Source organism: Actinoplanes sp. CA-142083, from assembly GCF_050942195.1.
Classification (GTDB): domain Bacteria; phylum Actinomycetota; class Actinomycetes; order Mycobacteriales; family Micromonosporaceae; genus Actinoplanes.
In genome coordinates this window covers 8,575,626-8,631,686 of record NZ_CP192076.1, presented here as the reverse complement: position 1 = coordinate 8,631,686, position 56,061 = coordinate 8,575,626, and the positions used below count along the sequence as shown (strand labels likewise).

Below are 56,061 nucleotides of genomic sequence, written 5' to 3'. Positions count from 1 at the left end.
CATCCTTTCCCTGCAGCCGCGCGGCACCGCCGACCCCGCCTTCGACAGCGACTCCGCCGACCTGGCCGCCGCCTTCGACGCCTCGCCGGTTCCGTTCCTGGCCGCCTATCCCGGTCAGGCCTGGCCGGTCGACTCCACGGTCGCCATCGCCTCGCTGGCCCTGCACGACAAGCTGCGGCCCCCTCGCTACGGCGCCACGATCACCCGCTGGCTCTCCGGCGTACGCGTCAACCTCGACCCCGCCACCGGCCTGATGCCACACACCGCCGACGTCGACACCGGCGCTTTCACCTCGGGCGCCCGCGGCACTTCCCAGAGCATCATCCAGCGATTCCTGCCGGAAATAGACAGTCAGTTTGCCCGCGACCAATACTTGACATTTCGGACAAAATTCCTTTCAAGGCCTTTAGGTCTGGGACCGGCCATCCGGGAATATCCGCACGGAATCTCTGGCCCCGCCGATGTGGATTCCGGCCCACTTCCCCTTGGCATCTCTTTCTCCGCAACAGTCGTCACCCTCGGCGCCGCTCGCATGCAGGGCGACCGCTCCCTGGCTTCCGGCCTGGCGAACTTCGGCGAGGTCCTGGGCGTCCCCTTGGACACCCTTCACACCCGCCGCTACGCCCTCGGCGTGCTCCCCATCGGCGACGCCTTCCTGGCCTGGTCCAAGTCCACCCGCCCGCTGGCCGGGCCCGCCCAGCCGGCCCCGCCCGCCGCCCTCTCCTGGTGGTGGCGCACCCCATTGCTGCTGCTCTTCCTCTTGATCGCCGCCGCCCCGTGGCTGCCCGCATTCATCCGCCGCCGCCGCGCCGCCCGATCCGCCCCCTGAGCGCCGGCGATTATCCGTCGCCGCCACGTCCCTTGATCCCTTTTCGGAAATCCGAGGATGTGCGCTGCGGCACCTTGCCCGGATTTAAGCCGGAAAAATGCGTTCCGCCGGTAACGCCGTTATATGCCGGTTAGATTACGGAAGGCGCGGCCTCATGCCCGATGTTGTCGGGCATTTGCGCTGCTGGAGCCGGACATCCCCGGCGCCCCGAGCCGCCCTCAGGTGCGGTACCCGAACAGGCAAACCCGCGGCAACGCGGGGACGCAAAGCTAGGGGCCTCCCCCGACGGAGGCAGCCCAGCCGCCGAAGGAGAAAGAAAGCATGCGCTATCGAGAAGACCATGCGGCCAGAAGCGGCTGGGTTCCGCTTCCGCTGCGTGGTTCAAGGCCGGCACGAGCGGTCCTGACGACCGCCGTCGCCGCCGCAATCGGCTTCGTGCCAGCGGTCTTCGTGGCTTCGCCCGCTCAGGCCGCCACGGTTGCCGCGTCGTATTCGGTCGCGAACGCCTCGGCAACCGAGGCCGGAACAATCACCTTCACCATCACGCAGGCGGCACCGGGCGCCGGTAACGACGTCGCCGCTGAGGACGTGGCCATCGCGCTCGGCGACGTCACGACGTCGGCGGGCGACCACGGCGCGCCCAGCCCGGCGAGCGTGCACTTCAACGCGAACGCATCGAACGTCACGCAGACCATGACGTTCACGGTGGCGACCACGGCCGACACCACCGACGAGGCCGACGAGACGTTCAGCGTCACGCTCACTCCGAACAACGGCGGCTCGGCCACCGGCGGCACGGGCACGATCATCGATGATGACAACCCGACCTACACCCTCACCGCCGCGCCGAGCACGGTGAGTGAGTCGCTGTCGGCCGGCAGCCGCCACGCCACCATCACGGCGACGCTGGCCACGGCCGCCGTCGGCACCGTGACCATCCCGGTCTCGACGCTGGACGGCACCGCGAAGGCCGGTGAGGACTACACCGCGCTCAGCGGAACCATCTCGATCACCAACGGCAACACGACCGGTACCGCTCAGGTGGACGTCATCGACGACAACATCGATGAGCCGGACATCCAGAGCTTCACGGTCAACGGTGCACCCGGCACCGGCGTGACCGGCACGCAGTCGGTCACGGTGAACATCTCCGACGACGACGCCCCGCCGGTCATCAACATCGCCAGCGGCGGCACCGTCACCGAGGGCTCGCCCGCGCCGTTCACGGTCACCCTGACCGGGCGTTCGGAGCAGACAGTCACGGCGAAGTACGACACCTCGGACGGTCCCGCGGCGGCGCCGTCTCACGGCATTGCCAAGGCGGGCGCCGACTACACCGCCGCCGCTGCCGCTACGGTGAGTATCCCGCCGCTGGCGACCGCGCCGACGACGCCGCTCACCATCGCGACGCTCGGGGACAACACGGACGAGGTCAGCCCCGAGGACTTCTCGGTCACGCTGTCCCAGCCGACCAACGCCAGCCTCGGCGTTTCGGCCACGGCTGTCGACGGCATCAACGACAGCGGCACGGCCTCTCCGCCGCAGGTCGTTCTCTCGCCGATGCAGATCGACGAGGGCAGCGCCACCACGCCGCGGGCCCGCACCTTCAGCGTGAAGCTGTCGAAGGCGTCCGGTCGCGAGCAGAAGGTGCACTACGCCGTCGCCGGCGGCACCGGTAACGGTGGCCTCATCGGCGCCGCGACCGCAGGCCAGGACTTCGTGACCACCAGCGGCGACCTTACCTTCGCCCCCGGCGACACGGAGAAGACCTTCACGATCGACGTGATCGGTGACGCTGTCGACGAGGACGACGGCGAGAACATGGCCGTCACCCTCACCGACGTCAACAGCACCGCGCTGTCGGCCGGCCAGTCCCTCGGCACCAACCAGGTGCTGATCAAGGACGACGACGCGAAGCCGGTCATCAGCCTCGCGCAGACCAACATCGCCATGCCGGAGGGCAACGGTTACTCCGCCGCTCTCTTCCAGGTGAACCTCTCGAACCCGAGCACCCACATCATCGACTGGGACGTCAACTACGCCACCCCCGACGCGGGTACGGCGCAGGAGAACCTTGCGGCGCTCGGCAGCGACGACTACGACCTGATGACGGATCCCGGCTCGAACCCGCAGTCGATTCCGGTCGGTGCGACCTCGGGCTACGTGCTGATCCTGGTCAAGGGCGACACCGTCTTCGAGGCCGACGAGACCGCGAAGTTCACGGTGTCCCTGACCGCCGGTGAGACCGACGCAACCGGTGGTCCGCTCAACGCCACGCTGACGCTCACCAACGACGACACGGCGCCCGTCCTCGTGGTCGACGCCAAGAACGTCAAGGAGGGTGACAACGTCGCGCTGACCGGCGTCACGGAAGGTTCCGCGCAGGGTGCAACCGTGCTCAACCTGACGCTCGCGGGCAAGAAGAACGGCACCGCCGCGGCCGCCCAGGCCAACGACTTCTCGCCGGCTTCGTTCCTGGTGAACGTCGCGGCCGGAACGGCGAACGGTGCCACGGTCAGCATCGGCAACCTCCTTATCGCCGATGACACCACGTCCGAGCCGGACGAGGCGATCGAGATCTCCGGTACCGGCTTCGCCGGCAGCGGTTCGGTCAAGCCGGGCTTCGTCACGATCGCGGCCAGCGACGGCGGCAAGCCGGGCGAGCCCGGTGGTCCCGGCGAGCCCTCGGGCAAGCTGACGATCTCGGCGCCGAAGAACATCCTCGGTGCGGTTGCCGTGCCGATCACGGGCAAGGCGCCGGCCGACAGCACTGTCGACCTCTGGTCCGCTCCGATGGGCGGTGGTGGCGAGCTCAAGAAGATCCTCTCCACCAAGAGCGACAAGGACGGCAACTACTCGTTCTCGCGCTGGATCGGTGAGGGCACCCGCTTCGGCGTGGCCTCCGGCGAGGACAAGACCGACGAGGTCATGGTCACCGTCACGCAGAACCCGGTCTTCGTGGCCAGCTCGCCCTCGAAGGGCACGCTGAGCCTCGCGGTCCAGGGCAACCCGCGTGGCCCCGGCCAGACCGTCATCGTGCAGCGCGCGGTGAACGGTGCGTGGGTCAACGCGTGGCGCGGCACCACCGGCAGCGACAACATCTGGCGTGGTAGCGCCAAGATCGCTTCCGGCACCGTGGTGACCGTCCGGGCCTTCGTCGCCGGCTACACGCCGGACGGCCTGGCCCCGGGCTACACCGCCGCCAAGAAGATCACCATCAAGTAAGTACCACCTGACCGAACGAAGGCGGGGGCGGCCACTGGCCGCCCCCGCCGCTTTGCGTTGCAAGCTCCCAGCCGCAGGCGGGCATGGCGCGAGGGCGCGGGCGGGCGAGCACGGCGACGCGAGCGGCGGCGCCGAGCGCGCGAGGCGCGGGGCAGCGGGGCCGCGCGGCGCGTGTTCGCGCGGTTCTCGTGGCTTGCCTTGTGGTGGCCTATGTGCGCGGGTGGAAGAGGTTGCGGCGGGGGCGCTGCTGGGGGTCTGTCCAGGGCGGGGGCACGAAGGTGGGTAGCCGGTCGGGGTCGAGCTTGGCCTGCCAGCCGCCGGCTGGGACGTGTAGCAGGCGGTGATGGTGGCGGCACAGCAGGACCAGGTTGTCCAGGTCGGTCTTGCCGCCTTCGGACCAAGGGCGCAGATGGTGTGCTTCGCACCAGCGGGGCGGGCGGTCGCAGCCGGGGAAGGCGCAGCCGCCGTCGCGGACGGTCAGGGCTCGGCGTAGGGCGCCGTGGGCCAGGCGTCGGCTGCGGCCTACGTCCAGGACCTGGGAAGTGCCGCCCAGGATGAGCGGCAGGATGCGGGCGTCGCAGGCTAGGCGGCGTGCCGTCGCGGCGGAGATCCGCTCGCCGTCGGGCAGGACACCGACGCCCAGCCGGCCGAAGTGGACGCCGGTGTGCAGCTGGCCGGTGGTGCTCGAAAGGCGGGGGTGGGCGGTGGCGCCCAGCGCGGAGGCCAGCGGAGCGAAGGGGATGGTCAGCGCCAGCTGGGGTGGCTCGCCGCCGCCGTGGGGGAGCTCGGTGGTGCGCAGGGCCAGGCGGCAAACGTCGATCAGGGCGTCGGCGCGGCGTTGTGGGAAGGAACGGTCGTCGCCTGGCGTCGGGCCGCACAAAGGCTGTAGGGCGGCGGTCACGATGGCGGCGTCCTCCACGCCCAGGGCGCCGGACAAGCGGACCATGCCGTTCACTGGCAGGGACAGGGTGAAGGAACGCCGCTGGTGGGCGCGCGCCTCGGCTCGGCGCAGGGCGGCCTCGTCGGCCAGCTCGGCTATCTCGGGGGCTACGTGAGCCAGGATCCGGTCGCCCAGCTTGCGCAGCTGGTAGGCGGGGAACTGGGCCGCCATCTCGATCAGAGTCGCTTCCGCGTGGTTGGCGATATCAGCGGGATCCAGGTGAATGGCGCCGTCGCCTAACTGAGCGGCGGTGGCGGCCTGCGCGTCGGTGAGGGCGTGGGGCACTGCGTCGACGGCGGTGGCGATTGCGGTGGCCTGGCGTAGGTCTACGAGGCCGTCTATCAGGGCGCGCTCAACTGTCGGTCGGTTGCGCAGGAGGGCGGCGGCCGCTGCCAGCTCGCGGGCCGGCTGTGGGTCCAGGCGTAACTGGTCGCGCAGCCAGGCGGCCGGGGTGCGATGGCCGTGCTTGGCGGGGAGGTCGCGGGTGCCGGCCTCGCGGACCACACGGATCTGGAGGGCGGCGATGGTCTGCTGCAAGCGGTGGGTCGCCTGCAACAGCTCCAGCAGCTCGGCGTCGGGCAGGGGCCACAGCGCGGAGTGGGCCGCCTTGGCGGCTTCCTCTTCCCATCGCTGGACCGTTTCGAGCATGCCCAAGTATCGAACATGCGTACGACAAAAAGTCGGCGAGCGCGGACCGGACAGCCCGCGCTCGCCGACAAAAACTCAGTCGACCTCGGCTACTGCCTGGGCGAACTGGGCGGAATACAAGCGGGCGTAGGCGCCGTCGGCGGCTATCAGGGCGTCGTGCGTGCCCTGCTCGACTATCTGGCCGTGCTCCATCACGAGGATGACGTCGGCGTCGCGGATGGTGGAGAGGCGGTGGGCGATTACGAAGCTCGTCCGGCCGCTGCGCAGCGTGTTCATGGCTCGCTGGATCAGGACCTCGGTGCGGGTGTCGACCGAGCTGGTGGCCTCGTCGAGGATGAGGATGCTCGGCTCGGCCAGGAATGCCCGGGCGATGGTGATCAGCTGTTTCTGGCCGGCGCTGACGTTAGAGCCCTCCTCGTCGATCACCGTCTCGTAGCCGTCGGGCAGCATGCGGACGAAGTGGTCGACGTGTGCCGCCTCCGCCGCGGCCTGCACCGAAGCCATGTCGAACGAGTCGGCGCCGTACGCGATGTTCTCGGCGATGGTGCCGCCGAACAGCCACGTGTCCTGCAGAACCATGCCGATCTGCTCGCGCAGTTCCTCGCGGGGCATCGTGTTGATGTCGACCCCGTCCAGCGTGATCCGCCCGGAGTCGACGTCGTAGAACCGCATGATCAGGTTGACCAGAGTGGTTTTGCCGGCGCCGGTAGGGCCGACGATCGCGACCGTTTGCCCGGGCTCGGCCACCAGCGAGAGGTGCTCGATCAGCGGCTTGTCCGGCAGGTAGCGGAAGGACACATCCTCGAACGCCACCCGGCCCTCGGCCCGCCCCAAATTGACAAAAGCCGGGTCGGGGGACTGCTCGGGGGCGTCGAGCAGGGCGAACACGCGCTCGGCCGAGGCCACGCCGGACTGGATCAGGTTGGCCATCGAGGCGACCTGGGTCAGCGGCTGGCTGAACTGGCGCGAGTACTGGATGAACGCCTGCACCTCGCCGAGCGACAAGTTGCCGGAGGCGACCTGCAGGCCGCCGACCACCGCCACCAGCACGTAGTTCAGGTTGCTGATGAACATCATGGCGGGCTGGATGAGGCCCGAGATGAACTGGGCACGGAAGCTCGACGCGTACAGCTTGTCGTTGTGTTCTTCGAAGGTCTTCCGGGCTTCGTCCTGCCGGCCGAAGACCTTGACCAGCGAGTGGCCGGTGAACATCTCCTCGATGTGGCCGTTGAGCTTGCCCGTCGTCTTCCACTGGGCGACGAAGTTGGGCTGCGAGCGCTTGCCGATGAACGTGGTCACCAAGATCGACACAGGGACGGTGACCAGGGCGATCAGCGCGAGCACCCACGAGATCCAGAACATGAAGCCGAGTACGCCGACGATCATCAGCAGGGCCGTGACCAGCTGGGCGAACGTCTGCTGGAGGGTCTGCGCGATGTTGTCGGTGTCGTTGGTGGCCCGGCTGAGCACCTCGCCGCGGGCCTGCTGGTCGAAGTACGACAGCGGGAGCCGGGACAGTTTCGCCTCGACGTCCTGCCGCAGCCGGTAGACGGCCTTCTGCACGACAGTCGCGGTGAGCCGGCCCTGGAAGACGCCGAACAGCCAGGCGCACAGGTAGACGACCGCCACCCAGCCGAGCAGGTGCAGCAGCTTGTCGAAGTCGATGCCCTGGCCGGGCACGAAGTCGATCGCGGAGAGCAGGTCGGCGCGGGTGTTCTCGCCGTTGGCCCGCAACTGCTCGATGATCTGCGCCTTGCTGACACCCTCCGGCACGGACTTGCCGATCACGCCGGAGAAGATGATGTCGGTGGCGTGGCCGAGCAGGCGCGGGCCGGAGACCGACAGCGCGACGCTGGCAACGCCGAAGAGCAAGACCAGAGAGACCAGGGCACGGTACGGCTTGAGCAGTCCCAGGAGTCGCTTCGTGGACCCCTTGAAGTCCTGCAGCTTCTCGGGCGGCCCGCCGGCGCCCATCATCATCCGGGCTGCGGGCGGTCCGCCTACCGGCGGCCCAGACCGGCGGGTGGGCGCGGTCATGCGGCGGCCTCCTGCTCAGTGAGTTGCGACAAGACAATTTCCCTGTACGTCGAATTGGCGTCCATGAGTTCGGCATGAGTGCCTGTGCCCACCACCCGGCCGTCGTCGAGGACGATGATGCGGTCGGCGTCGCGGATGGTGCTCACCCGCTGGGCCACCACGACCACCGTCGCGTCGGCGATGTGCTCGGTCAGCGCGGCACGCAGCGCGGCGTCGGTGGCGTAGTCGAGCGCCGAGAACGAGTCGTCGAAGAGGTAGATCTCGGGCCGGGCCACCAGCAGCCGGGCGATCGCGAGACGCTGCCGCTGGCCGCCGGACACGTTCGTGCCGCCCTGGGCGATCGGCGCGTCGAGGCCGCCGTCCATCTTCTCCACGAAGTCGCGGGCCTGGGCGATCTCGAGGGCCTCCCAGAGCTGCTCGTCGGTGGCGTCGGGATTGCCGTAGCGCAGGTTGGTCGCCACCGTGCCGGTAAACAGGTACGGCTTCTGGGGGACGAGCCCGACCGTACGCGAAAGCAGTTTCTCGTCGAGCTCGCGCACGTCGACGCCGTCGACCAGGATCTGGCCATCGGTCGCGTCGAAAAGCCGCGGCACCAGGTTGAGCAGGGTGGTCTTGCCGCTGCCCGTACTCCCGATGATGGCCGTGACCTCGCGCGGTCGCGCCGTGAGATTGATGTCACAGAGCACCGGCGCCTCGGCGCCGGGATAGCGGAAGCCCACGTCCCGCAGCTCCAGGAAGCCGTGCCGGCTCAGCGTAGTGACCGGGGCGAGCGGCGGCGTGACGCTCGACTCGGTGGTGAGCACCTCGCGGATGCGCTCGGCGCAGACCTCGGCCCGCGGGATCATGACGAACATGAAGGTCGCCATCATGATCGACATCAGGATCTGCATGAGGTAGCTGAGGAACGCGGTGAGCGCGCCGATCTGCATGGCGCCGCCGTCGATCCGGTGACCGCCGAACCACAGCACCGCGACGCTGGACAGGTTCACGATCAGCATCACGGTCGGGAACATCAGCGCCATGAGCTTGCCGGCCCGCAGCGAGACGTCGGTGAGCTCGTCGTTCGCACCCTCGTAGCGAGCCTGCTCGCGGTCGTCGCGGACGAACGCGCGGATCACCCGGATGCCGGTGATCTGCTCGCGCATCACCTGGTTGACCTTGTCGATGCGCACCTGCATCGTGCGGAACAGCGGCCGCATCCGCACAATGATCAAGGCGACCACCGAGATCAGGATCGGCACGATCACCAGCAGCATGGCCGAGAGTGGCACGTCCTGCCGCAACGCCAGCACCACGCCGCCGATGCACATGATCGGCGCCGAGACCATCAGCGTGAACGTGAGCAGCACCAGCATCTGGACCTGCTGCACGTCGTTGGTGGTCCGGGTGATCAGCGACGGGGCGCCGAACTGGCCGACCTCCCGGGCCGAGAAGTCCTGCACCCGCGAGAAGATCGAATTGCGTACGTCGCGGCCGACCGCCATCGCGGTGCGGGCCCCGAAGTACACCGCGACGGCCTGTGCCGCGATCTGGAGCACCGTGATGCCGAGCATGCCGATGCCGATCCGCATCACGTAACCGGTGTCGCCCTTGACCACGCCGTTGTCGATGATGTCGGCGTTCAGCGTCGGCAGGTAGAGCGTCGCCAGCGTTTGGAAGAACTGGAAGAGCACGACCAGGGTGATCGCGCCCTTGTACGGCCGGAGATGGCCGCGGAGCAGTTGGATGAGCACTTCTACTGAGCCCCCCGCTTGTCCTCTTCTTTGATAAGAAAGCCGTCTAGAAGCAGCGAGACCAATTCGGCCCCGCGGAAGTTGTCCGGGTCGCCGAACGGCCCGTACGTGTTGGCGCCGCAGAACAGCAGCAGGGTCTGCGCCACCGCGTGTGGCGGGCGGCGTAGCAGGGCCGCGTCCGGCTCGATGACCGCGATGAGCGCGTCGCGCAGCCGTTCCCGGGAGGAAGCCATCCGGCCGCCGGTCTCGGGGTCGCTCTGCCCGGCCAGGATCAGCTTGCGCGCCGCGGTCATCAGTTGGGCGTTTTCCGCCATCCGGGCGTGGATCAGCTCGGCCGCCGCGGACATCCGGTCGCGCAGCGGCAGCGACCGGTCGATCGCGGCCAGCCCGTCGAGCGTCACCTGGGGGTCGAGCGCCTGGATGACCGAGCACACGACCAGCGAGTTCTTGCTTTCGAAGACGCCGAAGATGGTGCCCTCGGCGACGCCCGCGGCCGCGGCGATCTGCCGCGTGCTGACGTCGAGACCGTGCTCGTGCAGCAGCGGGATGGTCGCCGCGATGAGGGCCTGCCGGCGCTCTTCCGGCGCGAGCGCCGGAACCCTTCTACGCCTGTTCTCCACGAGGAGCCACACTACTGAGCGAGCACTCACTCAGCCACTGATATTTGTCATGGGCCCGGTTTCACTCAGGTAGCAAAAGGTAGGGCCGATTGACCAGCCGTGCGGCGACACGACGAGTTGGACGATCACACCGCGGACTACTGGGCCCGCCAGATCCTCATCGGGTCGACCATCGCGGCGGTGGTCACCGCGATCGGTGGACTGCGGATCGCCCTGAGCTGGCCGTCCGCGATGCGGTGGTGGCTCGTCCCGGTGGCCGCCGCGGTGGTGCTCCAGGCCGCCGCGCTCCGCCTGCCCTGGCAGAAGCTGGTCCGGCAGGAACGCGTCCGGCGCCGGCTCCACTACTGGTGGTTCGCCGAGCTGCCGGTCCTGGTGCTCTTCGGCATCGCCGACCCGCGCGGCGCGATGCTCTACCTCCCGGCCGCCCTCCTGCTGCTGATGTCGGCGGCCACGGTCTGGTCGCCGCGGTTCGTGGTCATGATGGGCGTGCTCACCGGCGCCGGCTACGCGCTGCTGCTGCCGCTGAAGGCCGACGTCGGCGTGGTCGGCACGCTGGTGTTGCTGGCCATGCACGCCTGCCTGAGCGCTCTCGCCGCGATCAACGCGCAGAGCCGCCGCCGCCTCGACGCCCGCCGGCACGCGGCCGAGCAGCGGGCCGAGACCCTGCTCGAGGCCTCGGCCGACGCCGTGGTCGCGGTCGGCCGCAACGGCGAGCTCAAGTACGTGAGCCCGTCGATCCGCCACCTGCTCGGCCGGGACGCCGCCGCGCTGACCGGCAAGCTGCTCACCGACGTGATGCAGGCCGACCGCGCCGCCGACGTGCACGAGTTCATGAACCGGATGCTGGCCCTGCCGATCGGCCGCAGCGAGCGCACCGAGACCCGGCTGCTCAACGCCGCCGGCGAGTGGGTCTACGTCGACGTCATGGGCACCAACTGGATCAACGACCCCGACCTGCAGGCCGTGGTGGTGAGCCTGCGCGACATCGGGGAGCGGCGCGAGCTCGAGCGCCAGCTGATCCACCAGGCGTTCACCGACTCGCTGACCGGCATGCCCAACCGGGCCATGTTCCGCAAGAAGCTCGAGGACGCGGTCCAGAACGCCGGCGACCGTCCCACCACCGTCCTGCTGCTGGACCTGGACGACTTCAAGCTGGTCAACGACAACCTCGGCCACAGCGCCGGCGACGACCTGCTCACCACGATCGCCGAGCGGCTGCGCGCCCAGGTGCGCCCGGGCGACGTGCTGGCCCGGCTCGGCGGCGACGAGTTCGCCATCCTGCTGCGCGACCTCGACCCGGCCGACGCGTCCGGCCTCGCCGAGCGCCTGCTGACCACCGCCCGCGAGCCGATCCGGCTGGCCAGCCGCGACATCACCTGCTCGCTGAGCATCGGCCTCGCCAGCTCCACCGGCTGCGAGCCGACCTCGACCGGCGCCGTCTGCGCCGAGCAGCTGCTCGGCAACGCCGACCTGGCGATGTACGCGGCCAAGCGGGGTGGCCGCAACGCGTACGCGATCTTCGACCCCACGATGAGCATGTCGGTCCTGGAGGAGGCGCAGCAGCGCGCCGACCTCGAGCACGCGCTGGAGCACGAGGAGTTCCGCGTGCTCTACCAGCCCGTCGTCGACATGCACACGCAGCGCCTCACCGCCGTCGAGGCGCTCGTGCGGTGGCAGCACCCGCGCGACGGCCTGCTCGGCCCGTACCACTTCATCGCCGGCGCCGAGGCGAACGGCCTGATCGTGCCGCTCGGGCGCTGGGTGCTGCGCCAGGCGTGCGCGCAGCTGGCGAGCTGGCGCGCCGCGACGCCGGCGGCCGCCCACCTCAAGGTCAACGTCAACCTCTCGGCCCGACAGTTCCAGTACGCCGGGCTGGTCGACGACGTCGCGGCGGCGCTCGCCGACGCCGGCCTCGACCCGGCCTCGCTCACGCTGGAGATCACCGAGTCGATGCTGATGGCCGACATCGAGGCGGCCAAGGAGACCCTGCACGCGCTGCGCCGCCTCGGCGTCCGCCTGGCCATCGACGACTTCGGCACCGGGTACTCGTCGCTCAGCTACCTCAAGCAGCTCCCGGTCGACGTCATCAAGATCGACAAGACCTTCGTCGACGAGGTGCACATCGACGAGGACGACGTGGCGCTGGTGGACGCGGTGGCCGGCCTCGGGCAGGCGCTGAAGATGCAGACCGTGGCCGAGGGCATCGAGACCGACGAGCAGTGGGAGACGCTGCGCCGCATCGGCATCGACCACGGCCAGGGCTACCTCTTCGGCAAGCCCACCCAGCCCGCCGACATCATGAGCCTGCTGTCGACTGAGCTTCTGTCAGATCGGCAGCACGTGTAAAACATTTTTGACACGGCCGCCTACCGTCGAGGCATGTCCAGCGAAGAGAAGAGATCCTGGATCCTCGGTTCGGTCGCGATCGCGTCCTACTCCACCTACTTGCTGCTCCTCCTGCTCACCGACCTCTCCTACGCCCCGATCCTGGTCGCCGTCGTGGTCGGCTCGATCGTCGTGTCGATCCTGCTGCACATCGCGGTGACGATGCGCGGGCCGCACGAGCCCAAGGACGAGCGCGACCGCGAGATCGCCGTCTTCGGCGACAACATCGGCCAGGCCTTCATCGTGCTCGGCGGCGTCATCGCGCTGATCCTGGCCCTCACACAAGCCGGTTACTTCTGGATCGCGAACGCGCTCTATTTGGGCTTCGTCCTCTCCGCGGTCTTCGGCACCGTTGCGAAAGTCTGCGCCTACCGATACGGGCTGCCGGGCCGGCGCGCGTGGTGAAGCCGACCCGGATCACCAACTCGATCCGGGAACTACGGCAGGCCGCCGACGGCATGACCCAGGCCGAACTGGCCCGGCGCCTCGGGATGACCCGGCAGACGGTCATCGCCATCGAGCAGGGCCGGTACTCGCCGTCGCTGGAGACGGCCTTTCAGATCGCCCGGATCTTCCGGGTGCCCCTCGACGACGTCTTCCACTACCCCGAAGGAGATGACGAGTGAAGGCGATCCTGCAGGACGAATACGGCTCGGCCGACGTGCTGAGATACATGGAGATACCCGTTCCGGTGGTGGGGGACGACGAGGTGCTCGTGCGGGTGCGCGCGGCCGGCGTCGACCCGGGCGTCTGGCATTACATGACCGGCCTGCCGACCGCCGGGCGGCTCGGCCTCGGCCTGCGGCGGCCGCGCGTGCCGGTGCGGGGGAGCGATGTGGCCGGCGTGGTCGAGGCCGTCGGGCGAAATGTGCGGAAATTCAAGGCGGGTGACGAGGTCTTCGGCGTGGCGGCCAGCGGCAGCTATGCCGAATTCGCCAAGGCCAAGGAGAACCGGCTGGTGCCGAAGCCGGACGGCGTCAGCTTTGAGCAGGCGGCGGCGACCCCGGTCTCGGGGATGACCGCGCTTCAGGGGCTGCGCGACCGGGGGCGGGTCGAGGAGGGCCAGCGGGTCCTCGTTTTCGGCGCCGCCGGCGGCATCGGGCACATGATCGTGCAGCTGGCCCGGGGATACGGCGCCGAGGTGACCGGGGTGGCGCGCGAGTCCAAGCTCGACTTCGTCCGGTCGCTGGGCGCCTCCACCGAGGTGACGGGGCCGTACGACCTGATCATGGACACCGCCGGGAATCGGCCGATCAAGGAGCTGCGGCCCCTGCTCACGCCGTCCGGCACGCTGGTGATCGTGGGCGGCGAAGGGGGAAAGGGGCGGTTCCTCGGAGGCTTCGAGCGCTCGCTCCGGGCGTACGCGATGTCGCCTTTGATCCGTCAGCGGCTCAAGCCGGTGATGTCGCTCCCCAAGCTCGCCGATCTCGAAGCTCTCGCGCGTTTTCTCGCCGACGGCACGTTGCGGCCGGTCATCGATCGCACGTTCGCGTTGGATGCGGCGCCGGACGCGATTCGATACCTCAACTCGGGCGCGGCGCGTGGCAAGGTGGTGGTGACAGTGACCCCGGCTTGAACCGAAGTCGCGGACGCGCCGTGTACCTGAAGTGCAGGTATTACCGGCGGTTAGGAAATCCGAGTTGTCCCAGATCAAGCAGCATGTGCGCCATGTCGGTGGCGCGGTGCTCACCACGCTCGCCGCTCTGCTCGTCTTTCTCGAGCTGGTCATGCCGGACCAGATCACGCGGCTCCCACCCGGCAACTTCTGGCTGAACGCGCTGGTCCGCATACCGATTGAAGCCATCGTGGCGGTGGCCGTGCTGCTCGCGCTCCCGGGGCGCGCGCGGCGCGTGCTCGCCACGCTGCTCGGGCTCACGCTCGGCCTGCTCACCATCGTGAAGATCGTCGACATGGGCTTTTTCGCGGTGCTGGCCCGCGAGTTCGACCCCGTGCTCGACTGGGTGCTGTTCATTGACGGATACCACTTCCTCGAAGACTCCATCGGCAAGTTTGGTGCCTTCGCGGTGGCCGCGGCAGCGATTCTGCTGTCAGCAGCGATCTTGGCGTTCACGGCCTTCTCCGTACGACGATTGAGCCGTGTGCTCGCCGAACATGCCCGTCCCACCCGGCACGCCACGTTCGCCCTCGCCTCGGCCTGGGTGATCCTCGCCGTGCTCGGAGTCCAGATCGTCGGCGGCGTGCCGGTGGCCGCGCAGGCCGCCGCCGAGCTGGCCCGCGACACCGCGCTCAAGGTGCCGCAGGACATCGCCGACCAGAAGGCGTTCGAGCGCGAGGTCCAGATCGACGCGTTCCGCAACCTGCCCGACGACCAGCTGCTCACCGCGCTCCGCGGCAAGGATGTGATCATCGGCTTCGTCGAGAGCTACGGCCGCGACGCCGTGGAGAACCCCGAGTTCAACGGGATCGTGCTCGACCAGCTCCGGACCGACGAGGCCAAGCTGAAGTCGGCCGGCTTCGCGGCCCGCACCGGGTACCTCACCTCGTCGACCTCGGGCGGCGGCAGCTGGCTGGCCCACTCGACGTTCCTGTCGGGGCTGTGGATCGACAACCAGCAGCGCTACCGCAGCCTGGTCAACTCCGACCGGCTGACCATGACCCGCGCGTTCAAGCGGGCCGGCTTCCGCACCGTGGGCATCGAGCCCGGCGTCACGTACGCGTGGCCCGAGGGTCAGTTCTACGGCTACGACCAGGTCTACGACGTGCACTCGCTGGACTACCACGGCCCGATGCTGAGCTGGTCGACGATGCCCGACCAGTACGCGATGCGGCAGCTGCAGAAGTTCGAGTACGGCCGGACGTCCCGCGGCCCGCTGATGGCCGAGGTGACGCTGACCTCCAGCCACACGCCGTGGGCGCCGCTGCCCAAGACGCTGCCGTGGGACCAGCTCGGCGACGGGTCCGTCTACGGCCCGATCATCAAGCAGGCCGAGGGCGCCGGCACGATCTGGAAGGACAACCACCGGGTCCGCGAGGCCTACGCGACGTCGATCGCCTACTCCGTGGACACGCTGATGTCGTACGTGCAGAAGTACGCCGACGACAACCTGGTGATGGTCTTCCTCGGCGACCACCAGCCCAACTCGATCGTGGTCGGCCAGAACGCCAGCAAGGACGTGCCGATCTCGATCGTCGCCAAGGACCCGAAGGTGCTCGACAGGATCAAGAGCTGGGGCTGGACCGACGGGCTCACACCGGCGCCCGACGCGCCGGTGTGGCCCATGAACGAGTTCCGCGACAAGTTCCTCACGGCCTACAGCCCCGAGGGGGAGCCGCACTAATCCGTCACACGCGGGAGCGTCTCGGCCTTCTTCAACGCCGCCGCGGCGCTCGTGTACGGGTTGTAGGTGTACGTCCGCGAGAGCGAGCCCGGGACCGTGAAGTACTCGGCCGACAGCTTGGCCGGGTCGGTCGCGATCTCGCCGCGGGCGGGCACGTCGTTGCCGTCGTCCCAGCCCCACGGCGCGTTCGCCGAGTTGGTCGAGCACGACCAGGTGCCCACGCCGCAGTCGCCCGACGTGTCGCCGGCGAACGTGCCGAGGTTGGCGAACAGGCTCGCGTTGGTGCGCTGCGCCCACATGCCGCCGCTCGCGAAGATGTCGATCAGCTGGTACTGCACGTCCCGGTCGTCGGCGCCGCTCGGCGACTCGGAAGCCGTCAGCGACGGGTAGTAGACGATGCCGTCGCCGTTGATGTCGTACTGCGGCCAGGCCTTGAGGCCGTGCCCCTTCGCCTCCTGCGCGGTCACCGGGTGCTGGAAGGAGTCATGCGTGGACGCCTTGAGCTGCAGCGTCCCGTCGATCGACTCCTTGCCGTTGGTCCAGGTGCTGCCGGACGGGGTGTAGGAGTAGAAGTCGCTGTGCGCGACCGTGACGGCCGCGCGCAGGATTCCGTACGTGGAGCCGTCCTTCTCGATGATCTCGGTGAGGCCCTCACCGTCGTTCTCGTGCTCGGTTTCGAAGAACGGGTGGTCGACCCAGTCGCGGGGGTGGAAGAAGAAGTACGTGATGAACCAGTGCGTGCTGGTCTCGGTGACCGCGTAATAGGCGGCGGCCTGCGTGCTCTGACCGGCGTGGTCCCAGTTGTCCTTGCCGATCAGGTTGCCGTCGTAGTCGTACCGTGTGATGAAGTCCGATTTTCCCGACAGCGCGTGCGATCCGGTGGCGTCGACGTCCTGGTAGTGGATGGGCGCCCAGCGAAGGGCCAGCTCTGCTCGACTCGGCGCCGCGTTCGCCGGAGCGGCGATGAGACCAGCCGCCAGCACGCCTGCCACGATTGCTTTGATCACCATGGTCTGCCCTCTTCTCGATCGACCGAGGTGAATCTTTTTGGACGATCGTGGTCTATGGGTGGACCGGAGGCGAAGTCTGCCTGCACGCCGGACGTAGGCTTCCCGGGTGTTCTCCGTAGATCTCGGCGGCGGCGCCACGCTGCGGCCTCTCGAGCCCTGGCAGGCCCCCGAGTTCCTGGCCCACATGGACAGGGCGCGCGCCACCGTCGACCCGTGGATCCCGTGGGCGAGCCGCAGCCCCGACCTCGACGGCGCCCGCGCCACCCTCCAGCGCTACGCCGACCTGCAGTCCCGCGACGCCGGCCGCCTCTACGGCATCTGGCTCGGGGAGACGCTCGTGGGCGGCACCATGTTCGTCTCCTTCGACGCGGATTCCGGCATCGCCGAGGTCGGCTGCTGGCTCGAGCCCGCCGCGACCGGGCGCGGCTTGATCACCACCGCCACCCGCGTGCTGATCGACTGGGCCTTCCGCGTACGCGGGCTGCACCGCATCGAATGGCACTGCCGCCCCGACAACATGGCCAGCTCGAACGTCGCCCGCCGGCTCGGGATGAAGCTCGAGGGCACGCTCCGCGAGAACTACCCGTGGCAGGGCGTGCGGCACGACACCGAGATCTGGGCTGTGCTCGCCGCCGACTGGCAGTAGGATCTTCGGCATGTCGCAGACACCCCCGTAAGGACGGCGCTCGTCACCGCCTCCTTCCGTCTGCGCATTCCTTGGAGTTCCCGTCATGCCTCGCCCCGCCGCGGCGGGGAGTTACCGTGCTGTCCTGCAGCTGCCGTCCGCGTCGCGCACGTTCGTGCCCGCGCTCGGTGGCCGGCTCGCGTACGGCCTCCTCCCGCTAGCCACCCTGTTCACCATCCAGCAGGCGACCGGCTCGTACGCCGCCGCCGGGCTGGCCCTGGCCCTCTTCGGGCTGGCCTCGATCACCCTGCCGTTGAAGGCCCGCTATCTTCGGTTGCTTCCGTGGATGGCACTGTTGTGCGCCTTGTTCCTGGGGGCTGCCGCGCTGACTCCGTGGCCCGTGGTCTTCGTGGGGCTGGCCGGGCTGGCGGCGCCTCCGCTGGGGCCGGCGATGCGGGCGACCTGGCGGTCGCTCACGGAGGGGAGTTCGCTCAAGGAGAGGGCGTACGCCCTCGACTCGATCGCCGAGGAGACGCTGTACCTGGTCGGGCCGGTGCTGGCCGGCTTGCTGATCGCGGTGGCGCCGGCGCGGTGGGCGCTGCTGCTTACGGCGGGCCTCCTCCTGATCGGCACCGTTGGCATGGTTCTTGCCGCGCCTGCCTTGCGCGCCGCGCCGCTCTCGACCGCCCCCGCCGCGCCCGCGCCTGCGCCCGCCGCGCCTGCGCCCGCCGCGCCTGCGCCCGCCGCGCCTGCGCCCGCCGCGCCTGCGCCCGCCGTGCCTGCGCCTGCGCTCGCCTCTGTGCCAGTTGCGCCCGCTTCCGCTGGCGTCGCTGAGTCTGACGTTGCCGTGCCGGACGTTGGTCGTCGATTGCTCCGCCTGCTCGACCCGGGTCCGTTGCGGTCGCGGGGCCTGCTCGGCGTGCTTGCCGTGCTGCTGTTGACCGGCGCCGGGATCAGCGTCGCCTACACCGGCATGGCCGCCGTGGCTCAGTCGCATGGGCGTCCCGGCGCGGCGGGGTTGCTGGAGGGCGCGGTCGGGGTCGGCAGCGTGGTCGGCGGACTGCTCTGGTCTCGGCGGCGGCACAGCCGGGCGCGTTCCCAGCATTTCGCCGGGCTGCTCGCCCTGCTGGCCGCCGGACTGCTGACGGCGACCGTCGCGCCCGGGCTGGTCGCGCTCGGGTCGGTGATGGCGGTGGCCGGTCTGGCGCTCGCCCCGCTCTATGTGGTCGCCTACCTGGCCGCCGACGACCTGACGCCGACGGGCCAGTCCACCGAGGCCGGCACCTGGATCAACGTGGCCGCCAACGCCGGCAGCGCCCTCGGCGCCGCCACCGCCGGCCTGGTCACCGACCAGCTCGGCCCGTCACCGGCGTTCCTGCTGGCCGGCTTGACGGTGGCCGGCGCGTCGCTCGCTGCCCTGCTCGCCGGGAGAGGGGCGGCCCGCCTCGTAAGCGACCCGGCGGGTCCTAGGCTCATCGGGTGCTCGGAGAACCAACGCTGACCCACCGCCTCGAGGGCGGCCACGACATCCCGCTGCTGGTGTGGCGCCTGTCCGCGCCGGCGCGGTCGATATCGTCGGCCGTTCTCGGGGGCGGCATCGGGGAGTGCCGGTGGGTGGTCAACGCTAGCGTTCCGATGTCCTACGACCGGGACGATCCCGCGGCGCACCTCGGCGAGCTCGCGGCCGGTCTCGGGTTATCCGGGCCCGGGGTCGGGCTGCTCACCGGGGTCGACGTCGCGGACGTGGTGGCCGAGACCGACGAGGGCGTGCGGCTCTGGGCGACGGTGGGGCTCGGCGCTCCCGTCCAGGCGGCGGCCGACGAGGCGGGGCAATTCATCAATGATGAGCTGGCGTCCGGAGCGAGCGGAAACTCATCAAGGCCGGGCGGCCTGCACGATGGTGAGTTGCGGCGCGGGGTGCGCGGTAAATCATCAAGTTCGGGGCGGCCCGAGCCTGATGGTGAGTTGCGGCGCGGGGAGCGCGGCAAATCATCAAGTTCGGGGCGGCCCGAGCCGGGGACGGTCAACGTTGTGGTGTGGGTGCCGCAGCGGCTCGGTGATGCGGCGCTGGTGAACGCGGTCGCGACCATTACCGAGGCCAAGGCGCAGGCGATCCGTGATCTTGGGCTGGCCGCCACCGGCACCGCCACCGACGCGGTGTGCGTGGTGTGTCCGCCGGAGGGGGACGCGGCGGAATACGGCGGGCCGCGCTCGACCTGGGGTGCGCGGGTGGCGCGGGCGGCCTATCGGGCGGTGTTGAAGGGTGGCGCGGTCAATCTCGCCGGCACGCAGTCGTGGTCTGACCGAATGGGGCAGTAGCCGTCATTCTCCCACTTCATCGCGATAAATCTGGTAAAAGGTTCGTTCCTGGGTTTTCCTGGCGCTGAGGTGGTGCCCTGATCGGGACATTTCAACACCAGGGAGGAACCGAGATGAAAGCCACCGCTCGACTGTCCGTACTGATCGGCGCTGGTCTCCTGGCCGGCGGGCTCGCGGCGGGGCCGGCTCAGGCCAGTCCGGGGCACTCGCACGACAACTATGACGTGATCGGCTACTTCGACGATGAGTCCGACTGTGATGCGGTCGCCGACTTCGGCGAACGGGTGGGCCATTGGGACGACGCCTATTGCGACGAGGTCGAGAGCGGGCCGCACGACGGGATGTGGGCGCTGACGGCCGACTGCGACTACGACGGTCACCGCTGGGTCGTCCGGGACAACGACTTCTTCTTCGACAACGACTTCCCGTTCAACAACGGCTGGAACGGGTGGAACGGCTGGAACAGCTGGTCGGGCTTCCCCTTCGCCTAAGCCATGAGCAACGAGCAATGAGCAATGAGCAACGAGCAACGAGCAACGAGCAACGAGCAATGAGCAATGAGCAATGAAGAGGCCGGACGCGAGAGCGCCCGGCCTCCACCATCAAGCGGCCGGCAGCAGAGCCGCGGCGCGGTCCAGATCGGACTGCTTCACCGCGGCCACCGAGCCGAAAATCTTCACGGCCTGGTAGTACGTCCACGCCAGGCTGTTGCAGGCGGCCTGCGAGACCGAGCTGTAGGTCGCGCAGACCCGCTTGAGGTCGGCGTAGAACATGTCGTCGAGGCGCGACTTGTTGGCGCTGAAGGTGCCGATCGCCTTGTAGTTGCGGTACCCGAAGTCGTGGTGCCAGCAGGAGAGGTCGAAGGTGAACCCGAGCGGGTTGTCGGGGCTCGACGAGCAGTAGTCGGTCGACCAGTCGAAGTTGTACGACGCCCACGGTGCGCGGTTGTTGCGGGCGGCGTTCCACTCGTTGTAGCCGGCCGCGCTGGTCTGGGTCCAGCGGGCGAGCACGGTGGCCTTGCTGTCGGCGGCGTAAGCAGCGCCGGCGGAGAAGAGGGCAGCGGGGAAGAGAGCAGCGGTGACGAGGAGCAGGACGACGAGGAAACGGCGAGTCATCGAAGCCTCCTAGGCGGGGATGACCCGAGGGTCCGTTCATCGGGTGAACTAATCGATAGCCATGAATTAACTTTGCCGAGGCGCGCGGAACGACGCTGGCGGATCTTCCTTAACGACCATTAAGGTGATCAATTGGAGGCCTCCGGCGTGAGCACCACGACCGCCGTCTCCCGGCCTCGGCGCGCGGAAGACTCTTCCAGGTCGCCGTATCCCTTGACGGAGTGCAGGTAGGCCCAGAGCCGGTCCCGCTCGGCGCCGGTGGCCCGCGAGGCGCTCACCGCGCGGGGGCCGCCGGCGGTGTCCACGGTCGCGGACGGCCGCGCCTTCAAGTTGAGCCACCAGGCCGGATCGGCCGGATCCCAGCCGTTCATGGCCAGGGTGACCAGGCGACCCTCGTCCTCGATGTAGCACAGCACGACCGCCCGCGGCTCACCCGAGCGGCGGCCGACGGTGTGCAGGCGCAGGATGCCGCAGCGCTCGGGCGTCGGCGGGTGCAGGCCCCGGTCGGAAGTGACGCGGAGCAGCAGCTTGTGCGCCACCCAGGCGCTTCGAACGAACCAGCGAGGCGGGAGCATCTTGGGTTCCTCCTACGGTGTAGACCTACGTCGTAGAGTAAACCCTACGGCGTAGGAGAACAAGTAGGATCGGGGAGTGCCACGACGTGCGAGCAACGAGACGACGCGTACGACCAAGCGCCTGACCAAGGACGGCATCGTCACCGAGGCGATCGCCCTGGCCGACGCCCAGGGCCTCGATGGGCTCAGCATGCGCAGGCTGGCGCAGCACCTGGCGGTCGACCCGATGTCGATCTACTACCACGTGCGCGACAAGGACACCCTGCTGGCCGAGATGGCCGACGCGGTCGTCGCCCGGATCAGCCCGGCCGGAAAGTCCGGAAGCTGGACCGAGCAGCTACGAGAGCTGGTCATGGCGGCCCGCGCCACGATGGTGCGGCACCCCTGGGCGGCCCGTGTGCTGGAGGGCCGCGACACCCCCACGCCGGCCGTGATGCTCCACCTCGAGCGGGTCCTGGCGATCATGCGGGGCGGCGGCTGCTCGGTCGACCTGGGTCACCACGCGATCCACCTGTTCGGCAGCCGGGTGCTCGGCTTCAGCCAGGACCTCTTCGACGACGATCCGGAGACCGCCCCGCCGCCGGAGGCGGTCGCCGGGTGGGCCGCGACCATGCCGCACATCGTCGAGCTGGCCACGGCCGTCACCCACGACGGACCCCTCGGCGGCTGCGACGACGACGGCGAGTTCGCCTTCGCCCTCGACGTCATGCTCGAGGGTCTGGAAAGAAGAAGACTCAGTGGTAGCTGAGCTCGCCGGCCTCGATCGGCTCGGACACCCGGTTCTCCGGCGGCGCCAACGGGCACAGCCAAGCGTCGTTGTAAGCGCACGACGGGTTGTACAGGTAGTTGAAGTCGAGCCGCACCCGGTCACCGCCCAGCAGCGTGAGGCCGCGCCCATGCGTGCCCTTGACCGTGTCCGTCAGATAGCGCCCGCCCCCATACGTGGTCTTCCCGCAGGTGCCGTCGCGCACCGGCAGGAACAGCCCTCCGCCGTACGCGGAAATCCACCACAGCGACAGCGAGCCGAACGACGTCGCAAGCACCCCGACGCGCTTGTAGTGCACGACCCCGTCCGGCCCGCCGGTGTCGATGTCGATCTCGCCGGAGGCCGGCTCGACGACCGTCTCGACGATGGCCGAGGAGTTGAAGGGGAAATAGCGCAGCCCCGCGAAGGAAGCGCGGTCCTGCAAGGGTGACTGCGGATGGTTCGCGAACAACTCGTCCCGCCGGGCGCGGAAGTCCTTGAGGTCGGCGGCCTCCAGGTACATCCGGGCGACGGCGGCGCGGTAGTCGGTCAGCTCGAGTGCCTCCATGAGCGCCAACCTAACTCTCAAGCCGGGTAGGCCGTCGCCTCCTGAGCCTTGACGGTGGCCCACACCTCACGTCCGGGGGCGAGTTCAAGCTGCACCGCCGCCGCGGGTGTGACGTCCGCCGCCACCGCGATCGGCCCGGACAGCTCGATCCGCAGCACGTCGCCGTGCCGGGCCATCGCGGTCACCGTCGCCGGCCAGGTGGTGCGAGGGCTGCCGTCGGGGCGGCCGGAGAAGAGCGAGACCGCGGAGGGCGGAAAGGCAACAAAGGCATCACCATCCAGACGTACGGCGGTGACGAGCGCGAATCCGCCCGGAAGCGCGACCGTCGTCCCGTCCGCCTGCCCGCGGTACAGGTTGAGCCCGACCAGCCGGGCCACGTAGTCGGTGCGCGGCTGGGCGGTGATCGTGGCGGCGTCGCCGGACTGCACGATCGCGCCGTCCTCGACGATCACCAGCCGGTCGGCGAGCATCAGCGCGTCCAGCGGGTCGTGCGTGACCAGGACCGTCGCGCCGGGGAACGACGAGAGGTGCCCGCGCAACTGCGCCCGGGTGTCCAGCCGGGTGCGGGCGTCGAGCGCCGCGAGCGGCTCGTCGAGCAGCAGAAGCTTGGGCTCCGCGGCCAGCGCGCGGGCGAGGGCGACACGCTGGGCCTGGCCGCCGCTCAACTGACGAGGCTTTTTCCGTACGTGATCGGCCAGCCCGACGCGGACCAGCCACTCCCGGGCCTGTTGGCGAGCCTCCCGGCGCGGCACGCGCCGGCACCGGGGACCGAAGGCCACGTTGTCCAGGGCCGTGAGGTGCGGGAACAGCAGGTAGTCCTGGAAGACGACGCCGATCCGGCGGCGCTCGGGCGGTTCCCGGTCGAGCCGGGCGCCGTCGACCGTGACGTGCCCGTCGTCGAGGTCGGTCAGCCCGGCCAGCGACCGCAGCGCCGTGGTCTTGCCCGCGCCGTTGGGACCGAGCAGCGCCACCACCTCGCCGGCCGCGACCGCCAGCTCGACGTCGAGCGTGAACCCGGCGTGCCGCACCACGAGATGAGCCTCGAGCATCACGCCGCCACCCACTTGTCGCGCAGCGCCGCCAGGATGCCGACGGAAACGACGAGCAGCACGAGACTCAGCACGATGGCCGCGTCCACGTCTTGTTCCAAGGCGAGATAAACGGCCAAGGGCATGGTTTGCGTACGGCCGGGGAAGTTGCCGGCGAACGTGATCGTCGCCCCGAACTCGCCCAGGGCCCGCGCCCAGCACAGCACGGCCCCCGCCGCGACGCCCGGGGCGATCAGCGGCAACGTGACCCGGCGGAACGCCGTCCACCGGGAGGCGCCGAGCGTCGCCGCGGCTTCCTCGTAGCGCGCGTCGGCGCCGCGCAGCGCGCCCTCGACGCTGATCACCAGGAACGGCATCGCCACGAACGCCTCGGCCACCACGACGCCGGCCGTGGTGAACGGCAGGCTGATCCCGAACGTCGCGTCGAGCCAGCCGCCGACCAGGCCGCGCCGGCCGAACACCAGCAGCAGCGCGACGCCGCCGACCACCGGCGGCAGCACCAGCGGCACGGTCACCAGCGCGCGCACGAAACGGCGGCCCGGGAACTCGGCGCGGGCCAGCACCCAGGCCATCGGCACGCCGAACAGCAGGCACACCACGGTGGCCAGCGACGCCGTCACCAGCGAGAGCCGCAGCGCCGCGAGGATGCCCGGCTCGGTCAGCTGCTGCGGCAACGTCGACCAGGGCGCCCGCCAGAGCAGCCCGAACAGGGGGAGGACCAGGAACGCCAGCCCGGCGATGGCGGGGATCGCCAGGGCCGGCGGAACCTTGGAACGGCGGCGCTTGCTCAGGGCTTCTGGAACCCTGCGTCGGTGAGCACCTTGATCGCGGGCTCGCTCCGCACGTACGTCACGAACGCGGCCGCGGCCGCGGCGTTCGGCGCGTTCTTGAGCGCCACGATCGGGTAGTCGTTGATCGCGCCGGCCGACTCGGGGAACTCGATGCCCTCCACGTCGGAGGCGGCCGCCTTGGCGTCGGTGCGGTAGACCAGCGACGCGTCCACCTCGCCGAGCTTCACCTTGGACAGGGCCGACTTGACGTCCTGCTCCAGGGTGACCGGCGTGAGCTTGACGTTGGCGGCGGCCAGCGCCTTCTTGGCCGCCGCGCCACACGGGACCTGCTCGGCGCAGAGCGCCACCTTCACCCCCGACTTGGTCAGGTCGGCGAGCCCCTTGACGCCTTTCGGATTTCCCTTGGGTACGGCGATGACGAGCTGGTTCTTGACGAAAACGGCCGGGTCGCCGGCCGCGTCACCGGCGTCGGTGACGGTCTTCATGGTGGCCGGGCTCGCGGCCGCGAACACGTCAGCGGGGGCGCCCGAGGTGATCTGCTGGGCTAGACCGCTGCTTCCCCCGTACGAGAAAGTGACCTTGACTCCGGGGTTGGCGGCCTCGAAGTCCTTGCCGATCTGATTGAAGGACTCGGTCAGCGAAGCCGCGGCGAGCACCGTGAGATTGCCGGTTATCTTGTCCGAGGCCGAGGCCGCCGGGGTTTCGGTCGCGTTGTCGCCGCAGGCCGCGACCATGGCGGTCAACGCCAGCGCGGCCAGGATCTTCTTCACTTCTCATCCCCTCGCTCCACGACCACCGTGGTCGACTTGATCACGGCAACCGCCGTCGAGCCGACCTCCAGCCCCAGCTCGTCCACGGCCTCGCGGCTCATCAGCGAGACCACGCGGAACGGCCCGGCCTGGATGTCGACCTGCGCCATCACCGAATCGCGGGCGATGGCGGTGACGATGCCGGGAAGGCGGTTGCGCGCCGACGAGCGGCGCGCCCCCGGGTCGGGCTCGTCGGCCAGCGACCGGGCGAAGTGCGCCAGGTCGGGCCCCGCGATGCTGCGATGCCCGTGCTCGTCGCGGCCGGCGCTCAGCCGTCCTGAATCCACCCAGCGGCGCACGGTGTCCACGCTGACCCCGAGCAGTTCCGCCGCCTCCCCGATGCGGTACGTCGTCACGCGACCACCCTAAGGCCGCAGATGCGAGGGAATGTAGGCCGTGTGACTCGCAGATGCGGAACCGTTGCGTAGCTCACGCCGCCACCGGCATGCTGGACGGCGTGCCGGAACGGATCGCCGAGGTCACCGGGTTTCTAGCGGAGGTGCTGGGGCCGCGGGCGCCCCTCACCGTGATCGTCGACGGCGGCGACCACGGCGCGGCCGCCGCCTTCGCCGCGCGGCTGGCCGAGGCCTTCCCGCCGTCCGCGCGAGCCTGGACGGTGGACGCGGTCCTCGGGCTGAGCGGCCCGGCCGGCGGCCGCGTCGACTCGGCGGTCAACGTGCTGGAACCGGCCGCCGACCGCGTGATCGTGTACCTGCGCAGCGGCCGCCGCGGCAACGGCGAGGGCGAGCGGCGCGCCCAGGTGGTGATCGACCACCACGATCCGGAATGGCCCGTCATCCGGCACGTGCACCCCCGGCTGGCCGACCCCGAGCGCTGGTATTTGACCGAGAGCCGGGCCTTCTTCGGCGCCCGCGCCGCGGATTGGGACAAGCGTTTCGGGGACGACATGCCGGCGTACGCGAAAGCTGTCGAAACGGCCGTGCCGCGCCCCGGAGAGCTGGCCCTCGACGTCGGTTGCGGCACCGGCCGCGCCCTTCCCGCCCTGGCCGCCGCCGTCGGGGCCACCGGACGCGTGCTCGGCTTCGACGTGACGCCGGCGATGCTGGAGGCGGCCCGGGACGCCGGCCGCGGCGACTGCGCGGGCCTGGTGCTCGCCGACGCCCGCCGCCTGCCGCTGCCGGACGCGGTGGCCGGCCTGGTCTTCGCCGCCGGCCTGGTGCAGCACCTGCCCGACCCGGCGGCCGGGCTGGCCGAGCTCGCCCGGGTGACCCGGCCCGGCGGCCGCCTGATGATCTTCCACCCCTCGGGCCGGATCGCGCTGGCCGCGCGGCACGGCCGCAAGCTGCGGCCGGACGAGCCGCTGAACCAGAAGAACCTCGGGCCGTTGCTGGCGGCGGCGGGGTGGGAGCTCACCCTCTACGAGGACCCCGACGATCACTTCCTCGCGCTCGCCGTGCGCCGCTAGTTGTCCAGGATCAGGGCGGCCGTCTTCTTGGCCGCCCTGGCCGGGTGGGTGTCGGGGCGGGTCACCGCATGCGCCAGGACACCGTCGATCAGGACCAGCAGCTGAAGTGCCTCGCCGGCCGGATCGGGCTTGCCCATCTTCGCGAGCTCCTCGGTGAACAGCTCGTGCAGCCGGTCCTTGTAGCCGCGGATCTCCGCGTGCGCCGGATGATCGGGATCGGACAGCGCGAGCTCGGCGGCCGTGTAGCGGCACCCGCGGAAGGCCGGCCGTGACGTGACCACGTCTAGCTCGTCGAACACGGCCAGCACGCGGTCGCGGGGGTCGTCGCCGGCCGCGGCCATGACCTCGCGGTAGCGGTGCTCGTTCGACGCCTGCCGCAGCATCTCGGCGATCAGGCCGTCCTTGCCGCCGAAGTGCTGGTAGAGCGAGCGCCGCGCGACATCGGCGCGGGACAGGATCGCGTCGACGCCGACGTGCACGCCCTGTGCGTAGGTCACCTCGCGGGCGGCTTCCAGCAGACGTTCCCGGGGGCCCGGGCGCACCGTGGTCATGCCCGCCATCCTGACACGGCCTTGACAGTAGATCAATCGTTCTATCTACTGCTTCCCATGACACTCAGTAGACCGAACGTTCTATCCACACCGAGCCGCCTGCTCCTGCCCACGGTCCTGAGCGGCGTCTTCATCACCGTCCTCGACTTCTTCATCGTCAACGTGGCCATCCCGACGATCCGGAGCGACCTGGGCGCCGGCCCCGCCGCGGTCGAGTGGATCGTGGCCGGTTACGGCCTGGCTTTCGGCGCCGGCCTGATCCTCGGGGGCCGCTTGGGCGACCGCTTCGGCCGGCGCCGGGTCTTCGCCACCGGGGTCGCGCTGTTCACCGTGGCGTCGCTGGCCTGCGGCATTGCGGCCGGGCCGGCGTCGCTGGTGGCCGCCCGCGTCGCCCAGGGCCTGGCGGCGGCGCTCCTCGTGCCGCAGGTCCTCGCCATGATCCGCACCAGCTTCGAGGGCGAGAGCCAGACCAGGGCCATCAACGCGTACGCCACGACGATGGGACTCGCGGCCGTTTTCGGTCAGCTGGTCGGCGGGTTCCTGATCCACCTGGATCCCGGCGGCTTGGGTTGGCGCGCCTGCTTCCTGATCAACATCCCGATCGGCGTGGCGGCGCTGGCGCTGACTGCGCGGGCGGTCCCGCGCGACGTTCCCAGCGGCAGTGGCGCGCGGCTTGATCTGGGCGGGGCGGCTCTCCTCACGCTTGCGCTGGTGGGGCTGCTGCTGCCGTTGATCGAGGGGCGCGAGCAAGGCTGGCCCGCGTGGACCTGGGTCTCGCTCGTGGCGGCGGTCGCGCTGCTTTACGCGTACGGGAAAAGGCCGCAACCGCATCCCCTGATCGACCCCTCGTTGTTCCGGGAGCCGGCGGTGGTCGTCGGCCTCGTGGCGCAGCTGGCCTTCACCATGACGATGGCCGGATATTTCCTGGTTTTCGCCCTGTATGCCCAGCAAGGCCGCGGGCTCGGCGCGCTCGGGGCCGGCCTGCTGTTCGCGCCGATCGGGGCGGGGTATCTCGCCGCTTCGCTGCTGGCGCCGCGGTTCGCGCGGAGGTGGGGGCGACAGGCCATCGCCTTCGGCGGGATCACCCGGGCCGGCGCGCTGCTGGTGCTGCTCGGGCTCGTGGCGATCGAGGCTCCGCTCGGCGTGCTGGCGCCGGTGCTGGCGGTCGACGGCTTCGGCATGGGACTCGCCCTCGCCCCGATCATGGGCACGGTCCTGGCCCGGGTCGCGCCGCACCACGCCGGCCAGGCATCGGGCCTGCTCACGACCACACAGCAGGTGGGCGGCGCGCTCGGCGTGGGCATCATCGGCGTCGTCTATTTCGGCGCGCTCGACCACGGGGTGGCCGGGGCGTTCCAGCATGGGCTCGTCTATCTGATCGGGATGTCGCTGGTGCTGGCCGCGGTGGTGCAGGCCCTGCCCGCCCGGCGCTGACCGCGGCGCGTGGGAATCGCCGTCATTCGATAGAGTTCGCGGTCCACCACCGAAGGACGACAGGACCGCCATGAAAGAAACGGGGGCACCGGCCGGCAAAACGGCGCAACTGGGCCCGACCAAGCCCGCGCCGGCGCGGCGGCGGCTGTCGCCGTGGATGGTCGCGGTGCTGGCCGTGGTCGGTGCGTTGGTGTTGCTTGGGGCGGCCCTTGCGCAAGTTGTCGACTTCGGCGATTCCGGCGACAGCCTCGCGAACGGGCAAGCGGGCGCCGGCGCCTCGCCGGGGCCGGGACCGGCGGCGTCGGCCGGTGGCTCGGCGAGCGCCCCCACCGGGCCCAGCACCTACCCGGTGCGTGCCGGCGGCGATCTCGGGCGGGTCTGTGACGGGTCGTACTACCCGCAGTCGCCCAAGTTCGCGGGCAAAGCGCCGCACCAGATCTCCGTCGGGGTGGTCGACTCGGTGCTGGCGCCGCGCCGGCACATGCTCAGCGCGGTGCGCGTGCCCGACCAGCGCGAGTCGATCTGGCGGGCCTGGACGCCGGACAACGCGGCCAAGTCGCAGCTGGTCGCCTGCGTCGATCTGGCGAAGGCCGGCAAGCGGCTGCGGACCTGCAAATATTCGGACCGGACGCCGGCGACGGTGGCGCTGGATCAGGGCGTCTACCGGGTGCGGCTCTACGAGGTCGCGACCGGGCGGAAGCTGCTCGACAAACCCGTCACCGGCGCGGACGGCAACTGCCCGAGCGTGGTGTTCCTGGCCGACGGCGACAGCCTCTACAGCGCGGTGAACGACACTCAGCTCTACGGACTACTGCGCCCGTTCGTCATGAAGAAAGGCAAATGATTTTCCGGCATTTGGACGAGATGTGAGCACTCTAACCATTCCCGTCCGAGCGGAAGAATGCGCAGCGCGGGCAACTTGTCGGTGGTGTGGAGAGACGCCGCCTTCCGCTCGTCCTCGTGCTCGGTTTTCTGACCGCGCTCGGGCCGCTGACCATCGACATGTACCTTCCGTCGCTGCCGAAAATCACCGACGACCTGCACGCGTCGCCCGCGTCGGTGCAGCTCACGCTGACCGGCACGCTGATCGGGCTGGGTCTCGGGCAGTTGGTGGTCGGTCCATTGTCGGACGCGCTGGGTAGGCGACTGCCGCTACTCACCGGCATCGGGGTGCACGTGCTGGCGTCCGTGCTCTGCGTGATCGCGCCCAACCTGGCGGTCCTCGGCACGCTGCGCGTCCTGCAGGGCCTGGGCGCGGCGGCGGCCTCGGTGGTGGCGCTGGCGATCGTGCGCGATCTCTACTCGGGCCTGGCGGCGGCCAAGCTGCTGTCGCGGTTGATGCTGGTCGTCGGGGTGGCGCCGATCCTCGCGCCGACCGTGGGCGGCCTGGTGCTGCGGTGGTCGTCGTGGCACGGCGTGTTCGTGGTGCTCACCGTCGTGGGCGTGGTGATCATGGCGGTGACGGCGTTGATCCTGCCGGAGACGCTGCCGCCGGCGGCACGCCGCGGCGGCGGGGTGGTGGGCACGCTGCGTGATTACGGCCGGCTTTTCACCGATCGCGTGTACGTGGGGTTGATCCTCGTCGCGGGGCTCGCCATGGCCGCGCTTTTCGCCTACGTGAGTGGTTCCTCCTTCGTATTCCAGGACGAGTACGGGATGAGCGAGCAGCAGTTCGCGTTCGTCTTCGCGGGCGGCGCGATCGGCCTGATCGGAGCGACGCAACTGAATGTCCAGCTGCTGCGCCGGTGGACGCCGCAGCAGATCCTCGGCGGCGCGCTGCTGGCCGGTGTCGGCGGCGGCCTTGTTCTGCTGGTGCTCGCCACGACGGGCCTGTTCGGGCTGGCGGGAATCCTGGTGCCGCTATGGTTCGTGCTGGCCATGGTCGGCCTCGCGATGCCGAACGCGCCGGCGATCGCGCTGTCCCGGCACGGCGAGACGGCCGGCACGGCGGCGGCGCTGCTGGGCGCGGTGCAGTTCGGCGTGGGCGCGCTGGCCGCTCCGCTGGTCGGCATGCTCGGCGTCGGCGCGGTGGGGATGGCCATCGTGGTCTTCGGCGGAATGGTGGCGGCCTCGGCGGTTCTGTGGCTGGTCGTGCGGCCCAGCCGGCTCCCGGTGGAGCAGCCGCTCGAGCCGGCGCTCGCCGTCGCTCATTGATCGGGTTCCGGCCTCTACAGTCTGATCATGCGCAGCCCTACCCAGCCTGATCTGTCCGCCGAGGACATCGCGCCGATCGTCGAGAGCGCGCTCGGCGTCGGCCTCTCCGGCGCCGAGGAGCTTTCCGGCGGCACCTTCGCCGCCGTCTGGCGGGCCGACCTGGCCGACGGACGACAGGTGGTGGTCAAGGCAGGACCGGCGCCGTCGGCTCGCATGCTCCGGTACGAGCAGGGCCTGATCCCCGCCGAGGCCGAGTACTTCGAGATGATCGCCGCGCAGGCCCCCGGGGTGCCGGTCCCCACGGTCCTCGCCGTCTCGGCCGATCCGGCCTGGATCATCACGACGCTCCTGCCGGGCATCCCGCTCGCGTCCCAGGACTCTCCCAAAGCTCGCGAGCAGCTGGGCGCCTGCATCGCCCAGGTTCACCAGATCACCGGCCCGCGGTTCGGCTACACCGGCGACCGCCCCTCGGGCGACGACTGGCCGACGGCTTTCGAGGCCATCATCGAGGCGCTGCGAGCGGACGCCGCCGACTGGAACGTCCCACTGCCGCCGCTGGACGGGGTGGTCGCCCGCCACCGCGACGTGCTGGCGACCGTGACCCGTCCCGCGTTGCTGCACTTCGACCTGTGGGACGGCAACGTCCTGGCCGGCCCGGACGGCGCCCTGACCGGCCTGGTCGACGGCGAGCGGTACCTCTACGGCGACCCGCTCCTGGATTTCGTCTCGCCCGCGCTGATGCGCCGCATCGAGGACATCCCCGGCCACCCGTTCGTGGCGGGTTACCGGCCGGCGCCGTTCGACGAGTCGGCCCGCATCCGGCTGGCGCTGTACCGCGTCCACCTCTACGTGCTGATGATCGCCGAGGGGCCCAGCCGCGGCATCCCGATCGCCGACGGCCGCCACGACCACCTGACCGGGCTGCTCGATCGGGAGCTTGCCGATTTGATCTGATCGATAATGGCTCGCATGAGGCATAGACAATTTCGAATAAGGCATTTTATTGATTCTTTGATCGGTCGCCCCGGGTGTCGGCCAAGTGACTGAGTATCGGCTGTGAGCAGGAGGATTGTATTTCTCCTGGATCGCGCGACAAGTGCGGCGCCGGCGAATTGCCATGGTCAATTCGGCTGCGCTTATCGCGTCGATCCGAGGAGGAAAGATGGCAAGCAGGCGGAAGGCGGACGGATCCGACGACGGCTCGGCGCGGACCGGCGGCGCTATGGCGGGGGAGAGCAGGCAGGGCGCCCAGGGCGGCCCTAGCGGCGGCCAGGGTCAGGGCGGCCCTAGCGGCGGGCAGGGTCAGGGCGGCCCTAGCGGCGGGCATGGTCAGGGCGGCCAGGGTCAGGGCATGCCGGGCGGCGCGATGCGGGCCAAGCCCGGGTCGGCCGGAATGCCGGGGTCGGCGATGCGGGGCGCTGTCAACGGGAGTGGCAACGGCGCCCGCGGGGCCGCGGGCGGTCGCATGCCGGGAGGTGGCGGCATGACCGGCAGTACACCGGCGGGCCAGACGCCGGCCGGCGGTGGGCCGGCGGCGAGCGGGCCCGGCCCCGGCGAGACAACCGAGGACATGCCGCGCCGGCGTTGCGCGACGATGGACGTGCACCGCCGGTTGCTGGCCGAGTCGGCGGAGTACAGGCGGGCCCGGGCGGCGATCGAGAACCTCACCCGGAGCCTGGTCGGCATCGACCAGCAGCCGCGATTCACGGGCGTCGTCCGCATTCCGGTCGTCGTGCACGTGGTGTGGAAAACCGCCGCGCAGAACATTTCCGACGCGCAGATCCAAAGTCAGATCGACGTGCTGAATCATGATTTCCGGGCGACGAACACGGACGTGGGCACGGTACCGGGCGTCTTCGCCAACCTGGTGGCCGACTGCCGTATCGAATTCTTCCTGGCGACCACCGACCCGAGCGGCGCGCCGACGAACGGCATCACCCGGACGGCCACGACGGTGGACTCGTTCACGCACGACGACAAGATCAAGCGGGCGGCGACCGGCGGTCACGACGCCTGGCCCGCCGACAAGTACCTGAACATCTGGACCGGCCGGCTCAGCGGCGGCCTGCTCGGCTACGCCCAGTTCCCGGGCGGCCCGGCCGGGACCGACGGCGTGGTGATCCTGCAGAGCGCGTTCGGCAACATCGGCACGGCGACCCCGCCGTTCCACCTCGGACGCACCGCGACCCACGAGATCGGCCACTTCCTCAACCTGTTCCACATCTGGGGCGACGACGGCACCGGCTGTGGCGGCACCGACGAGGTCGACGACACCCCCAACCAGGGCGGGGCGAACACCGGCGTGCCGACGTTCCCGCACGTCACCTGCAACAACGGCCCCAACGGCGACCTGTTCATGAACTACATGGACTACGTCGACGACCCGGTCATGGTGATGTTCACCAAGGGCCAGGCGGCCCGCATGGAGGCGTGCATCGACGGGGTCCGGTCGTCGCTGGCGATCACCCAGCAGAACCCCGTCCCGGCCGGCCCGGTGGTCAGCTGGGGCGCGAACCGGCTGGACACCTTCGTCCTCGGCACCGACCGCGCGCTCTACCACAAATGGTGGGACGGCAGCGCGTGGGGACCGTCCGTCACCGGCTACGAGTACATGGGCGGAGTTTGCATGAAGGGTCCGGAGGTGGCCTCCTGGGGGCCGAACAGGTTGGACGCTTTCGTCCTGGGAACCGACCGCGCGCTCTATCACAAGTGGTGGGACGGTAACGCGTGGGGACCGTCGGTCACCGACTACGAATACATGGGCGGCATCTGCCTCGAAGGCCCGGCCGTGGCGTCGTGGGGGCCGAACAGGTTGGACGCTTTCGTCCTGGGAACCGACCGCGCGCTCTATCACAAGTGGTGGGACGGCAATGCCTGGGGACCGTCGGTCACCGACTACGAATACATGGGCGGCATCTGCATCGAGGAGCCGGACGTCGTCGCGTGGGGGCCCAACCGCCTCGACGTTTTCGTGATCGGCACCGACTCGGCGCTGTACCACAAGTGGTGGGATGGCAACGCCTGGGGACCGGGCGTCACCGACTACGAATACATGGGCGGGGTGTGCATCGGACCGCCGACGGCCGTGTCGTGGGGGGCGAACCGGCTCGACGTTTTCGTGATCGGCACCGACTCGGCGCTCTACCACAAGTGGTGGGACGGCAACGCCTGGGGACCGTCGGTCACCGGCTACGAATACATGGGCGGCGTCTGCGCGAGCCGGCCCGCGGTGGTCTCCTGGGGACCGAACCGGCTGGACGTTTTCGTGGTCGGCACCGACTCGGCGCTCTATCACAAGTGGTGGGACGGCAACGCCTGGGGACCGTCGACGACCGGGTACGAATACCTGGGCGGCGTCATCGTCGGCGAACCGCGGGTCGTCTCCTGGGGCCCGAACCGGCTCGACGTCTTCGTCGAGGGCACCGACTCGGCGCTGTACCACAAGTGGTGGGACGGCACTGCCTGGGGACCGTCGACGACCGGCTACGAATACCTGGGTGGAGTGATCAGCGACTTCCGCACGGCGCCCGAGCTGACGCCGTCGGCGGAGGCCGTGCCGGTCGCCATGCCCGGCAACGGCGCGACGCTGGCGCCCCTGGCAGCGGCAAAGAGCTGAGCGGCAGGGCGGCCCGTCGGCCGGCCGGGAAGGAGTCACGAGATGACCGAGGCGACGGGCCTGCCGCAGGGCCGGTGGACCCACTCCTACGAGGAGGACCACGACGGGGTGCAGGTCTACCGGCCGGACGGCTACGACTTCCCGCCCGCCCGCGGGCGGCGCGGGATCGAGTTCCGGCCGGACGGCACCTACATCGACTGGGCGATCGGGCGCGGCGACGCCAACGAGGCCCGGCCCGGCCGGTGGGAGCCGGCCGCCCCGGGCCGGCTGCACATCACCACGCCCGCCGGGCAGCGGGTGCTGGAGGTGACGCTGGTCGAGCCGGACCGGCTGGAGATCCGTCCCGGGAGCGCGTCATGACCGGGACCCGATGGGCGGTGCTGCCGGCCGGCCGCGCCGCCCACGCCCGGGAAGACAGTGCCCGGATCGGCGACGAGGTGATCGTGTGGTCGCCCGCCAGCCCCGCAACGCAAGGCCCCGCGTCTGAAGGGCCCGCCTCGGAAGGCCTCGACGGGGGCGCCACCCGCCTCGCCCGCTCCGAGCTCTCGCTGGTCACCCAGGTCGGGCCCGCCTTCCAGGACGCGCACCCGCGCATCCCGGTCCTGCTCGACCACGGCCGCCACCTCGTCATCGACGGCGGCAAGACCCTGCGCCAGAAGGAGGACACCTGCTGGCGCGTCGAGCCGCTGCTGCCCGGCACCACAGTGGTGGATCGCCCGCCCCGGACTCCAGGCCGCGTCGATCCGGTCGTCGCCGGCCTGGTGGCGGCGGTGTCGAGGCCGCCCTACGAGGCGGACACCACCTGGCTGGCCCAGCTGCCGACCCGTCACTCGACCAGCGCCGGTTTCGGCCAGGCCGCCGATCGGGCGGCCGCCGCCCTGGCCGCGCTCGGCTACACCACCTCCCGCTTCCCGGTCACCGTCGGCGGTGGCCGGAGCGCCAACGTCATCGCCGAGAAGGCGGCGGCGTCGCCGGACGTGGTGCTGGTGACCGCCCACCTCGACTCGATCAACATCGCGGGTGGCCCGGCCGCCGACGCGCCCGGCGCCGACGACAACGGCAGCGGCTCGGCGGGCGTCCTGCTGCTGGCCCGCCTGCTGGCCGGGACGGCCTGGAATCACACGCTCCGGCTGATCCTCTTCGGCGGCGAGGAGCAGGGCCTCTTCGGCAGCAAGCAGTACGTCGCCTCGCTGTCGGCCGCCGAGCGATCGCGGATCCGCGCCGTCCTCAACATGGACATGATCGCGACGCGGAACGGCCCGGAGAACGCCGTCCTGCTGGAGGGCGCGCCGGTCTCGCAGAGCCTGATCGACGACCTGGCCACGGCCGCGGCCACCTACACCGGGTTACGGGTGGAGACCTCGCTCAACCCGTTCGCCAGCGACCACGTGCCGTTCATCCAGGCGGGCGTGCCGGCCGTGCTGACCATCGAGGGCAACGACAGCGCGAACCACCACATCCACTCCGCCGACGACGTGCTCGGCCACCTCGACTACGACCTGGCGATGGAGATCCTGCGGATGAACGTGGCCGCGCTCGCCGGCTGGCTGCAACCGGCGCCCGCGGCGGCGCCGCGCCCGGCCGGCCCGGTGGTCTCGTGGGCGCCCGGGCGGCTGGACCTGTTCGTAACCGGGACCGACCGTGGGATCTACCACAAGGCGTGGGATGGCTCCGCCTGGCAGCCCTACGAGCGTCTCTAGCCGGGCCCGAGGTCGGTGGAGAGCCAGTGCTCGGGTCGCATGTAGACGGCGATGTGCTCGCCTAGCTGGGTGCGCTCGTACTCGAGGTAGGCCTCCACCTTGTCGGGAGGCAGGTATCGCTCGGCCATCTCGCGCGAGAGCTCGGCGCTCCACGGCGCCTTGCGGGTCAGCGGGCCCTCCACCGAGACGTAGCGGATCGTCGGCGAGGTGCGCTGCGCCATCATGCTGAAGCGGCCGGCGGCCTCCATCGCCCGGGTCTTGCGCGCGTCGGGCGCGGTGAGCACCCAGAGCTCGCCGCCGGGCTCGTACTGATACCAGATCGGCACGGTCAGCGGCGCGCGGTCGGGCCTCTCGACCACCGAGAGCGCGCCGATGTGCGGTGCGGCCAGGAACTGTTCGCGTTCTTCTCTCGAAAGTGCCATGAGCCGGACGCTAGCCCCGGGGTCCGACAAAAACGGCGTTGATGATCGTCTTCAGCCCGCCGGCGACCCTCTCCGCGCCGCCCTCGGTCGCCAGCAGACGCTGGATCGGGTCGCTGTGCAGCGAAGCGAGAAGCAGGTGCGCGATGACGTCGGCATCCAGCTCGGGACGGGCGTCGTGGACGAGATCGGCGATGTGCCGATGCCAGAGCGCGTGCAGCGGCGGCGGTTCCTCGCCGGGAATCCTCGCCTGCACGACCGCGTCCGCGTGATCCAGGGCGGCGAGCAGCCCCTTGTTACGCGAGACGACCTCGATCACGCCGTCGACGAAGGCGAGCAACCGTTCCCGGGGTGGCGCGCCGGGGCCGAGCGGGGGTGGCCCGTCCACCACGGCCTGCTGCAGGACCATGGCGCGTTCCTGCATCAGGGCCCGCATCAGCCCGGCCCGGTTGCCGAACCGGTGGAAGACCGTGCCCTTGCCCACGCCGGCCGCGGTGGCGACCTGCTCCATCGAGATCTGTTCCGGCGGAAGCCTGGTCAGCAGCTCTTCGGTCGCCAGCAGGATGGCGCGCCGGTTCCGGGCCGCGTCGGCGCGTTCGGGCATGAGATTCCTCGACTAACTGGACTGACGGTCAACTTATGCTCTACGGTCAACAAAGTTGACCGCTGGTCCAGTTTACCAGGAGGTAGTCATGCGACGCGTCCGCTACCACGAGTACGGCGGCCCCGAGGTGCTCACCGTCGAGGAGACCGAGCCGCCCGAGCCCGGCCCGGGGCAGGTCAGTCTGCGCGCCGAGGCGATCGGCGCGAACTACGTCGACACGAAGATCCGGGCGAACGCCGGCTCGATCTTCTACCGGCCGCTGCCCGGCTCGCCGACCGGCGACGTCGTCGGCATCGTCGAAGCGGTCGGGCCCGGCGTCGACCCGGGACAGGTCGGCCACCGGGTCACGGCACTGGTCGATCCCGACGCGTACGCGGACTTCGTGCTCGCCGATGCCGCCTGGCTGGCGCCCGTGCCTGACGGGCTGGGGCCGGGACCCGCCAGCCTGCTGACCGTCGCCGGACCGGTCGCCCTGCGGGTGCTGCGCGCCGGCAATCTCGCTCCGGGGGAGACCGTCCTGATCCACTCCGGCGCCGGGAACATCGGTGCCCTGGCCATCCAACTGGCGAAACTGCTCGGCGCCGGACCGGTCATCGCCACCGCCAGCACCGCGGAGAAGCGGAAGCATGCCCTCGATCTCGGCGCCGACGTCGCCGTCGACTACACCGCCGACGACTGGGCCGAGCGGGTTCGGGCGGCGGCGCCCGGCGGTGTCGACCTGGTCCTGGACGCCGTCGGTGGCGCCGTGCTGAGCGAGGGCATCGACCTGCTGGCCCCGATGGGACGAGCCGTCGTCTATGGCGCCGCGAGCGGCGACCTGGTCGAGGTGCCGATCCGATCGCTCTTCGGGCTCCGGACCGTGACCGGGTTCTCCCTGCTCGCGTGGCGTGCCGCGCGCCCCTCGGAGGCCCGGGCCGAGATGGCCGAGGTGGCCGGGTATCTCGCGGACGGCACGCTGCGCGCGGACGTCCGGGCTGCCCTGCCGCTGACCGAGGCCGCCGAGGCGCACCGGCTGCTGGAGGACCGCGCCACCATCGGCCGGGTGCTCCTGGTGCCCTGACCGCCGAGCCGGCCGAGGTGAGTCAGACGGCTAACTGGTGGGTTCGGGCCGCGGCGCGGCGGAGTGAGTTAGGCGTCTGACTAACGGGGCGGGTCAGGGGGCGGGGCGGCGGAGCTTGGTGCCCGGCAGCATGCGCCGCGGCTCGGGCAGGAAACCGCCCGAAGCGGGCTCCAAGCGCAGGAACGGGATGGCCCGCCCCAGCGCGGCCAGGTCGGCGTCGCTGCCGTCGATCTCGTAGCCCATGTGGCGGGCCAGGACGCGGGCCGCCCGGCGGTGGCGGCGGGCGTACGCCAGCATCACGTCGGCGCCCTCGTCGGTGGTGAGCGGGTGGGCCACCGCCCGGCCGGCGTCACGGGACAGCACGATCGTGGTGTCGGGGTCGGCGAGCAGGTTGCGGTACCAGTCGGAGCGCGGGCCGTACCCGGCGGCGACCGTCACGGCGCCGGTGGGGGAGAGGTGCACGACCTCGAGGACGACCTGGTGCGGGCGGCCGGTGCGGCGGCCCGTGTGCGAGACCAGGACGAGCCGGCGGCCGAAGAGGAAGCCCAGCCCCTGGCGGTAGAAGAACAGCGGCAGGCGTAGCAGGGATCGCCGCAGGCCGCGCGGGGCGGTCGGCGCGGTGAGGGCCCGCACGGTCAGTGCTTGATCTTGTCGTCGGGCTCGGGGCCCTCGTCGGGGTCGACGTGCAGCATGCCGTCGACTATCGCAATGATCGGCATGCTGATCCAGTCGTAATGCGGGATCGCGATGTCGAGGGCGCGTTCGTGCACGTTCCGCGAGGTGCAGGTTTCGTCTATACAGGCAATATCGGGGCGCAAGGTGCTCATGATTCCTCCAGCGACGAAGTTTCATTGCACAGTGCAATCATTACTCCGGCCGGGGCGGTAGCGCTACCCACCCCGGCCGATTGCTCCCCGATCAAGCGATCAGAACGGCGTCATGGTGATCGCGGCCAGGCGCGGGTCGCCGTCGTGGACCAGCGACTCCTGGTTTCCGACGTCGTCGAAGGCGAACGCGTACGCCTTGCCGTCGACCATGTTCGCGTGGATGACCTTGGCGTAGAGGTTGGCCGGGTCGCCCTGGTAGAAGTCGGCCGCGGTGCCGCCCGGCTGGGTGTCGATCGTGCCGAGCGTGCCGCGCTGCAGCGCCGCGCAGAGCGTGCGGGCGATCGGGCCGACCACCTGGTCGTTCGGGGCGGCCAGCGCCCCGTCGCAGCCCCACACGTTCGCCGTCGAGGGCTTGGTGAACGACGCGGCCACCTTGCCGCTGGTGTCCGTGAAGCTCAGGACGTTGCCGCTGGTGCGCCCGACGAATTTGTTGCCGGGCTGGTCACTGAAGGGCACAACAGTCAAATTCTTGTTCGTGTACGCGTTCCAAGCGCTCGAGATGAGCGAGTCGAGGTAGGTCGGGCTCATCAGGCCGGCGTCCGCGGCCTTGCCCGGCGCCAGCACCCGCAGCACCGTCCCGTCGGACCGGGTTACGACGCTCTTGGCGAAGTCGGGCGAGGCCTTGATCGCGTCGATCACCTTCTGCCGTCCGCCGGACTTGAGCTCACCGGTCGAGGTGACCGTGCCCGAGCCGCCGGTGACGCTGACGATGTGCGGCACCGCGAACATGTCGACCTGCGAGCTGTTCAGGAACAGGCCGCCGGCGTCGAGGGTGAACTCGCTCCAGTCGAAGAGAATGTCGTGGTTGGGGTCGCCGCCGGCCCACGGCGCGGGCTGCACGAGGCCGTCGGTGGTGAGCCGGAAGTCCAGCTTCTGCCCGAACGACATGTACAGGCGGCCGGAGAGGCCCTTCGGGATCTTGATGGTGGTCGAGGCGCCGGTCAGCGGGATCGAGACGTCCGGGGCCGGCACGGGCACCGTGGCGCCGCCGGTCCAGGCCGTGAAGGCGCCGGCCGCGTTGACGTAGCCGAGCTTTCCGGTCGCCAGGTTGACGCCGAGCACGTACAGGAAGACGGTCTCGTTCCGCCCGGACTTGTTGCTCACCGTGACCGGCAGAAGGTCCGACGCGGGCGGAATGTCGGCCTTCGGCGTCTCCGACGTGGGCGCCGCCGTCGACGGCTTGGGAGCGGCCGAGGTGGTCGTGGGCACGACCGTGGTGGGCGAGACGGTAGCCGGCGTGGTGGCGGGAACGACCGTACCGTTGCAGGGCAGGCCGTTGATCTTGCAGTTGGCGGGCTGGCCGCCGGAGCCGACGAACCCGAAGGTCGCCGAGGCCCCGACGGCCACCGCCCCGTTCCACCCTTGGTTGGCGAAGGTGACGTGTTGCCCGGACAGCGTCATCTTCGCGTCCCAGAAGCTGCCGACCACGGCCCCCGCCGGAAGATCGAACTCCACCTTCCACGAGGTCATGGCGGCCGCCCCGGTGTTGCTGACGGTCACCTCGTCCTGCCAGCCACTGCCCCAGTCGGACACCGTCCGCAGAGATGCGGTCGGTGCCGCCGCCGAGGCCGGCAGGGCGATCCAGGTCGTCGTCGCGACCGCCATCGCGGCGACGACCGTGAGGAGGAGAGTTCGTTTGCGGCGCATCGTCGGGTTGCCTCCGAAGGTGTGGAACGGACCAGGCCATCCTCGGAAGGCGCCGCCTCGAGCCGACAGATCTTTACAGTTCCTTTAAGGTGCTTCTGCCCGTTTGCCCGGGGCGGATTACCCGCGGTGCCACTTCTGGTTGGCGGTGCCGGCGCAGTCCCACAGCTGCAGCGCCGCGCCCCAGTTGCCGTTCCAGTCCTTGATGTCGACGCACTTGTTGGCCTGCGGATTCACCAGGTCACCGGCCGCTGACAGAACGAATTGCTGAGCCGGGTTGCCGCTGCAGCCGACGATCTGGATGACCGCGCCGTTGGCCGTCGAGCCCCACGCCACGTCCATGCACTTGTTGTTGGACGTCTGCAGCGTGCCGTTCACAAACGTCCACTTCTGTGCGCCCGATCCGTTGCAGCCCCACATCTGCAGGGGCACGCCGTCGGAGAAGTTGGAGTTGGGCACGTCGACGCATAGCCCGTTCCAGTCGCTGATCACCGAGCTGGCGCTCCCGCCGCCGCCGCTGGTGGTCAGCGACAGCCCGTAGGCGCCGAGGATCTCGTTCACCGGCTGGAACCACATCGTGCCGCCGGACGAGCAGTTGCCGCTGCCGCCGGAGGTCACGCCCTGTGCCTGGTTGCCGGAGATCCATGACCCGCCGGAGTCGCCGGGCTCGGCGCACGCGTTGCTGCGGGACAGCCCGGAGACGGAGCCCTGGGCGTACACGACGGTCTCGTTGCGGCCGAGCAGGGTGCCGCAGCGCCAGCCGGTGGTGCGGCCGGAGCGGCAGATCGAGCTGCCGATCGCGGCGTCGGCCGAGCCCGCGACCACGACGTTCCCGCCGGCGTAGTTGTTGACCCAGGGCTGCGGGGTCCAGTTGCCGTTGGTGCGGATCCACGAGTAGTCGTTGCCCGGGAACGACGAGCCGGCGAATGTGCCCTGGCTGACGTTGTTGTAACCGAGCGTGGGGCTGCCCGTGCCGCCGCAGTGGCCGGCGCTGACGAACCCTCCGCTCACGGCGAACCCGATCGAGCACAGCGTGTTGCCGTTGATCACGTACTGGTCGCCACCGCGGATGTCGTACATGGTCCGGGGCTGCCCGGCGAGCGCCTCGACGGAGACCGAAGGCGCGCCGCTGGCCTGCGCGAACTTCAACGCCGCGCTCTCGGCGCCCGGCTTGGCGAGCACCACGACCCGGTTGGCGGGCACGTCGACATACCACCCGCGGACCGAGACGGCGGCCGCGTGCGAGGCGTTGCGGTCCAATTTCGTACGCGTCGCGGTCAGCGTGGACTCATTGACGGCTACCAACGCCGGGTTCGCGCCTTCCGCCCGTACGGAAGCCTCGGCCGAAGCGGAAGTGACCGCGACCGTGAGTTTGGCAGCGCCGGAAGGAATCCACGCGCCGGCGAAGGCGGAGCCGAGCCGTGTCCGCAACCGCTTCTCGATGACCGGCGCCGCCGCCTCGGTGCGCAGCCGCGCCGCGATCTGGGAATCGTCGAGCTTGAGGTCGCGACGCATGGCCGCGAGCATTCCGGGCGCGATATCGAAGTGTTGGGGAGCGGCCTGAGCCGGCTGTGGGGTCAGGGTGGCGGCGACGACAAAAGCAGTTGCGACCGCAAGCATTCTTCGGCGCATGGGGGAGTTCCTTCCGAACCGGGAAACAGGGGGTTGACCAGGGAAGGAGAGCGCTCTCTAGATCGGAGTCTGTCTATCTGTGACAACGCTGTCAACAAGTCATTAAGAAACTTGCCCGAGTTACCCATCCAACCGCCCCGGCCACCACCCCAAAACCGGACTGAAGGCAACTCAACGTGTGCTGGATCGCGTGCCCTCGCCGCCGTGGGGGCGCGCGTGGGAGGCTGGGTCTTTCGATGCCGACGATGGGGTAGCGGGGCAATGGGCATGATCAAGGTCGTCGGGCTGGTGCTGCACCCCCGGCGCGACTGCGGGTCGGCGATCGACGCCATCGTGGCGTGGGCCAACCGGCGCGAGGTGACCGTCCTCGGCCTGCACGACGAGATCAACCGGATCGACTGCGACGCCGTGGCGGTCAGTCCCGAGGAGATGGTCGAGCGGGCCGGCCTGCTGGTCAGCCTCGGCGGCGACGGCACGATGCTGCGCACGATGCGACTGGTCGAGGGGCGCAAGACGCCGGTGCTCGGGGTCAACGTGGGGCGGCTCGGCTTCCTGGCCGAGGTCGACCTGCCCGATCTGCCCGGCGCGCTCTCCGCCATCGACGAGCACAAGTTCACGATCGAGTCGCGCACGGCGGTGCGCACGGTGCTGCCCGACGGCCGCGACGTCTCCGCCTTCAACGACATCGCGCTGGTCCGGGTGCCCGGCGACGGCCTCGCCGCGGTCGGCATCACCGTCGAGGGTAAGAACTTCGTGAACTACGCGGCCGACGCGGTGATCGTCTCCACGCCCACCGGCTCGACGGCGTACTCGTTCTCGGCCGGCGGCCCGATCGTCTCGCCCAACGTCGAGGGCCTGATCGTCAGCGCGTCCGCCGCGCACTCGTCGTTCAACCGCTCGCTCATGCTCGCGCTCGACGAGCGGCTCGAGCTGGACGTGCTGCCCACCAGCGGCCGCCTCGCCATCGAGGTGGACGGCATCATCGAGGGCTACGTCGGCGCCGACGACAAGCTGGAGATCGAGCCGGTGCCGGCCGCCGCGCAGGTCGTCCGCCTCGGCTCGACCTCGTTCTACGAGCGCGCCCGGCGCAAGCTGCGGGTCGAGGGCAGCGCCCAGGTGAGCGTGCGCGACCCGGTGGACAGCGCCGTGGTGGTCGACGCGTTCGAGCGGCAGCGCTACGAGATCCTGCTCGGCGGCGAGGTCGCCGGCGTGCTGCACTACCGCCGCCACGGCGGCCGGGTCGAGCTGATGCACACCGAGATCGAGCAGTCGTTCTCCGGGCAGGGCCTGGCCGGCCGGCTCGCCTCCGCCGCGCTCGAGGACGCCCGCTCCCGCGCCACCCCCGTCGTCGCCACCTGCCCGTTCGTCAGCGGCTACCTGGACCGCCACCCGGAATACTCCGACCTGCTATCAGATGGGGTTTGACACATGGGCCATCCCGCCATCCTGACCGTCGACGACGACCCCTCGGTCTCCCGGGCGATCGCCCGCGACCTGCGCCGCAAGTACGGCGAGGAGTACCGCGTCCTGCGCGCCTCCTCGGCGGCCGAGGCCCTGGACGCCTTGCGGGAGATCAAGCTGCGTGGCGGCCGGGTCGCCGTCATGCTGGCCGACTACCGGATGCCGCAGATGAACGGCATCGAGTTCCTGGAGCAGGCGATGGACCTGTTCCCCAACGCGCGCCGGGCGCTGCTCACCGCGTACGCGGACACCGACGCGGCGATCCAGGCGATCAACGTCGTCGACGTCGACCATTACCTGCTCAAGCCGTGGGACCCGCCGGAGGAGAAGCTCTACCCGGTGCTCGACGCGCTGCTCGACGCGTGGCAGGCCACCGGCGACCGCGAGCTCGAAGACATCCGGGTCGTGGGGCACCGCTGGTCCGAGCCGTCGTACCAGATCCGTGACTTCCTGGCCCGCAACCTGGTGCCGTACCGCTGGCTTGCGGCCGACGAGCCTGAGGGCCGCCGCCTGCTGGAAGCGGCCGGGGTCGGTCCCGAGTCGGTGCCGCTGGTGGTCACCGCCGACGGGCGCGCCATGGCCCAGCCCTCGACCGCCGAGGTCGCCGAGGCGGCGGGCCTGTCCACCACCCCGGGGCGCGACTTCTACGACCTGATCATCGTGGGCGGCGGCCCGGCCGGGCTCGGCGCGGCCGTCTACGGCGCCTCCGAGGGGCTCAAGACGCTGCTGGTCGAGCGCACGGCGGTCGGCGGCCAGGCCGGTCAGAGCTCGCGGATCGAGAACTACCTGGGCTTCCCCGACGGGATCTCCGGCGCGCAACTGACCGACCGCGCACGGCGGCAGGCCGGCAAGTTCGAGGCCGAGGTGCTCAATACCCGCGAGGTGACGGGCCTGCGGCTGGACGGCTCGGCCCGCACGCTGACCTTCGCCGACGGCGGCGAGGTCTCGGCGCACTCGATCGTGCTGGCCACCGGCGTCGCCTACCGCCCGCTCGAGGCCGACGGCATCGCCCGGCTCACCGGCTCCGGCGTCTACTACGGCTCGGCCTCCACCGAGGGGCCGGCCTGCGCGGGCGCCGATGTCTTCATCGTCGGCGGCGCCAACTCGGCCGGCCAGGCGGCGCTGTTCTTCTCCCGGTACGCCAAGAAGGTGACCCTGCTGGTCCGCGGCGACTCGCTCGAGGCGAGCATGTCGTACTACCTGATCCAGCAGCTCAACCAGACCGAGAACATCGAGGTCCGCACCCGTTGCGAGGTGCTCAGCGCGCACGGCGACGGTCACTTGCAGGCGATCACCATCTGCGAGAACAAGGGCACCCTCGAGACCACGGTCGAGTGCGGGGCGCTGTTCATCTTCATCGGCGCCGAGCCGCGCACCGACTGGCTCGGCGAGACCGTGTCGCGGGACGAGCGGGGCTTCGTCTTCACCGGCCCCGATCTGCTGGCGAACGGATCCCGTCCGAAGGGATGGGATCGGGACCGCGATCCGTTCTACCTGGAGTGCAGTGTTCCCGGCATCTTCGCCGCCGGCGACGTCCGGGCCAACTCGGTCAAGCGGGTGGCCTCGGCGGTCGGCGAGGGCGCGATGGCCGTCACGCTGGTCCATCGTTACCTGGAGGCGCAGTAATGTCCGACGAACCTCTCACACTCGTCCCGTGTGACCCCGGCGCGCTGACGCCCGACGAGCTGCGCACTCTCTTCCTCTTCGAGAAGCTGACCGACGAGCAGCTCAACTGGATCGCCTCGCACGGCTGCACCATGCACATGCCGGCCGGCGGCGTGGTGATCCGCGAGGGCGACCAGGCCGACCAGTTCTTCGTGCTGCTCAGCGGCACCATCCAGCTGACCCGCAAGGTCGGCCAGGACGATGTCGAGACCTCCCGCACCGAGCAGCGCGGCGTGTACATGGGCGCCACTCAGTCGTACCTTCGCGACGACGGCGTCCCCCGCCGGTACATGGCGACCATGCGGGCGCTCGACGACTCCGACTTCTTCGTGATGTCGGCCGCCGACTTCAGCCACCTGATGCGCGAGTGGTTCCCGATGGCGATCCACCTGCTCGAGGGCCTGACCCTCGGCATGCGGACGACGGCGGCGGCGATCAGCGAGCGGCAGCGGCTGACCGCGCTCGGCGCGCTGTCGGCCGGGCTCATGCACGAGCTGAACAACCCGGCCGCGGCCGCCTCCCGGGCCGCCGCCTCGCTGCGCCAGCGGGTCGCCGGCATGCGGCACAAGCTCGGCATGCTCGCCTCCGGCAACGTGCCGGCCGCCCGGCTCGAGGCGCTCGTCGAGCTCCAGGAAGACGTGATCGAGCGGGCCGCCAAGGCCCCCACGCTGACCGCCATGCAGACCGCCGACCTCGAGGACGAGCTCGGCGAGTGGATGGACGAGCGCAACGTCACCGGCGGCTGGGACCTCGCGGCCGTCTTCGCCCAGGGCGGCCTCGACATCGACTGCCTCAACGAGATCGAGACCCGGGTCGGCGACAAGGAACTGCTCGACCAGGCGATCCACTGGCTCGGCTACGCGCTCGAGACCGAGCAGCTGATGAGCGACATCGAGGACGCCACCGGGCGGGTGTCCACGCTGGTCAACGCCGCGAAGCAGTACTCGCAGGTGGACCGGTCCGCGCACCAGTGGATCGACGTGCACGGCGGCCTGAAGTCGACCCTGGTCATGCTCACCCACAAGATCGGCAGCGGGATCAAGGTCGAGAAGGATTTCGACCGGACGCTGCCGCAGATCCCGGCCCACCCGGCCGAGCTCAACCAGGTGTGGACCAACCTGATCGACAACGCGGTGCAGGCCATGAAGGGCGTCGGGACGCTGACGATCCGCACCTACCGCGAGGACGACCACGTGGTGGTGTCGATCGGGGACACCGGCCCGGGCGTACCCGATGATCTGAAAAAGCGGGTCTTCGAGCCCTTCTTCACGACCAAGCCGGTCGGCGAGGGCACCGGGCTCGGCCTCGACATCTCCTACCGCATCGTGGTCAACGGCCACGGCGGCGACATCGTGCTCGACTCCAAGCCGGGCGACACGAGGTTCATGGTGCGGCTTCCGATCAACGAGCCGGCCTCCGCCTGAGAGTGATCTGTTCTTCAAGATTCGTTTGGAAATGGGGGTGGCGGGTAGCCTTCGTCCGCGATGACTCTCCGTAGCCCCCATCCGTCCCGCAAGCGGCTGTTGCTCCTTTTCGGCGCCGTGCTCGTGGTCCTCGCCGCGGTCAACGTCGCCGACAAGTACGGTCCACACCACACCGGCCTGATCGTCGGCCCGCTGGTCGCGCTGGGCCTGATCCTGCTCGGCCGCCGCGCCGGCCTCAGCTGGCACGACCTGGGCATGTCCAAGCGCACCCTGATCCCCGGCCTCAAGTACGCCGTCGGCGCCGTCCTCGCGGTCGCCGTCGTCTACGCCATCGGCGCCGCGCTGCCCTGGACCCGCCCGGCGTTCCACGACGTCCGCTACCACCTGCACCTCAGCGCCGCGCTGATGACCGCGTTCATCGTCGTGCCGCTGGGCACCGTGCTGCTGGAGGAGGTCGCCTTCCGCGGCGTGCTCCTCGGGCTGGTCCGCCGGCACCGGGGCGCCACCTGGGCGAGCATCACGTCGTCGGTCCTGTTCGGAATGTGGCACATCCTCCCGTCGCTGCGGCTCAACAGCGCCAATCAGGCGGTCGGCGCGGCGCTCGGCACCAACGCCATGGGCCGGATCCTCACGGTCGCCGCGGTCGTCGCCTTCACCGCGCTGGCCGGCCTGCTGCTGTGCGAGCTGCGCCGCCGCAGCGGCAGCATCCTCGCCGCCGCCGCGCTGCACTGGGCGACCAACGGGATGGGCCTGCTTTTCGCCGCCTTCCTCGCAACGGTCCGGTTCGCCTGACCGGGCCATTGACCGCACCCGCGGGCGGTCGCAGGCTGGGTCGGTGAGCTGGATCCGATCCCGTGATCGCACCGCTCGGCGGCTTGCCGTCGTCGGCGACTACCGGTTCCCGGCCGGGGTTCGCCACCGATTCTTCGTGGCACACGACGACCTCGACTCCACCTCGATCGCCCTTGTGGAAGACGCCGCCCACCAATGGTTCCGGCTGGCCGCCCGCCATCCGAGGGCCACGCTGTCGATGCCTTCGGTGGTGGTGGACGACCTGTGGCGCGAGGCCGTCCGCGACACCGGCTACGCGGAGTTCTGCGAGGCCGCGTTCGGGCGTCCGCTGCCGTACGCGCCGGAGCACGCCGCCGACCGGGGGCTCGCCGACACGTTCCGCTTCGCCTGCGAGGACGAGACCTGCGGCCCCGCCGAGCTGCCCCTGCTGTTCCGGGTGGACAAGACGCTCGCGGTGAAGGGCGGCCGGAACTATCTCGCCGACTGCGGCGGCCGCACCCAATGCCACGAGTTTCCGGGCGCCATCTGCCTGCGGCACGTGGCGGGCGTCGAGAAGGCGAAGCGCTGGAGCAGGCTCGGGAGCGCGCCGCCGCCACCGCCGGACGGCGGCTTCGGCGGCGGGGAGATGGCCGGCGGCCTCTAGCCCGAAAACGGTTCGACAGCGTCCCTCCCGCGGACAAAGCTGACCGAATGCGACAGGACCAGATCTGGGACGCCGAGGCCGCCCAGCGCTACGACACCCCCGGCACCGGCATGTTCGCCCCCGAGGTGCTCGGTCCCACCGTCGACAAGCTGGCCGCGCTGGCCGGCGACGGCGCCGCCCTCGAGTTCGCCATCGGCACCGGCCGGGTCGCGATCCCGCTGCACGAGCGCGGCGTCCCGGTCACCGGGATCGAGCTCTCCCAGCCGATGATCGACCAGCTGCGCGCGAAGAACACCGATATCCCGGTTATTTCCGGTGATATGGCGACGACATTTACCCAGCCGGGCTTTGCCCTCGTCTACCTGGTCTTCAACACGATCGCGAACCTGCTCACCCAGCGTGAGCAGGTCGAGTGCTTCCGCAACGCCGCCCGCCATCTCGAGCCCGGCGGCCACTTCGTGATCGAGCTGTGGGTGCCCGAGCTGCGCAAGCTCCCGCCCGGCGCCCCCGCCACCGTCTTCGGCAGCGAGCCCGGCTATCTGGGCGTCGACACCTACGACACCCTCGAGCAGCGCGTCGTGTCGTACCACTTCACCTTCGACCCCGATCACCGCCGCGAGGCCCGGGTCGGCCGCACCCCGCACCGCTACATCTGGCCCGCCGAGCTCGACCTGATGGGCCAGCTGGCGGGCTTCGAGCTGGAGTCCCGCCACGCCGACTGGTCGGGCGCGCCCTTCACGGCCGACTCCCGCTCGCACGTGTCGGTGTACCGGCTAGGACGCTGATCAGGTCGTCGACCAGCGAGGCGTCGACCGGCTCGCGCGTGGCGAGCACGCGGTACCAGATCACCCCGAAAACAATGTCGGCGACGGTGCCGGGTCGCGGGTCCGGCGGCAAGTCACCGCGGGTCAAGGCCCGATTGACGAGTACGCCCAGAGCATCGCGCCGCCGTCGCAGGAAGCCGTCCCGGAACCTCTCGCCGAACGCGGGATTGATCTGCGCCTCGGCCATGAGCGCCCGCAACACCTCGATCACCTGCGGCTTGCTCCCGGGCGCGAACGACGCCGCGAGAAAGGCTCGCAGATCGGCCACATAGCTGCCCTCGTCGGGGATCGGTATGTGCGGTCGTCGGCAAGGTGGGCGCGATCGACTGGCTGGTCGTGTCGCTCAGCGGCGGCGAGGGCGCGGGCCCGATCGCCGGCCTCGACGTGGCCGCCCTGCGCCGGGCCTTCGACGCGAAGTTCTGGGCCCACCTGACCACCCTGCGCGCCGCGTTGCCGCGCCTCGCGCCGACCGGCTCGATCACGCTGATCGGCGCGATCTCGGCCCGCGCCGCGATGCCCGGCACCGCCGGCCTGGCCGCGGTCAACGGCGCGGTGGAGGCGCTGGTCAAGCCGCTGGCCACCGAGCTGGCCCCGATCCGGGTCAACGGCGTCTCGCCCGGCCTGGCCGCCACCAATCCCAACCTGACCGGCACGGTGATCGAGGCCGACGGCGGCGCCCGCCTCGCGGCTTTCAGTTTGGGAAGAGGGTGACCGTCAGGATGCCGCTGGGCGTCGGGGTCAGGACCGCCATCCCGTACGGGTTGCCGTGCCACCGCGCGAGGGCGGCCGGCTGACCGTTCACGACGGCGGGGGTCATCTGCCAGTCCCCGGGCGCGCCCATCGAGGGCGCCGCGAAGGCAAGGCAGGTGTCCCGCCCCGACGCCCACGTCGCCGAGCCGGCCTGCTCGATCGACGCGTCCTCGCGCAGCAGCTCGCGGAACGCGACCGGGTCGGCCGCCTCCCACGCCGCCATGTAGCGGTCGAGCAGCTCCCGGGCCCGCGGGTCGTCCGGCTCGAGCACGTCGTCGCGCCGGGGTGCCACCTCGCCGAGCCGGTGCCGGGCCCGCTGGAGCGCGCTCTTCACGGCCGGCACCGACAGCTCGAGGATCTCCCCGGTCTCGGCCGCCGAGAAGGCGAGCACCTCGCGCAGCAGCAGCACGGCCCGCTGCCGGGGCGGCAGGTACTGCAGCCCGGCGACGAAGGCGAGCCGCACGGTCTCCAGGTCGGTGACCGAGTCGGCCGGGTCGGCGGCGAACGGGCCGATCCACCCCTCGGCGCCGAGGCTTCCGGACGGCAGCGCCCGCCGCCCCCGCCCGTCCAGCGCGGTCAGGCACGCGTTGGTGGCGATCCGGTAGAGCCAGGTCCGCACCGACGACCGCTGCCCGAACCCGGCCCACCCGCGCACCGCCCGCAGGTAGGTCTCCTGCACCACGTCCTCGGCCTCGTCCCAGGCGCCCAGCATCCGGTACGCGTGCGCGAGCAGCCCCCGCCGCTCCCGCTCGAATACGTCCGTGTCCACCAGTTGAGCATTCATACCCGTGCAGACCAGCGCCAGCGCCGGAAGGAATCGGTCAGTACTTGAAGGCGCCGACCAGCGACGTGAGCTCGCCGGCGAGCTGGGAGAGGTTGGCGGCCGCCTGCTGGGTCGTGCCGGCCACATCGGCCGTCGACGCGGCGACGTCGGCCACGCCGGTGATGGTGTGCGCGACGTCGCCGCTGTTGGACGCTGCCTCGGCCACCGTGCGACTCATCTCGCCGGTGGTCGCGGTCTGCTCCTCGACCGCCGACGCGATGGTCGTCGTGTAGTCGCCGATCTGCGTGATGACCTGAGCGATCTCGCCGATCGCGGCGGCCGCCTGCGCGCTGGACGACTGGATCGCGCCGATCCGGGCGGTGATCTGCTCGGTGGCCTGGGCGGTCTGCTGGGCCAGCTCCTTCACCTCGCCGGCCACCACCGCGAAGCCCTTGCCCATGTCGCCGGCGCGGGCGGCCTCGATGGTGGCGTTGAGCGCGAGCAGGTTGGTCTGCTCGGCGATCGTGGTGATCAGCCGGACCACCTCGCCGACCTCGGCGCTGGCCGAGCCGAGCTCGGCGACCTGCCCGTTGGTGCGCTCGGCCACGCTCATCGCCTGGGCCGCCACCTGGGCCGCCTGGGTGGCGTTCGAGGAGATCTCGGTGATCGAGGCGCTCATCTGCTCGGCGCCGGCCGCGATCGACTGCACGCCCGCGTTGACCTGCTCGCTCGCCGAGCGGGCGTTCAGCGCGCGGTCGGAGGCGTTGGCCGCGCCCGACTGGAGCTGCGCGCTGACCGCGTTCAGCTCCTGGGCGGCGGAGGTGAGCTTGCCGGTCGACTCGGCGATGCCCCTGATCGTGACGGCGACCTTCTCGACGAAGCGGTTGAAGGCGCCGGCCAGCTGCCCGGCCTCGTCCTCACGGGTGACCGTCACCCGCTGGGTCAGGTCGCCGTCGCCGTCGGCGATCTCCGCCATCCGGTCCCGCAGCCGCTCGATCGGCCGCACGATGGTGCGGGCCAGCAGGAACGCCGCGATGCCGGCGATCAGCACCGCGACCGCGGTGATCCCGATGCTGATCGTCCGGGTGCGGTCGGCGGCGGCGAGGATGGTGGCGGTCGGCACCGAGACCACCAGCGACCAGGTGTCGCCGTCGCCCAGCGTGAGCGGCGCGGCGACCTGCAGCGTCTCGTCGCCGCCGGCCGTCGTGACCCGCTGGGCCGACGTCCCGGACTTCGCCGCGCTCGCGGACAGGGCCGCGACGTCCTCGGCCGCGGCCTTGCCGGCCTGGTCGGCGCGGCCGCCGGCGACCACCACGCCGGCGGTGCTGACCAGCACGGCGCTGCCAGTACCGAACGGCCTGATCGAGCCGACCAGGGTCTGCAGGCTGGTCAGCGCCATGTCGATGCCGGCCACCCCGACGACCGTGCCGCTGCGGATGATCGGCACGGCCACCGAGGTCATCATCGTGTCGACGCCGCCCACGTTGTAGACGTACGGCTCGATGACCTTCTCGGCCTTGGTGGTCTTGGGGATCTGGTAGTAGTCGCCCGCGCCGGACTTGTCGTAGTCGGTCAGCGCGGTGAGCGAGATCTTGTCGCCATCGCGGAACCAGTACGGCACGAAGCGGCCGGTCGCGTCGTACCCGTCGTCGGCCTTGCGGAAGTCGCTGTCGTTCCCGTCGAAGGCGTCCGGCTCCCAGCCCGACCAGACGCCGAGGAACTCGGGGTGCTCGACCAGCACCGCGCGCAGGTCGGCGCGGGCGGTCTTGCGGTCGCCGTTGGCCGCCGTCTGGTCCATCACCTGCGCCATGTCCCGCGCCGTGCCGAGGCCGCCCAGGACCACCTGCTGGACCTGGGCGGCGTTGCGCTGGGCGACCTCGTCCGCGTACGCGAACCCGGTGGTCCGGGCGTCGCCGGCATTACGGCTCGTGATGATCCAGACGACCGCCGCCATGGCGATGACCAGCATCACGACCATGGCGGCGATGACCCGGACCTTGATGGTGAGTCGCGTCACAAACCATTTATCGGCAGATCATTGCCGCCGCTGAATCACTCGCTGAGTCAGAGCAGCCCTCGCACGTACGCCGCCTGGCCCGCGTGCTGCGCGTCGTCGTCGTAGACGCTGACCAGCCGCACGCCCAGCGTCACCGGCGGGTCCCAGGCGGTGTCCACCACCCGGTCGAAATCGTCGTCGGTCAGGCCGGCGACGAAGGCCAGCGTGCGGTCGTGCACGGCGCGGTAGTACTCCTCGAGAGCCAGAGCGCTCTCCGGGGCGACGATGGAGACCTGCCGCGGCGAGTGGCCGTAACCGGTGTCCGACGGGTCGGGCTTGAGCCCGAAGCGCGAGGCCCAGTCGCCGGTGACGTAGAGCTGCTCCTCGCCGATCAGGTCGGCCACGTGGTCGTCCTGCACCCGGGTGAGGTGCCAGACCAGCCAGCCGATCGAGTTGGCGCCCGGGGCCGGCGCCCAGCGCAGCTGCTCGGGGGTGAGGCCGTGCACGGCGGTGTGCACGAGGTCGGGAAGCCGCCCGAAGGCGTCGGTCAGGATGTCCTTGGCGTCCATGCTGTTACTCCGTCCCGTTGACTCGGGTTCTGAGTATCCGCGCCTACGGCCCCTCGGTGCCGGTGTTGCCGGTCGCGTCACTCCCGGTCTGCGGCGCGGCATCGGCGCCGCCGCCGCTCCCACTATCCGAGCCGGAGTCCGAGCCGGAGCCGGAATCGGTCCCGCCGGTCTCGGTGTTCCCGGCCGGAGCCTGAGTGGCCGGGTCCGTGGTCGGCGTGTCGGTCGGCTGCTGGGTTGCCGTGTCGGTGGGCGTCGCCTGCTCCGTCGGCGTCGCGCCGGGATCCGCGGTCTCGCCGGGATCCGCCGACTCCGAGGGCGTCGGCGTCGACTTCTCGGATTTGTCGGATTTGCTGGAGTCGCCGAAGATCGTCGACACCGTCGACCGGCCCGCGGCCCCGCCCTTGGTGGCCGCCTCGATCGAGCGGCCCGAGATCAGCTCGGCCACGGTCAACGTACCCATCGCCAGAATGAACAGTGACCCGGCAACCAGCGCGACGCGCTTCCACCTGATCTTGCGCGATGGCGCCGCGGTCATCGCGGGCAGCGCGACCGTCGTGTCGGCCGCCGCCGCGACCGGAGGCGTGCCCACCGCGGCCGGCGCCGCCGTGAACGTCCCCTGCAGCTTCCTGGTGCCCTTGTGGATCGAGCGTTGGTACACCTCGGTGCCGACGGATCCGATCAGGCTCGCGACCGCGGCCCCGGCGAGCGTCCCCGCGACGCCGAGAAACGATCCGATCACGGCCGCCGAAAGCGCGGCCAGCACGCCGGCAATGGTCTTCGGAATGTCGATGCCGGACCAGATCCGGTCCGGTGCGTGCTCGGTCATGTCCTCCTCTACTCCCACTCGGATTACTTCGTCAGGCTTTCGCCTTTGCCGCACGGGCCGCCGCTAAACCCCGGCGCTCGGCCAGCACCTCACGCAGCGGCCGCACCACGACCCCCTCGGCGGCCAGGTGTCGCCGGGCCAGCCTGCGGTTACGCAGGATCGCGACGAGCCCGACCGCGAAGATGAGATATTGCACGCTCATGGCGATCTTGAAGTCGTCGATGCCGTACGTGTTCTGGCCGCCGGTCCGGGCGTCGAGGATCAGCCCGATGAGCTCGATGGTCACCAGCGACGCGACGAACCCGCCGACGTTCACGACGCCGGTCGCGGTGCCCAGCCGGCTCGGCGGGTTGAACGTGCGCGCGTAGTCGAAGCCGATCATCGAGCCGGGCCCGCCGGTGCCGAGCGCCAGCACGAGCAGCACCAGCACCGGGAGCGGCGCGCGTCCCGGCCAGGCGAGCACCAGTGTCCAGGCGCCCGCGTTCACCGCGATGATCCCGAGCACCAGCCACGACCGGCGCAGCGGGTGCCGCTGCACCAGCACCCCGATCACCGGCCCGGCCGCCATGCCGACCAGCACGAACAGGGTGAGCAGCGTGCTCGCGGTCTGCCGGTCGAGGCCCTCGCCCGCGATCAGGAACGGGAAGCCCCACATCAGCGCGAACACCGTGCCGGTGAACTGGGTGGTGAAATGCGACCAGAGCCCGAGCCGGGTGCCCGGATGCCGCCACGCGCCGGCCAGGTCGGTGCCGAGCTGCTGGAGCGTGATCGGCGGGCCGCTGGAGACCTTCCGCTCGGGCGTGTCCCGCAGCGCGACCAGCGCGACGAACGCGACGAACACGCCGGCGCCGGCGGCGCCGACGAACGCGGTGGTCCAGCCGGGTCCCGCCAGCAGAGCAGCCAGGGGTACGGCCGAGAGCACCTGCCCGGCCTGCCCGACGAGCCCGGTCAGCTGAGTGACGATCGGCACCCGCCGGGTCGGGAACCAGCGCGGGACCAGCCGCAGCACGCTGATGAACGTCATCGCGTCGCCGGCGCCGACCAGGACGCGGGCGATCACCGCGCCCTCGATGCCGTGCGCGGTGGCCATCAGCCCCTGCCCGACCGCCATGATCAGGGCGCCGGAGACGACCAGCCGCAACGAGCCGAAGCGGTCCAGGAGCAGCCCGACCGGCACCTGCAGGCCGGCGTAGACGAGGAGCTGCAGCACCGCGAACGAGGCGAGGGCGCCGGCGCCGACGTGGAAGCGGTCCTGCGCGTCCAGCCCGGCGACGCCGAGCGAGGTGCGATGAAGCACGGCCACGATGTAGGCGGCGAGGCCGACAGCCCACACCGCCCAGGCCCGTCGGCCGGGTCGCAGGGGCATGGCTCGCCTTCCGTTCGCTCCGTACACGTACGGGACAAAGCCTTGTCCGCGGTCCCGGCCGCGACAATGCATCGCGGCCAAGACCACACGTGCCCCTGGTCACTGCCCTGCGACCGCCGCTGACACCGGGTAAGGTGCTGCGGGTGGTTGCCGAGCGTGCCGCCAGTCGTACCGCTGTGATCGTCTGCCAGGGCCGGGCGGCAGCCAACGGTCACTTGGCGCCGGACCGCTTCGCGGATCCGACGGCGATGCCGTTGCTGCGGGCGGAGGAGCAGGCTCAAGTCCATCTGGTACGCCATGAGCAGCCCCCGAAAGGTACGACGCCGCGCCTCGCGTACGAGATGATCCGTGCCTCGGCCGAGATCATGGTCCCCCGCACGGTCGCCATCGACGAGGCCGTTCTCGCGGCCCCGGCGGAGCAGGTCGTCATCCTCGGCGCGGGACTCGACGGCCGGGCGTGGCGCCTGAAGATGCCCGGCGCCACCTTCTTCGAGGTCGACCACCCCGCCTCGCAGAAGGACAAGCAGGACCGC

General features: G+C 70.5%; 54 protein-coding genes and 1 riboswitch (2 of these 55 running past the window's edge). Of the genes, 29 read left to right on the top strand and 25 right to left on the bottom strand.

Features of this window, described 5'->3' with window-relative positions:
- A protein-coding gene (locus tag ACQPZX_RS39490) for a hypothetical protein (RefSeq protein ID WP_433367366.1) crosses the window boundary here: on the top strand, window positions 1-829 show its 3' portion. The gene continues 365 nt to the left of window position 1, outside the view; the window shows 829 of its 1,194 coding nt (coding positions 366-1,194); its start codon lies off the left edge, out of view; it ends in the stop codon at window positions 827-829.
- 228 nt (window positions 830-1,057) lie between these two features.
- Window positions 1,058-1,137: riboswitch (cyclic di-GMP riboswitch) on the top strand.
- A 127-nt stretch (window positions 1,138-1,264) separates the two neighbouring features.
- The gene (locus tag ACQPZX_RS39485) at window positions 1,265-4,054 is read left to right on the top strand and encodes a Calx-beta domain-containing protein (RefSeq protein ID WP_433367364.1); all 2,790 of its coding nucleotides are present in this window, start codon (window positions 1,265-1,267) and stop codon (window positions 4,052-4,054) included.
- Window positions 4,055-4,262: 208 nt separating this feature from the next.
- Here ACQPZX_RS39485 and ACQPZX_RS39480 read toward each other — a convergent pair whose 3' ends face one another.
- From ACQPZX_RS39480 to ACQPZX_RS39465, 4 genes are all read right to left on the bottom strand, one after another.
- A complete protein-coding gene (locus tag ACQPZX_RS39480) occupies window positions 4,263-5,642 on the bottom strand; it encodes a DUF222 domain-containing protein (RefSeq protein WP_433367361.1) in 1,380 nt (459 codons plus the stop codon).
- Window positions 5,643-5,717: 75 nt separating this feature from the next.
- Entirely contained in the window at window positions 5,718-7,679 is a 1,962-nt protein-coding gene (locus tag ACQPZX_RS39475; protein ID WP_433367359.1) for an ABC transporter ATP-binding protein, read from the bottom strand.
- Entirely contained in the window at window positions 7,676-9,412 is a 1,737-nt protein-coding gene (locus tag ACQPZX_RS39470; RefSeq protein WP_433367356.1) for an ABC transporter ATP-binding protein, read from the bottom strand. Before ACQPZX_RS39470 ends, ACQPZX_RS39475 begins: the two co-directional genes overlap by 4 nt.
- A gap of 2 nt (window positions 9,413-9,414) precedes the next feature.
- Entirely contained in the window at window positions 9,415-10,032 is a 618-nt protein-coding gene (locus tag ACQPZX_RS39465; RefSeq protein ID WP_433367353.1) for a TetR/AcrR family transcriptional regulator, read from the bottom strand.
- A 99-nt stretch (window positions 10,033-10,131) separates the two neighbouring features.
- Between ACQPZX_RS39465 and ACQPZX_RS39460 the strand changes: the two genes are divergently transcribed.
- The 5 genes from ACQPZX_RS39460 to ACQPZX_RS39440 all read left to right on the top strand — a co-directional run bounded on the left by ACQPZX_RS39460 (window position 10,132) and on the right by ACQPZX_RS39440 (window position 15,716).
- On the top strand, window positions 10,132-12,378 hold the full coding sequence (locus tag ACQPZX_RS39460; protein WP_433367349.1) for a putative bifunctional diguanylate cyclase/phosphodiesterase: 2,247 nt from the start codon (window positions 10,132-10,134) through the stop codon (window positions 12,376-12,378).
- A 33-nt stretch (window positions 12,379-12,411) separates the two neighbouring features.
- The gene (locus ACQPZX_RS39455) at window positions 12,412-12,822 is read left to right on the top strand and encodes a hypothetical protein (RefSeq protein WP_433367346.1); all 411 of its coding nucleotides are present in this window, start codon (window positions 12,412-12,414) and stop codon (window positions 12,820-12,822) included.
- A complete protein-coding gene (locus ACQPZX_RS39450) occupies window positions 12,816-13,043 on the top strand; it encodes a helix-turn-helix transcriptional regulator (protein ID WP_433367343.1) in 228 nt (75 codons plus the stop codon). The genes ACQPZX_RS39455 and ACQPZX_RS39450 overlap by 7 nt, the downstream gene beginning before the upstream one ends.
- Window positions 13,040-13,993 carry an NAD(P)-dependent alcohol dehydrogenase gene (locus ACQPZX_RS39445; RefSeq protein WP_433367340.1) on the top strand — a complete coding sequence of 318 codons (954 nt, stop codon included), beginning with the start codon at window positions 13,040-13,042 and terminating at the stop codon, window positions 13,991-13,993. The genes ACQPZX_RS39450 and ACQPZX_RS39445 overlap by 4 nt, the downstream gene beginning before the upstream one ends.
- A gap of 64 nt (window positions 13,994-14,057) precedes the next feature.
- Window positions 14,058-15,716, top strand: a complete 1,659-nt coding sequence (locus ACQPZX_RS39440) for a sulfatase-like hydrolase/transferase (protein WP_433367337.1) — start codon at window positions 14,058-14,060, stop codon at window positions 15,714-15,716.
- Here ACQPZX_RS39440 and ACQPZX_RS39435 read toward each other — a convergent pair.
- Window positions 15,713-16,726, bottom strand: a complete 1,014-nt coding sequence (locus ACQPZX_RS39435) for a hypothetical protein (protein WP_433367334.1) — start codon at window positions 16,724-16,726, stop codon at window positions 15,713-15,715. The genes ACQPZX_RS39440 and ACQPZX_RS39435 overlap by 4 nt on opposite strands.
- Window positions 16,727-16,832: 106 nt before the next feature.
- Between ACQPZX_RS39435 and ACQPZX_RS39430 the strand changes: the two genes are divergently transcribed.
- The 4 genes from ACQPZX_RS39430 to ACQPZX_RS39415 all read left to right on the top strand — a co-directional run bounded on the left by ACQPZX_RS39430 (window position 16,833) and on the right by ACQPZX_RS39415 (window position 20,161).
- On the top strand, window positions 16,833-17,372 hold the full coding sequence (locus tag ACQPZX_RS39430) for a GNAT family N-acetyltransferase (RefSeq protein ID WP_433367331.1): 540 nt from the start codon (window positions 16,833-16,835) through the stop codon (window positions 17,370-17,372).
- Window positions 17,373-17,457: 85 nt separating this feature from the next.
- On the top strand, window positions 17,458-18,852 hold the full coding sequence (locus ACQPZX_RS39425) for an MFS transporter (protein ID WP_433367328.1): 1,395 nt from the start codon (window positions 17,458-17,460) through the stop codon (window positions 18,850-18,852).
- Entirely contained in the window at window positions 18,831-19,670 is an 840-nt protein-coding gene (locus ACQPZX_RS39420; protein WP_433367325.1) for an adenosylcobinamide amidohydrolase, read from the top strand. The genes ACQPZX_RS39425 and ACQPZX_RS39420 overlap by 22 nt, the downstream gene beginning before the upstream one ends.
- Window positions 19,671-19,783: 113 nt before the next feature.
- Window positions 19,784-20,161, top strand: a complete 378-nt coding sequence (locus tag ACQPZX_RS39415; protein WP_433367322.1) for a hypothetical protein — start codon at window positions 19,784-19,786, stop codon at window positions 20,159-20,161.
- 111 nt (window positions 20,162-20,272) lie between these two features.
- Here ACQPZX_RS39415 and ACQPZX_RS39410 read toward each other — a convergent pair whose 3' ends face one another.
- Both ACQPZX_RS39410 and ACQPZX_RS39405 read right to left on the bottom strand, forming a co-directional pair.
- Window positions 20,273-20,785, bottom strand: a complete 513-nt coding sequence (locus ACQPZX_RS39410; RefSeq protein ID WP_433367320.1) for a phospholipase — start codon at window positions 20,783-20,785, stop codon at window positions 20,273-20,275.
- Window positions 20,786-20,913: 128 nt separating this feature from the next.
- The gene (locus ACQPZX_RS39405; RefSeq protein WP_433367317.1) at window positions 20,914-21,360 is read right to left on the bottom strand and encodes a nitroreductase/quinone reductase family protein; all 447 of its coding nucleotides are present in this window, start codon (window positions 21,358-21,360) and stop codon (window positions 20,914-20,916) included.
- A 76-nt stretch (window positions 21,361-21,436) separates the two neighbouring features.
- Here ACQPZX_RS39405 and ACQPZX_RS39400 point away from each other — a divergent pair, with 76 nt between their 5' ends.
- Entirely contained in the window at window positions 21,437-22,108 is a 672-nt protein-coding gene (locus ACQPZX_RS39400; RefSeq protein WP_433367314.1) for a TetR/AcrR family transcriptional regulator, read from the top strand.
- Here the strand turns inward: ACQPZX_RS39400 and ACQPZX_RS39395 are convergent.
- The 5 genes from ACQPZX_RS39395 to ACQPZX_RS39375 are packed head-to-tail and all read right to left on the bottom strand — an operon-like array spanning window position 22,095 to window position 25,678.
- Window positions 22,095-22,673, bottom strand: coding sequence for a DUF1684 domain-containing protein (locus ACQPZX_RS39395; RefSeq protein ID WP_433367312.1), 579 nt, complete (start codon window positions 22,671-22,673; stop codon window positions 22,095-22,097). The genes ACQPZX_RS39400 and ACQPZX_RS39395 overlap by 14 nt on opposite strands.
- 17 nt (window positions 22,674-22,690) lie before the next feature.
- Window positions 22,691-23,722, bottom strand: a complete 1,032-nt coding sequence (locus ACQPZX_RS39390; protein WP_433385719.1) for an ABC transporter ATP-binding protein — start codon at window positions 23,720-23,722, stop codon at window positions 22,691-22,693.
- Window positions 23,722-24,513 carry an ABC transporter permease gene (locus tag ACQPZX_RS39385; RefSeq protein WP_433385716.1) on the bottom strand — a complete coding sequence of 264 codons (792 nt, stop codon included), beginning with the start codon at window positions 24,511-24,513 and terminating at the stop codon, window positions 23,722-23,724. The genes ACQPZX_RS39390 and ACQPZX_RS39385 overlap by 1 nt, the downstream gene beginning before the upstream one ends.
- Window positions 24,510-25,247, bottom strand: a complete 738-nt coding sequence (gene modA, locus ACQPZX_RS39380) for a molybdate ABC transporter substrate-binding protein (protein WP_433385713.1) — start codon at window positions 25,245-25,247, stop codon at window positions 24,510-24,512. The genes ACQPZX_RS39385 and modA overlap by 4 nt, the downstream gene beginning before the upstream one ends.
- A gap of 32 nt (window positions 25,248-25,279) precedes the next feature.
- Window positions 25,280-25,678 (bottom strand): TOBE domain-containing protein, encoded by a 399-nt coding sequence (locus ACQPZX_RS39375; RefSeq protein WP_433367310.1) that lies wholly within the window; start codon window positions 25,676-25,678, stop codon window positions 25,280-25,282.
- 101 nt (window positions 25,679-25,779) lie between these two features.
- Here ACQPZX_RS39375 and ACQPZX_RS39370 point away from each other — a divergent pair, with 101 nt between their 5' ends.
- Complete coding sequence (locus ACQPZX_RS39370; RefSeq protein WP_433367307.1) at window positions 25,780-26,748, top strand: class I SAM-dependent methyltransferase; 969 nt, start codon at window positions 25,780-25,782, stop codon at window positions 26,746-26,748.
- On the opposite strand, the gene ACQPZX_RS39365 is transcribed toward ACQPZX_RS39370, so the two are convergent.
- Window positions 26,745-27,299 carry a TetR/AcrR family transcriptional regulator gene (locus ACQPZX_RS39365; RefSeq protein WP_433367304.1) on the bottom strand — a complete coding sequence of 185 codons (555 nt, stop codon included), beginning with the start codon at window positions 27,297-27,299 and terminating at the stop codon, window positions 26,745-26,747. The genes ACQPZX_RS39370 and ACQPZX_RS39365 overlap by 4 nt on opposite strands.
- A 57-nt stretch (window positions 27,300-27,356) precedes the next feature.
- Between ACQPZX_RS39365 and ACQPZX_RS39360 the strand changes: the two genes are divergently transcribed.
- From ACQPZX_RS39360 to ACQPZX_RS39330, 7 genes are all read left to right on the top strand, one after another.
- Entirely contained in the window at window positions 27,357-28,733 is a 1,377-nt protein-coding gene (locus tag ACQPZX_RS39360; RefSeq protein ID WP_433367302.1) for an MFS transporter, read from the top strand.
- A gap of 70 nt (window positions 28,734-28,803) precedes the next feature.
- Complete coding sequence (locus tag ACQPZX_RS39355; protein WP_433367299.1) at window positions 28,804-29,577, top strand: hypothetical protein; 774 nt, start codon at window positions 28,804-28,806, stop codon at window positions 29,575-29,577.
- Between the two features lie 116 nt (window positions 29,578-29,693).
- On the top strand, window positions 29,694-30,887 hold the full coding sequence (locus ACQPZX_RS39350) for a multidrug effflux MFS transporter (RefSeq protein WP_433367296.1): 1,194 nt from the start codon (window positions 29,694-29,696) through the stop codon (window positions 30,885-30,887).
- Between the two features lie 27 nt (window positions 30,888-30,914).
- Window positions 30,915-31,841 (top strand): phosphotransferase, encoded by a 927-nt coding sequence (locus ACQPZX_RS39345; RefSeq protein WP_433367293.1) that lies wholly within the window; start codon window positions 30,915-30,917, stop codon window positions 31,839-31,841.
- Window positions 31,842-32,370: 529 nt separating this feature from the next.
- Window positions 32,371-34,503, top strand: coding sequence for a M43 family zinc metalloprotease (locus ACQPZX_RS39340; protein WP_433367290.1), 2,133 nt, complete (start codon window positions 32,371-32,373; stop codon window positions 34,501-34,503).
- A gap of 42 nt (window positions 34,504-34,545) precedes the next feature.
- Window positions 34,546-34,863, top strand: a complete 318-nt coding sequence (locus ACQPZX_RS39335; RefSeq protein WP_433367287.1) for a hypothetical protein — start codon at window positions 34,546-34,548, stop codon at window positions 34,861-34,863.
- Window positions 34,860-36,203, top strand: a complete 1,344-nt coding sequence (locus ACQPZX_RS39330; RefSeq protein WP_433367285.1) for a M20/M25/M40 family metallo-hydrolase — start codon at window positions 34,860-34,862, stop codon at window positions 36,201-36,203. Before ACQPZX_RS39335 ends, ACQPZX_RS39330 begins: the two co-directional genes overlap by 4 nt.
- Here the strand turns inward: ACQPZX_RS39330 and ACQPZX_RS39325 are convergent.
- Together ACQPZX_RS39325 and ACQPZX_RS39320 are read right to left on the bottom strand one after the other, a co-directional pair.
- The gene (locus tag ACQPZX_RS39325; protein WP_433367282.1) at window positions 36,200-36,625 is read right to left on the bottom strand and encodes a pyridoxamine 5'-phosphate oxidase family protein; all 426 of its coding nucleotides are present in this window, start codon (window positions 36,623-36,625) and stop codon (window positions 36,200-36,202) included. The genes ACQPZX_RS39330 and ACQPZX_RS39325 overlap by 4 nt on opposite strands.
- 10 nt (window positions 36,626-36,635) lie before the next feature.
- Window positions 36,636-37,226: a TetR/AcrR family transcriptional regulator gene (locus tag ACQPZX_RS39320; RefSeq protein ID WP_433367279.1), complete on the bottom strand. Its 591-nt coding sequence runs from the start codon at window positions 37,224-37,226 to the stop codon at window positions 36,636-36,638.
- Window positions 37,227-37,314: 88 nt separating this feature from the next.
- On the opposite strand from ACQPZX_RS39320, the gene ACQPZX_RS39315 reads away from it, so the two are divergent.
- Window positions 37,315-38,286, top strand: a complete 972-nt coding sequence (locus ACQPZX_RS39315) for a quinone oxidoreductase family protein (protein WP_433367276.1) — start codon at window positions 37,315-37,317, stop codon at window positions 38,284-38,286.
- A 93-nt stretch (window positions 38,287-38,379) separates the two neighbouring features.
- On the opposite strand, the gene ACQPZX_RS39310 is transcribed toward ACQPZX_RS39315, so the two are convergent.
- From ACQPZX_RS39310 to ACQPZX_RS39295, 4 genes are all read right to left on the bottom strand, one after another.
- On the bottom strand, window positions 38,380-38,919 hold the full coding sequence (locus ACQPZX_RS39310; protein WP_433367273.1) for a nitroreductase family deazaflavin-dependent oxidoreductase: 540 nt from the start codon (window positions 38,917-38,919) through the stop codon (window positions 38,380-38,382).
- A gap of 2 nt (window positions 38,920-38,921) precedes the next feature.
- Entirely contained in the window at window positions 38,922-39,056 is a 135-nt protein-coding gene (locus ACQPZX_RS39305; protein WP_433367270.1) for a hypothetical protein, read from the bottom strand.
- Between the two features lie 156 nt (window positions 39,057-39,212).
- Window positions 39,213-40,820: a beta-1,3-glucanase family protein gene (locus tag ACQPZX_RS39300; protein ID WP_433367268.1), complete on the bottom strand. Its 1,608-nt coding sequence runs from the start codon at window positions 40,818-40,820 to the stop codon at window positions 39,213-39,215.
- A 117-nt stretch (window positions 40,821-40,937) separates the two neighbouring features.
- Window positions 40,938-42,332 (bottom strand): ricin-type beta-trefoil lectin domain protein, encoded by a 1,395-nt coding sequence (locus ACQPZX_RS39295; protein WP_433367266.1) that lies wholly within the window; start codon window positions 42,330-42,332, stop codon window positions 40,938-40,940.
- 384 nt (window positions 42,333-42,716) lie between these two features.
- Between ACQPZX_RS39295 and ACQPZX_RS39290 the strand changes: the two genes are divergently transcribed.
- The 6 genes from ACQPZX_RS39290 to ACQPZX_RS39265 are packed head-to-tail and all read left to right on the top strand — an operon-like array spanning window position 42,717 to window position 49,219.
- Window positions 42,717-43,874 (top strand): NAD(+)/NADH kinase, encoded by a 1,158-nt coding sequence (locus ACQPZX_RS39290; RefSeq protein ID WP_433367263.1) that lies wholly within the window; start codon window positions 42,717-42,719, stop codon window positions 43,872-43,874.
- 3 nt (window positions 43,875-43,877) lie between these two features.
- Entirely contained in the window at window positions 43,878-45,536 is a 1,659-nt protein-coding gene (locus tag ACQPZX_RS39285) for an FAD-dependent oxidoreductase (protein ID WP_433367260.1), read from the top strand.
- Window positions 45,536-46,999: an ATP-binding protein gene (locus ACQPZX_RS39280; protein ID WP_433367258.1), complete on the top strand. Its 1,464-nt coding sequence runs from the start codon at window positions 45,536-45,538 to the stop codon at window positions 46,997-46,999. Before ACQPZX_RS39285 ends, ACQPZX_RS39280 begins: the two co-directional genes overlap by 1 nt.
- A gap of 60 nt (window positions 47,000-47,059) precedes the next feature.
- Window positions 47,060-47,791, top strand: coding sequence for a lysostaphin resistance A-like protein (locus ACQPZX_RS39275; protein WP_433367255.1), 732 nt, complete (start codon window positions 47,060-47,062; stop codon window positions 47,789-47,791).
- Between the two features lie 43 nt (window positions 47,792-47,834).
- Window positions 47,835-48,434 (top strand): hypothetical protein, encoded by a 600-nt coding sequence (locus tag ACQPZX_RS39270; RefSeq protein ID WP_433367252.1) that lies wholly within the window; start codon window positions 47,835-47,837, stop codon window positions 48,432-48,434.
- A gap of 47 nt (window positions 48,435-48,481) precedes the next feature.
- Window positions 48,482-49,219: a class I SAM-dependent DNA methyltransferase gene (locus ACQPZX_RS39265; RefSeq protein WP_433367249.1), complete on the top strand. Its 738-nt coding sequence runs from the start codon at window positions 48,482-48,484 to the stop codon at window positions 49,217-49,219.
- On the opposite strand, the gene ACQPZX_RS39260 is transcribed toward ACQPZX_RS39265, so the two are convergent.
- The gene (locus ACQPZX_RS39260; protein WP_433367246.1) at window positions 49,170-49,526 is read right to left on the bottom strand and encodes a TetR-like C-terminal domain-containing protein; all 357 of its coding nucleotides are present in this window, start codon (window positions 49,524-49,526) and stop codon (window positions 49,170-49,172) included. The genes ACQPZX_RS39265 and ACQPZX_RS39260 overlap by 50 nt on opposite strands.
- 44 nt (window positions 49,527-49,570) lie before the next feature.
- On the opposite strand from ACQPZX_RS39260, the gene ACQPZX_RS39255 reads away from it, so the two are divergent.
- A complete protein-coding gene (locus ACQPZX_RS39255) occupies window positions 49,571-49,969 on the top strand; it encodes an SDR family oxidoreductase (protein ID WP_433367243.1) in 399 nt (132 codons plus the stop codon).
- On the opposite strand, the gene ACQPZX_RS39250 is transcribed toward ACQPZX_RS39255, so the two are convergent.
- Genes ACQPZX_RS39250 through ACQPZX_RS39230 form a run of 5 tightly spaced genes read right to left on the bottom strand, consistent with a single transcriptional unit; the run spans window position 49,950 to window position 55,528 of the window.
- On the bottom strand, window positions 49,950-50,777 hold the full coding sequence (locus ACQPZX_RS39250; RefSeq protein ID WP_433367240.1) for an RNA polymerase subunit sigma-70: 828 nt from the start codon (window positions 50,775-50,777) through the stop codon (window positions 49,950-49,952). The genes ACQPZX_RS39255 and ACQPZX_RS39250 overlap by 20 nt on opposite strands.
- A gap of 52 nt (window positions 50,778-50,829) precedes the next feature.
- Complete coding sequence (locus ACQPZX_RS39245; protein ID WP_433367236.1) at window positions 50,830-52,788, bottom strand: methyl-accepting chemotaxis protein; 1,959 nt, start codon at window positions 52,786-52,788, stop codon at window positions 50,830-50,832.
- 47 nt (window positions 52,789-52,835) lie between these two features.
- The gene (locus ACQPZX_RS39240; RefSeq protein ID WP_433367233.1) at window positions 52,836-53,336 is read right to left on the bottom strand and encodes a mycothiol transferase; all 501 of its coding nucleotides are present in this window, start codon (window positions 53,334-53,336) and stop codon (window positions 52,836-52,838) included.
- Window positions 53,337-53,379: 43 nt separating this feature from the next.
- On the bottom strand, window positions 53,380-54,162 hold the full coding sequence (locus ACQPZX_RS39235; protein WP_433367232.1) for a hypothetical protein: 783 nt from the start codon (window positions 54,160-54,162) through the stop codon (window positions 53,380-53,382).
- Window positions 54,163-54,193: 31 nt separating this feature from the next.
- Window positions 54,194-55,528: an MFS transporter gene (locus ACQPZX_RS39230; protein ID WP_433367229.1), complete on the bottom strand. Its 1,335-nt coding sequence runs from the start codon at window positions 55,526-55,528 to the stop codon at window positions 54,194-54,196.
- A 143-nt stretch (window positions 55,529-55,671) separates the two neighbouring features.
- Between ACQPZX_RS39230 and ACQPZX_RS39225 the strand changes: the two genes are divergently transcribed.
- Window positions 55,672-56,061 carry the 5' portion of a class I SAM-dependent methyltransferase gene (locus tag ACQPZX_RS39225; protein WP_433367227.1) on the top strand. 468 nt of this gene lie beyond the right edge of the window, so 390 of the gene's 858 nt are visible here — the first part of the coding sequence; the start codon lies at window positions 55,672-55,674; the stop codon falls past the right edge of the window.

What these genes read in the sequence shown, in the direction of transcription:
- ACQPZX_RS39300 (WP_433367268.1), bottom strand. Translation starts at nt 40,820, where the DNA reads ATGCGCCGCAAACGAACTCTCCTCCTCACGGTCGTCGCCGCGATGGCG.
- ACQPZX_RS39280 (WP_433367258.1), top strand. Translation starts at nt 45,536, where the DNA reads ATGTCCGACGAACCTCTCACACTCGTCCCGTGTGACCCCGGCGCGCTG.
- ACQPZX_RS39235 (WP_433367232.1), bottom strand. Translation starts at nt 54,162, where the DNA reads ATGACCGAGCACGCACCGGACCGGATCTGGTCCGGCATCGACATTCCG.
- ACQPZX_RS39290 (WP_433367263.1), top strand. Translation starts at nt 42,717, where the DNA reads ATGATCAAGGTCGTCGGGCTGGTGCTGCACCCCCGGCGCGACTGCGGG.
- ACQPZX_RS39230 (WP_433367229.1), bottom strand. Translation starts at nt 55,528, where the DNA reads ATGCCCCTGCGACCCGGCCGACGGGCCTGGGCGGTGTGGGCTGTCGGC.
- ACQPZX_RS39480 (WP_433367361.1), bottom strand. Translation starts at nt 5,642, where the DNA reads ATGCTCGAAACGGTCCAGCGATGGGAAGAGGAAGCCGCCAAGGCGGCC.
- ACQPZX_RS39360 (WP_433367302.1), top strand. Translation starts at nt 27,357, where the DNA reads ATGACACTCAGTAGACCGAACGTTCTATCCACACCGAGCCGCCTGCTC.
- ACQPZX_RS39425 (WP_433367328.1), top strand. Translation starts at nt 17,458, where the DNA reads ATGCCTCGCCCCGCCGCGGCGGGGAGTTACCGTGCTGTCCTGCAGCTG.
- ACQPZX_RS39320 (WP_433367279.1), bottom strand. Translation starts at nt 37,226, where the DNA reads ATGCCCGAACGCGCCGACGCGGCCCGGAACCGGCGCGCCATCCTGCTG.
- ACQPZX_RS39345 (WP_433367293.1), top strand. Translation starts at nt 30,915, where the DNA reads ATGCGCAGCCCTACCCAGCCTGATCTGTCCGCCGAGGACATCGCGCCG.
- modA (WP_433385713.1), bottom strand. Translation starts at nt 25,247, where the DNA reads ATGGTCGCGGCCTGCGGCGACAACGCGACCGAAACCCCGGCGGCCTCG.
- ACQPZX_RS39390 (WP_433385719.1), bottom strand. Translation starts at nt 23,722, where the DNA reads ATGCTCGAGGCTCATCTCGTGGTGCGGCACGCCGGGTTCACGCTCGAC.
- ACQPZX_RS39325 (WP_433367282.1), bottom strand. Translation starts at nt 36,625, where the DNA reads ATGGCACTTTCGAGAGAAGAACGCGAACAGTTCCTGGCCGCACCGCAC.
- ACQPZX_RS39475 (WP_433367359.1), bottom strand. Translation starts at nt 7,679, where the DNA reads ATGACCGCGCCCACCCGCCGGTCTGGGCCGCCGGTAGGCGGACCGCCC.
- ACQPZX_RS39335 (WP_433367287.1), top strand. Translation starts at nt 34,546, where the DNA reads ATGACCGAGGCGACGGGCCTGCCGCAGGGCCGGTGGACCCACTCCTAC.
- ACQPZX_RS39395 (WP_433367312.1), bottom strand. Translation starts at nt 22,673, where the DNA reads ATGGAGGCACTCGAGCTGACCGACTACCGCGCCGCCGTCGCCCGGATG.
- ACQPZX_RS39405 (WP_433367317.1), bottom strand. Translation starts at nt 21,360, where the DNA reads ATGCTCCCGCCTCGCTGGTTCGTTCGAAGCGCCTGGGTGGCGCACAAG.
- ACQPZX_RS39340 (WP_433367290.1), top strand. Translation starts at nt 32,371, where the DNA reads ATGACCGGCAGTACACCGGCGGGCCAGACGCCGGCCGGCGGTGGGCCG.
- ACQPZX_RS39240 (WP_433367233.1), bottom strand. Translation starts at nt 53,336, where the DNA reads ATGGACGCCAAGGACATCCTGACCGACGCCTTCGGGCGGCTTCCCGAC.
- ACQPZX_RS39455 (WP_433367346.1), top strand. Translation starts at nt 12,412, where the DNA reads ATGTCCAGCGAAGAGAAGAGATCCTGGATCCTCGGTTCGGTCGCGATC.
- ACQPZX_RS39415 (WP_433367322.1), top strand. Translation starts at nt 19,784, where the DNA reads ATGAAAGCCACCGCTCGACTGTCCGTACTGATCGGCGCTGGTCTCCTG.
- ACQPZX_RS39435 (WP_433367334.1), bottom strand. Translation starts at nt 16,726, where the DNA reads ATGGTGATCAAAGCAATCGTGGCAGGCGTGCTGGCGGCTGGTCTCATC.
- ACQPZX_RS39275 (WP_433367255.1), top strand. Translation starts at nt 47,060, where the DNA reads ATGACTCTCCGTAGCCCCCATCCGTCCCGCAAGCGGCTGTTGCTCCTT.
- ACQPZX_RS39330 (WP_433367285.1), top strand. Translation starts at nt 34,860, where the DNA reads ATGACCGGGACCCGATGGGCGGTGCTGCCGGCCGGCCGCGCCGCCCAC.
- ACQPZX_RS39365 (WP_433367304.1), bottom strand. Translation starts at nt 27,299, where the DNA reads ATGACCACGGTGCGCCCGGGCCCCCGGGAACGTCTGCTGGAAGCCGCC.
- ACQPZX_RS39410 (WP_433367320.1), bottom strand. Translation starts at nt 20,785, where the DNA reads ATGACTCGCCGTTTCCTCGTCGTCCTGCTCCTCGTCACCGCTGCTCTC.
- ACQPZX_RS39315 (WP_433367276.1), top strand. Translation starts at nt 37,315, where the DNA reads ATGCGACGCGTCCGCTACCACGAGTACGGCGGCCCCGAGGTGCTCACC.
- ACQPZX_RS39295 (WP_433367266.1), bottom strand. Translation starts at nt 42,332, where the DNA reads ATGCGTCGCGACCTCAAGCTCGACGATTCCCAGATCGCGGCGCGGCTG.
- ACQPZX_RS39285 (WP_433367260.1), top strand. Translation starts at nt 43,878, where the DNA reads ATGGGCCATCCCGCCATCCTGACCGTCGACGACGACCCCTCGGTCTCC.
- ACQPZX_RS39265 (WP_433367249.1), top strand. Translation starts at nt 48,482, where the DNA reads ATGCGACAGGACCAGATCTGGGACGCCGAGGCCGCCCAGCGCTACGAC.
- ACQPZX_RS39355 (WP_433367299.1), top strand. Translation starts at nt 28,804, where the DNA reads ATGAAAGAAACGGGGGCACCGGCCGGCAAAACGGCGCAACTGGGCCCG.